The sequence below is a fragment of the Actinoplanes sichuanensis genome (genome assembly GCF_033097365.1).
Taxonomy (GTDB): Bacteria; Actinomycetota; Actinomycetes; order Mycobacteriales; family Micromonosporaceae; genus Actinoplanes; species Actinoplanes sichuanensis.
This window is the reverse complement of the sequence record NZ_AP028461.1, coordinates 3,035,399-3,089,582: the sequence shown is the minus strand read 5'-3', so window position 1 is coordinate 3,089,582 and position 54,184 is coordinate 3,035,399. Positions and strand designations below refer to the sequence as shown.

59 protein-coding genes, 1 pseudogene and 1 riboswitch (2 of these 61 cut by a window edge) are annotated in these 54,184 nt (G+C 67.9%); of the genes and pseudogenes, 26 read left to right on the top strand and 34 right to left on the bottom strand.

Annotation, left to right across the window (positions count from 1 at the left end; translation table 11 throughout):
• A protein-coding gene (locus Q0Z83_RS13835) for an SDR family NAD(P)-dependent oxidoreductase (RefSeq protein ID WP_317794300.1) crosses the window boundary here: on the bottom strand, positions 1-645 show its 5' portion. Its footprint begins 318 nt before the window's first position; only the first 645 of its 963 coding nucleotides appear in the window; its start codon is at positions 643-645; its stop codon lies beyond the left edge, outside the window.
• Positions 646-754: 109 nt separating this feature from the next.
• On the opposite strand from Q0Z83_RS13835, the gene Q0Z83_RS13830 reads away from it, so the two are divergent.
• Together Q0Z83_RS13830 and Q0Z83_RS13825 are read left to right on the top strand one after the other, a co-directional pair.
• Positions 755-1,420 carry a TetR/AcrR family transcriptional regulator gene (locus Q0Z83_RS13830; protein ID WP_317794299.1) on the top strand — a complete coding sequence of 222 codons (666 nt, stop codon included), beginning with the start codon at positions 755-757 and terminating at the stop codon, positions 1,418-1,420.
• 7 nt (positions 1,421-1,427) lie between these two features.
• The gene (locus Q0Z83_RS13825; protein ID WP_317794298.1) at positions 1,428-1,949 is read left to right on the top strand and encodes a DUF4303 domain-containing protein; all 522 of its coding nucleotides are present in this window, start codon (positions 1,428-1,430) and stop codon (positions 1,947-1,949) included.
• Here the strand turns inward: Q0Z83_RS13825 and Q0Z83_RS13820 are convergent.
• Both Q0Z83_RS13820 and Q0Z83_RS13815 read right to left on the bottom strand, forming a co-directional pair.
• Positions 1,946-2,305, bottom strand: a complete 360-nt coding sequence (locus Q0Z83_RS13820) for a hypothetical protein (protein ID WP_317794297.1) — start codon at positions 2,303-2,305, stop codon at positions 1,946-1,948. The genes Q0Z83_RS13825 and Q0Z83_RS13820 overlap by 4 nt on opposite strands.
• 22 nt (positions 2,306-2,327) lie before the next feature.
• Entirely contained in the window at positions 2,328-2,738 is a 411-nt protein-coding gene (locus Q0Z83_RS13815; RefSeq protein ID WP_317794296.1) for an ankyrin repeat domain-containing protein, read from the bottom strand.
• 64 nt (positions 2,739-2,802) lie between these two features.
• On the opposite strand from Q0Z83_RS13815, the gene Q0Z83_RS13810 reads away from it, so the two are divergent.
• From Q0Z83_RS13810 to Q0Z83_RS13800, 3 genes are all read left to right on the top strand, one after another.
• Positions 2,803-3,549 carry a DUF6928 family protein gene (locus Q0Z83_RS13810; RefSeq protein ID WP_317794295.1) on the top strand — a complete coding sequence of 249 codons (747 nt, stop codon included), beginning with the start codon at positions 2,803-2,805 and terminating at the stop codon, positions 3,547-3,549.
• Between the two features lie 248 nt (positions 3,550-3,797).
• A complete protein-coding gene (locus tag Q0Z83_RS13805) occupies positions 3,798-4,337 on the top strand; it encodes a hypothetical protein (RefSeq protein ID WP_317794294.1) in 540 nt (179 codons plus the stop codon).
• A gap of 286 nt (positions 4,338-4,623) precedes the next feature.
• Positions 4,624-5,649, top strand: coding sequence for a pyridoxal-phosphate dependent enzyme (locus Q0Z83_RS13800; protein ID WP_317794293.1), 1,026 nt, complete (start codon positions 4,624-4,626; stop codon positions 5,647-5,649).
• Here the strand turns inward: Q0Z83_RS13800 and Q0Z83_RS13795 are convergent.
• Positions 5,632-6,066 (bottom strand): annotated as a pseudogene (locus tag Q0Z83_RS13795) (class I SAM-dependent methyltransferase); the annotation flags it as partial. The gene Q0Z83_RS13800 and the pseudogene Q0Z83_RS13795 overlap by 18 nt on opposite strands.
• 39 nt (positions 6,067-6,105) lie before the next feature.
• Positions 6,106-7,068, bottom strand: coding sequence for a helix-turn-helix transcriptional regulator (locus tag Q0Z83_RS13790; RefSeq protein ID WP_317794292.1), 963 nt, complete (start codon positions 7,066-7,068; stop codon positions 6,106-6,108).
• Positions 7,069-7,159: 91 nt separating this feature from the next.
• Here Q0Z83_RS13790 and Q0Z83_RS13785 point away from each other — a divergent pair, with 91 nt between their 5' ends.
• Both Q0Z83_RS13785 and Q0Z83_RS13780 read left to right on the top strand, forming a co-directional pair.
• Entirely contained in the window at positions 7,160-7,561 is a 402-nt protein-coding gene (locus tag Q0Z83_RS13785) for a RidA family protein (RefSeq protein ID WP_317794291.1), read from the top strand.
• Positions 7,562-7,590: 29 nt separating this feature from the next.
• Entirely contained in the window at positions 7,591-8,067 is a 477-nt protein-coding gene (locus Q0Z83_RS13780) for an HIT family protein (RefSeq protein WP_317794290.1), read from the top strand.
• An 8-nt stretch (positions 8,068-8,075) separates the two neighbouring features.
• On the opposite strand, the gene Q0Z83_RS13775 is transcribed toward Q0Z83_RS13780, so the two are convergent.
• Positions 8,076-8,714, bottom strand: a complete 639-nt coding sequence (locus tag Q0Z83_RS13775) for a DUF4241 domain-containing protein (protein ID WP_317794289.1) — start codon at positions 8,712-8,714, stop codon at positions 8,076-8,078.
• Between the two features lie 88 nt (positions 8,715-8,802).
• Here Q0Z83_RS13775 and Q0Z83_RS13770 point away from each other — a divergent pair, with 88 nt between their 5' ends.
• Positions 8,803-9,216 (top strand): hypothetical protein, encoded by a 414-nt coding sequence (locus tag Q0Z83_RS13770; protein WP_317794288.1) that lies wholly within the window; start codon positions 8,803-8,805, stop codon positions 9,214-9,216.
• Between the two features lie 151 nt (positions 9,217-9,367).
• Here Q0Z83_RS13770 and Q0Z83_RS13765 read toward each other — a convergent pair whose 3' ends face one another.
• Entirely contained in the window at positions 9,368-10,021 is a 654-nt protein-coding gene (locus Q0Z83_RS13765; RefSeq protein ID WP_317794287.1) for a DUF4760 domain-containing protein, read from the bottom strand.
• Entirely contained in the window at positions 10,002-10,484 is a 483-nt protein-coding gene (locus Q0Z83_RS13760) for an HIT family protein (protein WP_317794286.1), read from the bottom strand. Before Q0Z83_RS13760 ends, Q0Z83_RS13765 begins: the two co-directional genes overlap by 20 nt.
• Before the next feature lie 130 nt (positions 10,485-10,614).
• Between Q0Z83_RS13760 and Q0Z83_RS13755 the strand changes: the two genes are divergently transcribed.
• Positions 10,615-11,709: a hypothetical protein gene (locus Q0Z83_RS13755; protein ID WP_317794285.1), complete on the top strand. Its 1,095-nt coding sequence runs from the start codon at positions 10,615-10,617 to the stop codon at positions 11,707-11,709.
• A gap of 30 nt (positions 11,710-11,739) precedes the next feature.
• Here Q0Z83_RS13755 and Q0Z83_RS13750 read toward each other — a convergent pair whose 3' ends face one another.
• From Q0Z83_RS13750 to Q0Z83_RS13725, 6 genes are all read right to left on the bottom strand, one after another.
• Positions 11,740-12,171, bottom strand: coding sequence for a YybH family protein (locus Q0Z83_RS13750; protein ID WP_317794284.1), 432 nt, complete (start codon positions 12,169-12,171; stop codon positions 11,740-11,742).
• A gap of 104 nt (positions 12,172-12,275) precedes the next feature.
• Positions 12,276-13,658, bottom strand: a complete 1,383-nt coding sequence (locus Q0Z83_RS13745) for a non-reducing end alpha-L-arabinofuranosidase family hydrolase (RefSeq protein ID WP_317794283.1) — start codon at positions 13,656-13,658, stop codon at positions 12,276-12,278.
• 10 nt (positions 13,659-13,668) lie between these two features.
• Positions 13,669-15,681 carry a family 43 glycosylhydrolase gene (locus Q0Z83_RS13740; protein ID WP_378079291.1) on the bottom strand — a complete coding sequence of 671 codons (2,013 nt, stop codon included), beginning with the start codon at positions 15,679-15,681 and terminating at the stop codon, positions 13,669-13,671.
• Positions 15,678-17,057, bottom strand: a complete 1,380-nt coding sequence (locus Q0Z83_RS13735; RefSeq protein WP_317794282.1) for a glycoside hydrolase family 43 protein — start codon at positions 17,055-17,057, stop codon at positions 15,678-15,680. Before Q0Z83_RS13735 ends, Q0Z83_RS13740 begins: the two co-directional genes overlap by 4 nt.
• A complete protein-coding gene (locus tag Q0Z83_RS13730; protein WP_317794281.1) occupies positions 17,057-18,664 on the bottom strand; it encodes a glycoside hydrolase family 27 protein in 1,608 nt (535 codons plus the stop codon). The genes Q0Z83_RS13735 and Q0Z83_RS13730 overlap by 1 nt, the downstream gene beginning before the upstream one ends.
• Positions 18,661-19,734 carry a ricin-type beta-trefoil lectin domain protein gene (locus tag Q0Z83_RS13725; RefSeq protein WP_317794280.1) on the bottom strand — a complete coding sequence of 358 codons (1,074 nt, stop codon included), beginning with the start codon at positions 19,732-19,734 and terminating at the stop codon, positions 18,661-18,663. Before Q0Z83_RS13725 ends, Q0Z83_RS13730 begins: the two co-directional genes overlap by 4 nt.
• Before the next feature lie 391 nt (positions 19,735-20,125).
• On the opposite strand from Q0Z83_RS13725, the gene Q0Z83_RS13720 reads away from it, so the two are divergent.
• Both Q0Z83_RS13720 and Q0Z83_RS13715 read left to right on the top strand, forming a co-directional pair.
• Positions 20,126-21,478, top strand: coding sequence for an endo-1,4-beta-xylanase (locus Q0Z83_RS13720; RefSeq protein ID WP_317794279.1), 1,353 nt, complete (start codon positions 20,126-20,128; stop codon positions 21,476-21,478).
• Positions 21,479-21,597: 119 nt separating this feature from the next.
• On the top strand, positions 21,598-22,908 hold the full coding sequence (locus Q0Z83_RS13715) for an extracellular catalytic domain type 1 short-chain-length polyhydroxyalkanoate depolymerase (protein WP_317794278.1): 1,311 nt from the start codon (positions 21,598-21,600) through the stop codon (positions 22,906-22,908).
• Positions 22,909-22,963: 55 nt separating this feature from the next.
• On the opposite strand, the gene Q0Z83_RS13710 is transcribed toward Q0Z83_RS13715, so the two are convergent.
• Entirely contained in the window at positions 22,964-23,353 is a 390-nt protein-coding gene (locus tag Q0Z83_RS13710) for a hypothetical protein (protein WP_317794277.1), read from the bottom strand.
• Positions 23,354-23,481: 128 nt separating this feature from the next.
• Between Q0Z83_RS13710 and Q0Z83_RS13705 the strand changes: the two genes are divergently transcribed.
• Complete coding sequence (locus tag Q0Z83_RS13705; protein WP_317794276.1) at positions 23,482-23,982, top strand: hypothetical protein; 501 nt, start codon at positions 23,482-23,484, stop codon at positions 23,980-23,982.
• Positions 23,983-24,323: 341 nt separating this feature from the next.
• On the opposite strand, the gene Q0Z83_RS13700 is transcribed toward Q0Z83_RS13705, so the two are convergent.
• From Q0Z83_RS13700 to Q0Z83_RS13685, 4 genes are all read right to left on the bottom strand, one after another.
• Entirely contained in the window at positions 24,324-25,079 is a 756-nt protein-coding gene (locus Q0Z83_RS13700; RefSeq protein WP_317794275.1) for a hypothetical protein, read from the bottom strand.
• Complete coding sequence (locus Q0Z83_RS13695; RefSeq protein ID WP_317794274.1) at positions 25,076-25,273, bottom strand: hypothetical protein; 198 nt, start codon at positions 25,271-25,273, stop codon at positions 25,076-25,078. Before Q0Z83_RS13695 ends, Q0Z83_RS13700 begins: the two co-directional genes overlap by 4 nt.
• A gap of 57 nt (positions 25,274-25,330) precedes the next feature.
• A complete protein-coding gene (locus Q0Z83_RS13690) occupies positions 25,331-26,014 on the bottom strand; it encodes a hypothetical protein (RefSeq protein WP_317794273.1) in 684 nt (227 codons plus the stop codon).
• A 159-nt stretch (positions 26,015-26,173) separates the two neighbouring features.
• A complete protein-coding gene (locus Q0Z83_RS13685) occupies positions 26,174-26,332 on the bottom strand; it encodes a hypothetical protein (RefSeq protein ID WP_317794272.1) in 159 nt (52 codons plus the stop codon).
• Between the two features lie 135 nt (positions 26,333-26,467).
• Between Q0Z83_RS13685 and Q0Z83_RS13680 the strand changes: the two genes are divergently transcribed.
• Complete coding sequence (locus tag Q0Z83_RS13680; RefSeq protein ID WP_317794271.1) at positions 26,468-26,623, top strand: hypothetical protein; 156 nt, start codon at positions 26,468-26,470, stop codon at positions 26,621-26,623.
• 65 nt (positions 26,624-26,688) lie between these two features.
• Here Q0Z83_RS13680 and Q0Z83_RS13675 read toward each other — a convergent pair whose 3' ends face one another.
• The gene (locus Q0Z83_RS13675; protein ID WP_317794270.1) at positions 26,689-27,000 is read right to left on the bottom strand and encodes a hypothetical protein; all 312 of its coding nucleotides are present in this window, start codon (positions 26,998-27,000) and stop codon (positions 26,689-26,691) included.
• 91 nt (positions 27,001-27,091) lie between these two features.
• Positions 27,092-27,616 (bottom strand): hypothetical protein, encoded by a 525-nt coding sequence (locus Q0Z83_RS13670; protein WP_317794269.1) that lies wholly within the window; start codon positions 27,614-27,616, stop codon positions 27,092-27,094.
• A 144-nt stretch (positions 27,617-27,760) separates the two neighbouring features.
• A riboswitch (S-adenosyl-L-homocysteine riboswitch) is annotated at positions 27,761-27,837 on the top strand.
• A 10-nt stretch (positions 27,838-27,847) separates the two neighbouring features.
• On the opposite strand from Q0Z83_RS13670, the gene Q0Z83_RS13665 reads away from it, so the two are divergent.
• Positions 27,848-28,513: an HAD family hydrolase gene (locus tag Q0Z83_RS13665; protein ID WP_317794268.1), complete on the top strand. Its 666-nt coding sequence runs from the start codon at positions 27,848-27,850 to the stop codon at positions 28,511-28,513.
• Here Q0Z83_RS13665 and Q0Z83_RS13660 read toward each other — a convergent pair.
• Positions 28,501-30,300 carry a DUF6461 domain-containing protein gene (locus Q0Z83_RS13660; RefSeq protein ID WP_317794267.1) on the bottom strand — a complete coding sequence of 600 codons (1,800 nt, stop codon included), beginning with the start codon at positions 30,298-30,300 and terminating at the stop codon, positions 28,501-28,503. The genes Q0Z83_RS13665 and Q0Z83_RS13660 overlap by 13 nt on opposite strands.
• A 51-nt stretch (positions 30,301-30,351) precedes the next feature.
• Between Q0Z83_RS13660 and Q0Z83_RS13655 the strand changes: the two genes are divergently transcribed.
• Complete coding sequence (locus Q0Z83_RS13655) at positions 30,352-31,062, top strand: DUF6461 domain-containing protein (RefSeq protein WP_317794266.1); 711 nt, start codon at positions 30,352-30,354, stop codon at positions 31,060-31,062.
• Here the strand turns inward: Q0Z83_RS13655 and Q0Z83_RS13650 are convergent.
• The 9 genes from Q0Z83_RS13650 to Q0Z83_RS13610 are packed head-to-tail and all read right to left on the bottom strand — an operon-like array spanning position 31,059 to position 40,456.
• Positions 31,059-32,855: a DUF6461 domain-containing protein gene (locus Q0Z83_RS13650; RefSeq protein ID WP_317794265.1), complete on the bottom strand. Its 1,797-nt coding sequence runs from the start codon at positions 32,853-32,855 to the stop codon at positions 31,059-31,061. The genes Q0Z83_RS13655 and Q0Z83_RS13650 overlap by 4 nt on opposite strands.
• Positions 32,856-32,907: 52 nt before the next feature.
• Complete coding sequence (locus Q0Z83_RS13645; protein ID WP_317794264.1) at positions 32,908-34,131, bottom strand: family 1 glycosylhydrolase; 1,224 nt, start codon at positions 34,129-34,131, stop codon at positions 32,908-32,910.
• A complete protein-coding gene (locus Q0Z83_RS13640; RefSeq protein ID WP_317794263.1) occupies positions 34,128-35,285 on the bottom strand; it encodes an alpha/beta hydrolase family protein in 1,158 nt (385 codons plus the stop codon). The genes Q0Z83_RS13645 and Q0Z83_RS13640 overlap by 4 nt, the downstream gene beginning before the upstream one ends.
• Positions 35,285-36,016 carry an SDR family NAD(P)-dependent oxidoreductase gene (locus tag Q0Z83_RS13635; RefSeq protein ID WP_317794262.1) on the bottom strand — a complete coding sequence of 244 codons (732 nt, stop codon included), beginning with the start codon at positions 36,014-36,016 and terminating at the stop codon, positions 35,285-35,287. The genes Q0Z83_RS13640 and Q0Z83_RS13635 overlap by 1 nt, the downstream gene beginning before the upstream one ends.
• Positions 36,016-36,963: a VOC family protein gene (locus Q0Z83_RS13630; protein ID WP_317794261.1), complete on the bottom strand. Its 948-nt coding sequence runs from the start codon at positions 36,961-36,963 to the stop codon at positions 36,016-36,018. Before Q0Z83_RS13630 ends, Q0Z83_RS13635 begins: the two co-directional genes overlap by 1 nt.
• A gap of 10 nt (positions 36,964-36,973) precedes the next feature.
• Positions 36,974-37,729 (bottom strand): SDR family NAD(P)-dependent oxidoreductase, encoded by a 756-nt coding sequence (locus Q0Z83_RS13625; RefSeq protein WP_317794260.1) that lies wholly within the window; start codon positions 37,727-37,729, stop codon positions 36,974-36,976.
• Positions 37,726-38,133 (bottom strand): VOC family protein, encoded by a 408-nt coding sequence (locus Q0Z83_RS13620; protein ID WP_317794259.1) that lies wholly within the window; start codon positions 38,131-38,133, stop codon positions 37,726-37,728. Before Q0Z83_RS13620 ends, Q0Z83_RS13625 begins: the two co-directional genes overlap by 4 nt.
• Positions 38,130-39,464: an aldehyde dehydrogenase family protein gene (locus Q0Z83_RS13615; protein ID WP_317794258.1), complete on the bottom strand. Its 1,335-nt coding sequence runs from the start codon at positions 39,462-39,464 to the stop codon at positions 38,130-38,132. The genes Q0Z83_RS13620 and Q0Z83_RS13615 overlap by 4 nt, the downstream gene beginning before the upstream one ends.
• 2 nt (positions 39,465-39,466) lie before the next feature.
• Positions 39,467-40,456, bottom strand: a complete 990-nt coding sequence (locus Q0Z83_RS13610) for a fumarylacetoacetate hydrolase family protein (protein ID WP_317794257.1) — start codon at positions 40,454-40,456, stop codon at positions 39,467-39,469.
• Positions 40,457-40,657: 201 nt separating this feature from the next.
• Here Q0Z83_RS13610 and Q0Z83_RS13605 point away from each other — a divergent pair, with 201 nt between their 5' ends.
• Positions 40,658-41,266: a hypothetical protein gene (locus tag Q0Z83_RS13605; protein ID WP_317794256.1), complete on the top strand. Its 609-nt coding sequence runs from the start codon at positions 40,658-40,660 to the stop codon at positions 41,264-41,266.
• Positions 41,166-41,807, top strand: coding sequence for an RNA-guided endonuclease InsQ/TnpB family protein (locus Q0Z83_RS13600; protein WP_317797072.1), 642 nt, complete (start codon positions 41,166-41,168; stop codon positions 41,805-41,807). The genes Q0Z83_RS13605 and Q0Z83_RS13600 overlap by 101 nt, the downstream gene beginning before the upstream one ends.
• 4 nt (positions 41,808-41,811) lie before the next feature.
• Here Q0Z83_RS13600 and Q0Z83_RS13595 read toward each other — a convergent pair whose 3' ends face one another.
• Positions 41,812-42,102, bottom strand: a complete 291-nt coding sequence (locus Q0Z83_RS13595) for a putative quinol monooxygenase (protein WP_317794255.1) — start codon at positions 42,100-42,102, stop codon at positions 41,812-41,814.
• A gap of 185 nt (positions 42,103-42,287) precedes the next feature.
• Here Q0Z83_RS13595 and Q0Z83_RS13590 point away from each other — a divergent pair, with 185 nt between their 5' ends.
• The 7 genes from Q0Z83_RS13590 to Q0Z83_RS13560 all read left to right on the top strand — a co-directional run bounded on the left by Q0Z83_RS13590 (position 42,288) and on the right by Q0Z83_RS13560 (position 48,569).
• Positions 42,288-43,247, top strand: a complete 960-nt coding sequence (locus tag Q0Z83_RS13590) for a sugar ABC transporter substrate-binding protein (protein ID WP_317797071.1) — start codon at positions 42,288-42,290, stop codon at positions 43,245-43,247.
• A 2-nt stretch (positions 43,248-43,249) separates the two neighbouring features.
• Positions 43,250-44,287: an ABC transporter permease gene (locus Q0Z83_RS13585; protein ID WP_317794254.1), complete on the top strand. Its 1,038-nt coding sequence runs from the start codon at positions 43,250-43,252 to the stop codon at positions 44,285-44,287.
• Positions 44,288-44,289: 2 nt separating this feature from the next.
• Complete coding sequence (locus tag Q0Z83_RS13580) at positions 44,290-45,060, top strand: ATP-binding cassette domain-containing protein (protein WP_317794253.1); 771 nt, start codon at positions 44,290-44,292, stop codon at positions 45,058-45,060.
• Positions 45,061-45,072: 12 nt separating this feature from the next.
• Positions 45,073-46,206: an FAD-dependent monooxygenase gene (locus tag Q0Z83_RS13575; protein ID WP_317794252.1), complete on the top strand. Its 1,134-nt coding sequence runs from the start codon at positions 45,073-45,075 to the stop codon at positions 46,204-46,206.
• On the top strand, positions 46,203-47,537 hold the full coding sequence (locus Q0Z83_RS13570; protein ID WP_317794251.1) for an FAD-binding oxidoreductase: 1,335 nt from the start codon (positions 46,203-46,205) through the stop codon (positions 47,535-47,537). Before Q0Z83_RS13575 ends, Q0Z83_RS13570 begins: the two co-directional genes overlap by 4 nt.
• 34 nt (positions 47,538-47,571) lie before the next feature.
• Positions 47,572-48,030 carry a hypothetical protein gene (locus tag Q0Z83_RS13565; RefSeq protein WP_317794250.1) on the top strand — a complete coding sequence of 153 codons (459 nt, stop codon included), beginning with the start codon at positions 47,572-47,574 and terminating at the stop codon, positions 48,028-48,030.
• Between the two features lie 248 nt (positions 48,031-48,278).
• Positions 48,279-48,569 carry a hypothetical protein gene (locus Q0Z83_RS13560; RefSeq protein WP_317794249.1) on the top strand — a complete coding sequence of 97 codons (291 nt, stop codon included), beginning with the start codon at positions 48,279-48,281 and terminating at the stop codon, positions 48,567-48,569.
• A 202-nt stretch (positions 48,570-48,771) separates the two neighbouring features.
• Here Q0Z83_RS13560 and Q0Z83_RS13555 read toward each other — a convergent pair whose 3' ends face one another.
• Positions 48,772-49,773 carry a DUF6602 domain-containing protein gene (locus Q0Z83_RS13555; protein WP_317794248.1) on the bottom strand — a complete coding sequence of 334 codons (1,002 nt, stop codon included), beginning with the start codon at positions 49,771-49,773 and terminating at the stop codon, positions 48,772-48,774.
• A 314-nt stretch (positions 49,774-50,087) separates the two neighbouring features.
• Between Q0Z83_RS13555 and Q0Z83_RS13550 the strand changes: the two genes are divergently transcribed.
• Complete coding sequence (locus Q0Z83_RS13550; protein WP_317794247.1) at positions 50,088-52,103, top strand: AAA family ATPase; 2,016 nt, start codon at positions 50,088-50,090, stop codon at positions 52,101-52,103.
• A gap of 616 nt (positions 52,104-52,719) precedes the next feature.
• On the opposite strand, the gene Q0Z83_RS13545 is transcribed toward Q0Z83_RS13550, so the two are convergent.
• The gene (locus Q0Z83_RS13545) at positions 52,720-53,685 is read right to left on the bottom strand and encodes an alpha/beta fold hydrolase (RefSeq protein ID WP_317794246.1); all 966 of its coding nucleotides are present in this window, start codon (positions 53,683-53,685) and stop codon (positions 52,720-52,722) included.
• 57 nt (positions 53,686-53,742) lie between these two features.
• On the opposite strand from Q0Z83_RS13545, the gene Q0Z83_RS13540 reads away from it, so the two are divergent.
• On the top strand, positions 53,743-54,184 hold the 5' portion of the coding sequence (locus tag Q0Z83_RS13540) for a winged helix-turn-helix domain-containing protein (RefSeq protein WP_317794245.1). The gene runs 200 nt beyond the window's last position; only the first 442 of its 642 coding nucleotides appear in the window; the start codon lies at positions 53,743-53,745; the stop codon falls past the right edge of the window.

The following is a 54,184-nucleotide window of genomic DNA, read 5'->3' as shown; positions in this document are numbered from 1 at the left end:
CGGGGTGTTGCGGGCGAGTTCGGTGCTGGAGATGCCGGGGTGGGCCGCGAGCGCGACGGTGGTGCCGTGTGTGGCGAGTCGTCGTTGCAGCTCGTAGGTGAACATCAGGTTGGCGAGTTTCGACTGGCCGTAGGCGGACACCCGACTGTAGGACCGTTGCCACTGCAGGTCGTCGAAGTGGATCGCGGCCCGGATGCGGTGGCCGGTGCTGCTGACCGTCACCACCCGCGAGCCGGGTACCGGGAGCATCATGTCCAGCAGCAGGCCGGTGAGTGCGAAGTGCCCGAGGTGGTTGGTGCCGAACTGCATCTCGAAGCCGTCGCGGGTGGTCTGTTTCGGGGTGTACATGACGCCGGCGTTGTTGATCAGCAGGTCGATGTGGTCGAGCCGGGACCGCAGGGTGGCCGCTGCGGTTCGGATGGAGTCGAGGGAGGTGAGGTCCAGCGGCTGCACGGTCACGTCGCCGTTCATGCGGGCCGCCGCCTGACGTCCTTTCGTGACGTCGCGTACGGCCAGCACCACTGACGCCCCGCGGTCGGCGAGTGCCTTGGCCGTCTCGTACCCCAATCCGGTGTTGGCTCCGGTGACGACGGCGACGCGGCCGCGCTGGTCGGGAATGTCGGCTGTGGTCCACTTCTCGGTCATGTCAGGATCTCCGCCCACTAAAGTACCGAAGGTATCTTGCATGGACGACTCTAAAGTACCCGCGGTACGTTGTCAACGTACCGCGGGTACTTAAGTTAGGCTGGTGATCGTGACTTTCCAGCGGGCACGAACCGAGGAGCAGCGGGAGATCCGCCGGCAGGCGATCCTCGACACCGCATCGACGATGCTCGACGAGATGCCGGTGGCCGCGGTCACCCTGAACGAACTCAGCCGCCGGGTGGGCCTGGCCAAGCCGAACGTGCTGCGCTACTTCGAGTCCCGCGAGGCGGTGCTGCTCGAACTGCTGGATCAGTTCCTGCAGGACTGGCTGGCGGCACTGGACGCCGAACTGGCCGCCGGAGTCGACGAGACGCTGCCGATGGCCGGGCGCGCGACAGCGGTCGCGGAGATCCTGGGCCGCTCGCTCTCCGGCCGTGTGGTGCTGTGCGACCTCTTCGGCGCCCAGGGCGGCGTCCTGGAACACAACGTCTCGGTCGAGGTCGTCACCCGCTACAAGCGCACCTCGCTGCAACGCCTGGCGACGATGACCGCCCTGCTCCAGAAGCATCTGCCGGAGCTCGGCGCGAACGCGACGCTGTTCTGTCTGCAGGCCATGGTCATGGCCGGGGCACTGTCGGCGTACAGCACTCCCCCGCCCAGCCTGCGGGCGGCCTACGAGGCCGAGCCCGACCTGGCGCGCTTCCACCTGGAGTTGAAGGACTCGCTGGAGCAGGCCCTGACCGCGACCCTGCTGGGCGTACTGCCCCGCTCATGATCCGCCGATGAATTGGGATGCGTTCGAGACTGCGTGGCACGACAGCGGATGCCGGGCTCTGGCGAGCCTGGCCGACTCCCATCCGGACGAAAACCTGTATGCCGCGGCTTTCCACCTCTTCTACAGCGACGGTACGACGATCCTGTCCCCGGCGTTCGCCGCCAACGCCGACTCCGCGGTACACGATCGGGACGGATATTCGACGCGGTTCGTCGCGCCGGAGTGGCGATGGGATGTCCTGGCCGCGGCGAGTGACGCGATGTGGCCCTGGTATCAGCGCATGTCCGAGGAGTCGCCGGACGACACCGCGCACGACGCCGCCATGGCCCGGGTCTGCAAGGCCATGACGGCGACCGCCCGGCAGGGCCGGATCCATGACTCGCTGCCGGCCGGGTTCGTCGTGGTCATCCTCGACGGTCAACGAGGAGACGAGGAGGCCGACCTCATTCGCGCGAGCGTCGACCATCGGGTGTTGGCGTCGGTGCCCGGGCTGGCCGAACATCTGCGGGAGATCGCACCCGCCCGCTAATCGACAGGTGGCGAGATCAGATAGACGACGCCTGAGATGACCATGACCAGGCCGATCAGCATGAATCCGCCGCCGACGACGAATCTCGCCAGGGCGAATCCCGACTTGAAGCGATCGGAGTTCCGGTAGTCCGCTGCGGTTCCGGTCTCGCCGGCCATCCACCGGTTCAGGCGGTTCTCGGAGATCTGCTTGGCGTGTTCGTCGGCGACGCCGAAGAGGTTGGCGATCCAGATGAGCCCGACAAAGCCGATGAGCAGGCCGACGCCGATGAGAGCGAGCCCCCTGGATACGAACAACGGCATAGCAGCTCCCCCAAGCACCGATCCGCAGAACGCCAGAGTAGCGACGTACGCCAATCGACTCCCGGACCGGCGCCGATCAGGTCCGGCCGGCGGAGAGCAGTTCGAGGGTGTCGTGATGGCCGCCGGCAGAGGCCCACTCGATCGCGGTGCGCCCGGACCCGTCGTCTTCGCGCAGATCAGGGTCGGCGCCACCGGCCAGCAACTCCCGGACGACCGCGACATGTCCCCAGCACGCCGCGGCACACAGCGGCAGCCCCTCGTCGCCGGTCCCGCTTTCGACGTTCGGATCCGCCCCGGCGGCGACCAGCGTTCGCACGTTGTCCGCCCGGTCCTGGACACTGGCCCGGTACAGCGGGGTGGTCCCGTCCGGTCCGGCCGCGTTCGGGTCGGCACCCTTGCGCAACAGCCGGGCCACTCGCCCGACCTCGCCCCAGGCCGCGGCCTCCACCAGCCGCTGCTGCATCTTCTTTCGGCGACGCCACTTCACGGCCCCACCGTACGGGAGGCCTGCCCTAAACTGCGGTGATCATCTATGTGGGGGGGCGGGATCGGTGGGCGCGAAGACGGCACTGCTCGCTTTCGCTGAGGGCGATCTGCGCCCGACTCTGCGGGAGGCGGTCCGATCCGACCCGACGGTGGTCCTCGAACGGGTGCGTGAGCTGCATCCCGAGTACGAGGTGACACCGGTGGGCGACGGTTCCCTCGGTGATTACAGCCATCCACCGGACGACACCGGCTACGCGACGATCCTGCCCGGCGCCGAACTGTACTGCGACCGCCGGCTCGTCTGGGATCCGCCGTCGCAGATCCCGGCCCCGCTGCTGCGGGCCGCAGCGGGCCGACGGATCATCATGCACGGGATGCATTCGGTCTCCGATCGGCTGAGCTTCGCGGTGTGGGAGAACGGCGAGCTCGTCCGTGCGCTGAGCATGGCACCGGACGGCGGCATCGGAGAGAACATCGGCGAGCCGTACGACTTCGAACTGCCCTTCTGGGCCGGCGAACATCCGGTCGAGCCGGTCTTCTCCGAAGATCCCTATCCGCTGCCCTTTCACCCGCTCGATCTGGGCGAGGAGGTGCTCCGCGCGTTCTTCGGTTTCATCCTCGAGGGCGTTCCCGGTGACGTCGATCCGTTCGACGTTCCGCTGCACGGCTTCCGGATCGCCGACCCGACCGGTCGGGAACAGGCCGAACGTGAGTCGAGAATGGAAGAGATCTGGAAGCTCATGAAGCCGCCGCGCCGCTACACCTCGGCGCCGGACGGCTCGTTCCGCGAGATCACCGACGGCACGCGCTGACGCCACAGACGTTGACAATATCGGCGGGCACGCCGAAGCCGTCAACGTCGCCCTGCCCAACGGCCGGCACTGGTGGTGTCGCGCGCCCACGGCCGTTGGGACGGCGCCGACATTCCACCCCCACCCCGCTGTCGAAGACGCTGGGCAGGCTCGGCAGCGGATCGCTCTATCGCAGCCTGAAGATCGAATTAGAAGGAGGCATAGCCCTCACCCTCTACTCTCGAATGGAGGCGCTGAGGGGAGTCGTCATGACTGCGATCATTGCATTGACCGGGGCGATCATCGGTGCTGTTGTCGGAACCATCGCCACCTACCTGACGTCGCGCTCCAACATGAGACTGACGCTCGAGCACTCGTATGATCAAACCATGCAGGGCAAGAGGCTGGAACGCTACCAGGAACTTTTTCATGTCTCTAGACGCTTGCCCCGCTATTGGCCGCCGACGGAAGAGCAGCCAAAGCGAACCGATTTGCAGCAATACATTGAAGAGTTTCACGACTGGTATTTCAGTGAGAATGCGGGAGGGATGTTCCTAACTCCAGCCTCGATGGATATCTATATGAAACTCTTGAACGCGCTCGCCGAAGCCGCTTTCAAGGATGAATCCGTGCCTGACGGTCAGGCTGGACCAACATTGTCGGACGCCGAGTCACAGACCCTGCGGCACCTGGCTGCCGAGCTCCGACGTCAGCTCGCTCAAGATGTCGGAGCAGCAAATCCACCCCGCCTGCGATGGACACGCCCGAACCCGCAACCCCCACTACCGAGCATCAGCAGTCGACGATAGAGCTGACCGCATCCCCTTCGCCTGAGATCCCGTTCGGCGATCACCATCCGACGCGTCAGGATCACAGTCCGGCCGCACCCACACGCGATCTACGTCCGCGTCAGCGAGACCGATCCACTAACCACGCCCGCATGGCTTTGTGCGTTTGCGCGGGGCCTAGCGCGAATATCGTGAGTGATGATCGGTCGCGGTGGCGCCACGATTCGGGCGACGCTCTCGCGACGGGTGTCGACTACTACGTGAACCTTGTTCGCGCCGAACTGCCTTTTCGATGGGATGAGAACGCGTGACCCGTACCGGATATGTGGCGAACGCCGGCCGGGATGAGACCTGGACGTGCGCGCCCGCGCCGGCCGATGTTCTTGAATTTCATCGGGCTCTGCCCGGTTATGCGCCGACCCGGCTGGTCGACCTTGCGGAAACGGCCCGGCAATACGGCGTGGCGCGATTGTTCGCCAAGGACGAGTCGGCGCGGCTCGGGTTGCCGGCGTTCAAGGCGCTCGGCGCGTCGTGGGCGATCCATCGGGCGCTACAGAAGGTCACCGATCGGCCGGTGACCATCGTGACCGCGACTGACGGTAATCATGGGCGGGCGGTGGCGCGGTTCGCGCGGGAGTTCGGGCAGCGGGCGGAGATCTTCGTGCCGGACGGGGTGCATCCGGCCGCGATCCAGGCGATCCGCGACGAAGGTGCGGCGGTCACCCGGGTCTCGGGCGACTACGACGCGGCGGTTGCGGCGGCGGCGAACGCGCGGCGTGGGCTGTTGATTCAGGACACCGCTTGGGAGGGGTACGAGGAGACGCCCGGCTGGATCGTCGACGGTTACTCCACGCTGTTCCGGGAGATCGACGATCAGTTGGGTGAATCGCCCGACCTCGTGATCGTCCCGGCCGGGGTCGGTTCGTTGTTGCAGGCGGCGCTGGTCCACTACCGCAGCCGCCCGTCGGCGACGCGGGTGGTCAGTGTGGAGCCGACGGTGGCGGCGTGCGTGTCGGCGAGTGTCGCCGCCGGTCGGCCGGTGACCGTCGAGACGGGTGCGACGAGCATGGCCGGCCTGAACTGCGGGACCGTGTCGGCGCTGGCCTGGCCGTACATCCGGGCTGGTCTTGATGGTTGTGTGACCGTCGAGGACGCCGCGGTGGCCGAGGCCGCACGGGCGCTGGCCGCGCGGGGTGTCGACGCCGGGCCGTGCGGTGCGGCGCCGCTGGCCGCGCTCGCCGCGGTGGCCCCGCTGGAGGCGACGGTGGTCCTGCTGGTGACCGAGGGCGCGGCCGCCAATCCGGCCGGTGGGGACTCAGGCTTTGCGGAGTAACAGGTAGCCCTGGGGGAAGGACTCGGACTCCCCGGGTGGCCGGCTGCCCTGGAAGACCACGCCGAAACCGGCGCTGACCGCTAACTCGGTCATCTCCCGTGCCGACAACCAGTAGGAGTCGAACTCCACTCCGAGACCGGCCGACCATCCGCTGCGCCGATGCCGGCCGTCGCCGTCCTTGAACGCGGTCACCAGGTACCCGCCCGGTTTCAAGACACGGGCGAGTTCGGCGAACGCGGGGGTACGGTCCACCGGCGCCAGGAAGATCAGCGAGTTCCAGCACACCGCACCGGCCAATGAGGCGTCCACGAAGGGCAGGTGACGCAGGTCGGCCACCTCGGACGGGAACGCCGGATGGTCACGCCGGGCGACCTCGATCATGCCCGGAGCCAGGTCGACGCCGCGCGGCGAAAGGCCGGCGCAGTTCTTCGGTCGAGGGGTCCACGGCCGCAGACCCTAGTCGATGTCGGTGTAGCGGACGGCCAGTGCGGTGGCGCGGTCGCGGAGGGCGGTGCGTAGCGCGGGTGGGGTGAGTGCCTCGGCGTCCGGGCCGAGTTGCCACAGGGCCCAGACGGCGTGGCGCAGGTCCTGGAAGGTGACCTCCAGCCGTAGTCGGCCGCCGGGTTCGGATTGTTCCGCTCGGACGGCGACCGCGTTGGTCAGCAGCTCTTCGCGGCGGGCCGGTTCGACGCTGACCTGGACGGCGACGTGGTCGTCGGACAGGAACCGGGCGCAGCGGTCGCGCCAGGCCCGGTCCAGGTCGACCCGGGTCGGGCGCCGAGCCGGTTCGGACAGTTCCTCGGCGGCCAGCATGCGGGAGAGACGGTACGTGCGGTCCGCACCGTCTCTGGTGGCCAGCAGGTAGATCCGGTCGCGGACGGTGACCAGCCCGATCGGGTCGACGGTGCGCCATCGGGGTGGGCCGCCGGTCGCGGCGTAGTGGATCCGGAGCCGGTGTCCGGCCAGGACCGCGCGCCGGACCTCGCTCATCGTGGTGTCCGGTACCTCGTCGACGACCGGGCGGCGCGACAGCAGGTCGGTTTCGGGTTCGACGAGGAACCGTCGGGCGGCGTCGTCCGCGGTGCTCCGGTGGGTCTCCGGGAGCGCGTCGACGACCTTGCGCATCGCTGAGGCCAGCGCCGGGCCGAGCCCGAACGCCTCCCCCGACCCGGCGGTCAGCAGGGCGAGGGTCTCGTCGTGGTTGAGCCCGGTCAGTTCGGTCCGGAAGCCGGGGAGCAGTGCGAACCCGCCGTGCCGGCCGCGCTCGGCGTAGACCGGGACACCGGCGGCGGAGAGGGCCTCGATGTCGCGCAGCACCGTCCGGGTCGACACTTCCAGCTCGGCGGCCAGCACGTCCGCGGTCAGCCGGCCGCGCCGGCGCAGCAGGAGCACCAGGGAGACCAGCCGGTCCGCGCGCATGCTCGCCACGTTATCGGAATACATGACAGGAGGTGTCGTGATTTCCCGGCAGGCTCGGTTCGTACGAGGTCGACAGAGGAACGGAGCCGAAGTGGCAGTGCAACGAGTGGCGGTCAACCCGTGGCCGTGGTCGGTGGAGCTGGGATTCAACCAGGGTGAGGTGGTCTCCGGGCCTCACCGGACCCTGTATTGCTCGGGTCAGACGGCGATGGACGCCGACGGCAAGCCGCAACACGACGGGGACATCGCCGGGCAGCTGACGTCGAGCCTGGCCAACCTGGAGGCGGTGCTCGCCGCGGCCGGGATGTCGCTGGCGAACGTGGTTCGGCTCAACGTCTACACCACCGACGTGGACGCGCTGTTCGCGCACTACGGGGTGCTGGCCGGGCGGTTGGGTGCGGCCGGGGTGGCACCGGCGACCACGATGCTGGGCGTGACCCGGCTGGCGGTCCCGGGCCAGATGATCGAGCTGGAGGCGACGGCCGTCGACTGAGGTGGACGCAGCTCGATACGGTGCCGCTCATGTTCAACCATCAGCCTGACGACTACGCCTGTCCGTTCTGCCGTCTCATCGCCGGTCTCGACGATCTGCGGAAGGTCAACGATCCGCGGGATGTGGTCCGGCGGACCGAGCTGGCCACGGCGTTCGTGTCGCCGCGCTGGTGGCCGAACAATCACGGTCACGTGCTGGTGGTGCCGAACGCCCATCAGGAGAACATCTACGACCTTCAGCCGGAGTACGGGCATGCGGTCCACGATCTGGTGCGTGAGGTGGCGATCGGGATCCGCAACACGTACGGCTGTGATGGCACGTCGGTGCGGCAGCACAACGAGCCGGCCGGGTATCAGGATGTCTGGCACTATCACGTGCACGTCTTTCCCCGGTATCACGGGGATGAGCTTTATCGGTCGGCGGCGCTGGGTGACTTCACGACGGTCGAGGAGCGCCTGACATATTCGGAACGGCTGCGCGCCTTCTTCTCGGAAGGGGGCGCGTAGCCGTACCGTCAAAGGGTCGGAATGACCAGGAAATCGGTGACGAAACCGCAGACCGTGCCGTCCGCGGCGTATCCGACGAAGGTCGGATAGACCCCGTCGCCCCAGCCGGAGGCGACGGTGATGACGTTCGCGCCGGTGGTCTCGTCGACGACGCCGTCGATCGGGGCCGGGCCGGACGGGATCCGCGCCGGGATGTAGACCTCCTCCAGCTGGTCGTAGTCCCAGTCGGCCAGGATGGTGACGGCGGACAGGTCGGCGAGGGTGCCGACGCCGGCGTCGACCGGATAGCCGAAATAGCCGTCGGCGTCGAGGACGCCGACGTCCTGGCCCTCGTTGAGGGCCATCTCCCATCGCACGGCAGGCTGATCAGTCACGGTCAGAGCCAATGCGGCGGTACGGTGGTCCGGCGCTGCTCCGTCCTGGCTGATCACGGCCACCCAGGCGGTCAGCGGATAGCGGCCCGGGGCGATGGTGGCGGTGAACGCCTCGGCACCGGCCGCGCAGGTGAGCGGGTCACAGGCGGTGATCTCGCCGGTCGGGGCGACGACGGTGCCGACCGGCAGGCGCTCGATCACGTAGGCGATGCCGTCGGCCTCGAACCGTGCCCCTTCGGTCAGGATCGCGGCGAGATCAGGCGAATACGGCACACATCCTCCAGCCCTCGGCTACCGAGATCATGTTCCCACGCCGGGGGCCCGCAATCGCCGTCCGGCACTGATCCGTGAGAATGGGCGCGTGGCCGAGCAGTACATCACGGCGTACGCCGTCGACCCGTCCCAGGTGGGCCCGACCGGCACCCCGGTCGGCGAGGCGATCCTGCCGGGCCGGCACTGGCATGAGCTGGCCGCGGCGTTCCGGAGTTGGGGGCTGCCCGCGCTGGCCGACCTGTGGTCGCGGCCCTGGCCCGACCCGGACACCGACCCGTGGCCGTTCCCGATGTACGCCGACCCGGACCAGGTGGTCCGCATCGACGCCGAGTTGGCCGATTTCGATCCGGACCGCATCCTGGCGGACCACGACCTGCTCCCGGGCGGCGACGACGACGCGGAGGAGGCGCACTGGCTGGTCAGCGAGAGACTGCCGGAGTGGATCACCGCCGCCCGCGCCGCCGGCGGTGGCCTCTATCTGGTGCGCGACGGCGCGAAATAGCTCAGCGAAGGCCGAGGAGTGTGGCGATCACGCCACCAGAACCACGGCAACGACATGCCGACCATCAGGAATCGGATCGATCCGTTCTGCAGAGACAGCGCCGCCGCCATGACGAGCCGACAGGCCCGGCCGGCGCCACCATCGCGCGCCACTACCTCATCGGTCGGGAAAGCCACACCTCGATGGCATTGGAGTAGCTTTCGGCCGGCAGAATTTCGGCTCGGGCAGCGAAGGCCTCCAGAAGACGCAAGGTATTCGGCCCTGCCGCAGGGTTGACCCGCCGCTCCTGCACGACGAAGGGCTCAACGGCCGCCCAGACCTGGATCACCCGGAAACGCAGCGTGGAGAGTATCGCCCTCTCGTCTACGACACCCAGCCGGACGAGGTCACCCAAATGCTGAAACAGGTAACAGACGCTGTACACATGGCTTCGGGCCTCCGCGGGCAGACCTGCGATTCCACGCCCGGAATCCTGGTCCGCCAACTCCGTGCACACATAGTTGTAGCTCCTCCAGAATTCTTCTGATCGGAATTCACCGAGCAGCAGATCCATTGATGGAATGGTGTTCGCGTGTTTCTGCATCGAGTTCTGCGTGATCGCGAGGCGCGCGGATACCACGACTGCGACGAGAGACACCAGAAGAGCCACCAAGCCGACTAGATCCATGCAATACACAGTAAAAGGGACAAGCAAGCCACCGAGACCTGCCCCACTTGCCGACAACCAATCAGCCTGATCCGCCGCCGCCAGCGGTACTGCACTCCCGCCTGGCGCGCGCCAGGCGTCAATCAGGTCGATCTTCATTGAGATCCGAGTCGGATCGGTGGCCGATACCATCGTCATCCGCACGAATCGCAGCTACAGCGACGGCCAATTCCATCCCCGGATCGCCGACCCCCTCGCGCCTCGAACGGCCTGACGGCCAGGTCGTGAAGCCGTCGTCGAGCCATCTCGGAACGACGTGAAAGTGCAGATGGGCGACGGATTGCTCGGATCCGGGACCGCTGGCGTTCAACACGTTCACCCCTGCCGCACCGAGCCCCTGCGCCATGCCGCGGGCGACTCGCTGCACCAGCGCCATCGTCGCTGTCAGCCCCGCGGCACTCACGTCCTGTACACCCACCGCGTGTTCGGTCGGGACCACCAGGGTGTGGCCGGGCGCCAACGCAGACCGCGGAAGCGTGAGGAAGGCTGCGGCGCCCTCCTCACGTGCTATCCACGTCGCCGGGCCGTCAGCGGCAAGCAGCTCACAGAAGATGCATGGCATACACGACATCATGAGCCCCGACAAGATCCACCCGCCGGCCATAATTGTCCTCGATCTTCATCGATCCGGTTCGCGGCTGTGATCCGTATTCTGTAGAGCCGAGGTACGTATCCCGGCGGGCGGAGGCACGATGGCTGACCAGCGGGGCGAACCATCCTCGGATCGAGGGCGCCCTGACGTGGTGCTGCGTTTCCTGCCGACGACCGGGCCGCAGACCCGACCGGTTCCGATCGAGTCGGGTGGTGAGCAGCCGGTGGCCGGGCGGCGGGCCGGCGCCCCCGTGGGCGGGTCGCGGCTGGCCGGTCGGGCGACGCTGGCCCGGTTGCGGGGTGCGCTGAACGAACCGACCGCGCCGCAGCCGATCGTCAAACCGTCGACACCGGCCGACGTGGGCCGGGTCACGCTCGTCTATGAGCAGGTCCGCAAGCCGTGGCGGCTGTGGGTGTTCACGGCGATGCTGGTGTCGCTGACCGTCGGGGTGCTGCTGGGCCAGGCCGAGGCCTACCGGTCGACGCCGCCGCGGGTGGTGCCGACCGTCGCGGACGCGGTGCAGCCGTCCGGGGCGGCGCCGTTGACCGCTCCGCTGGGTGCGACCCGGCAGCGGCGGCTGGAGATCACCGGCCCGGCGACCATAATGCGTATCCGCACCGCACAGCTGGGCGAAGGGCTGTACCACATCACCGGGTTCGATCCGAACGTCTCGCCCGCGGTCACCGAGAACAGCGACGGTACGGTGCTCGCGCTCACGCCGGGGACCGGAGCCGAGGTGGTGCTCAACTCGGCGGTGGCGTGGACGGTGAAGCTGACCGGCGGCGCCGGCGAGCTCGACGTCGACTCACGGGCCGGCGGCCTCGCGGGTGTCGAGTCGACCGCGGCGGTGTCACGCGGTCTGCTGCAGCTGGCCAAGCCGAAGGGCTCGGTTCCGCTGAACATCACCGGGCCGATCGGTGACCTGACGGTACGCACCGAGGCGGGCGCGCTGGTGCGGGTCCGGGCGGGTCAGGGTGCCGGCCAGGCCGTCATCGGCGGCAAGACCCGGCGGGACGTCAAGAACGGGGCGACCCTGCAGGAGACCGGCTGGCGGGCCGCCACCGGCAGGTACGACATCCGGCTCACCGCGAGGGTGAACACCATCGTGGTCGACCATCCGCCGACGGCGGCGCCGTCGACGGGTGTAGTGCCGTCGACGGGTGCGGTGCCATCGGCGACACCGTCCGGCCGCTGACGCCGTTCCGGACGTCAGCGGCCGATGCGGTCAAGAACCGGTGCCGAACGGGTTGTTGATCAGGTACCGCCACTGTCCGTCGGGTCCGCGGCGCAGGACGTCGGCGGCGACACCGTTCAGGTCGACGGGATGTCCCTGCCGTGCGGTGCCACGCATCGACCAGTCGACGATGGACAGGGCGATGTCACCGGCGATGTAGAGCTGCCTGCTCTCGGCGGTCATCGGGACACCGAAACCGAGAAGATGCGCGTACGCGGCCCGACGATCGGCCGTAGTCGTCAACGGGACTCCGGGGCGTGGGACCAGGACCGCCCCCGGTTCGTAGAGCCGGTCCATCACGTCGGCTGATCCGGTGGCGAAGGCAGCCACGTAGGCGGCCACATGTCCGTCGACGTCGGTGGGCTGGGCGGACTCCGGAGGGGTCGGGCCGGGCCCGTGAGCATGCTGGCTGAAGTCGGTCATGCCTTACCAGAATAACCCGGTGACGTCGCCCGACCGGCCCGGTGTGCTCGATCGTTCATGAGCGCACCGGGCCGGCCGTCCCCTCGGTCAGGTCCTTCGGCGTGTCAGCGCTGCCGGGTCAGCAGGCCGGGCCGCCACGGCAGCTGGTCGTAGGCGCCGCCGGCGCTGGGGTTCTTGCCCTGGTAGAGAAGTTGCAGGTTGCACGGGTCGATGGTCTTGGTCTGGTCCGGGTTGGTGCGGACCAGGTCGCCGTGGCTGATGTCGTTGGTCCAGGTGGCGCCGCTGTTGGCCTTGCCCGCGAACGGGTTGCTCTCGGTGGCGGCCTGCGGCGTCCAGGTGCCGTTGAGACTGGTGGCGGTGAAGGAGCGGAAGTAGCGGCCGTTGGCGCCGATGGCTTCGACGATCATCAGGTACTGGTTCTGGCCCTGCACCTTGTAGACCTCGGGTGCTTCGAACAGGTTGTTCCTGGTGTCGCTCATGATCGTGGTGTACGAGGAGCCGAAGTTGCCGGGGAAGTTCCCGAGCGGCATGCTCGCGCGGTAGATCTTGCCGTTGTCACCGGCGAAGAACAGGTACATGTTCTGCCCGTCGGCGATCAGGGTCTGGTCGATCGGTCCGGTGCCGGAGTCGGAGATGCTGCCGGTGAACAGCGGCTGCGGCGCGGACCAGCCGTTCGGGTTGGTCGGGTCGCTGGAGGTGCGGTAGATGAACGGCCAGGCGCCCCACTGGTAGGCCAGCACCCAGATGTTCTTCGGGGCGAAGTAGAGCAGGGTGGGGGCGACGGCGCCCTGGCTCATCCCGTTCTGGGCGGTGCCGGCCATCTCGGACCAGTCGGTGAACGGGGTGAAGTTCATCGAGCCGTATGAGGAGCCGTTCACGTTCGAGGCGTAGACCAGGTGTTTACCGTTGTGGACGACGTTGGTGAAGTCCTTGAGCGAGACCCACCCGTTCTTCGGGTTCGCCAGTACGCCGCTGGACGACCACCGGTAGCTCGACGGCAGTGTGCAGGTGCCGCCGGGGGTGGACGGTGACGGGCTCGACGGTGCCGGGCTCGACGGTGAGCTGGGCACCGGTGCTCCGGTGCACGCCACGCCGTTGAGGCTGAACGCCGACGGGACCGGGTTGCTGCCGGTCCACGAGCCGGTGAAACCGAACGACACCGAGCCGTTGGTCGGCACCGAGCCGTTGTAGGCCACGTTGGCCGCGGTCACCGTCGTGCCGCTCTGGCTCACCGTGGCGTTCCACGCCTGGCCGACCTTCTGGCCGGCGCCATACGACCAGGTCAGTGTCCACGCCGACAGCGGGTCGCCGAGGTTGGTCAGTGCCACGTCGGCGTTGAAGCCGCCCTGCCACTGCGATGACACGGTGTACTTCACCGAGCAGCCGGCCGCGGCGGCGCCCGCGGGCAGGGCCACGGCGATCGCCGCCGAGGCGGCCACCAGGGCGGCCGACGCCAAGCCGGCCCGCAGCATTCGAGATCTGGTCATGGTGTCCCCCTTAAACGAGGTCGAAGCGGTTGACGGTGACCGCGCCGCCCAGTGCCTGGGTGGCGTAGTTGAAGATGCCGAACCGGTAGCCCATGAAGAACTGCCACGCGTTGTTGAGGGTGAACGCCGGGCCCAGCGTGGTGAAGGTGCTGCCGTTGGTGCTGTAGGAGAAGGTGGCCGTACGCCCGGAGCCCGGCCGGATGTCGGCGGAGACCCGCAGCCAGATCTTGCCGCCGGAGACGTTCGCGCCGGCCGCCTCGCTGCCGGTACCGGTGGTGGCCCAGCTGGAGTTCATGGTGAGGCCGTTGGTCATCGAGACCCGGGTGGTGCCGTTGTCCTTACGGATGCCGATCCAGGCCGACGAGTCGCGCAGCATGGCCAGCCCGGCGCGGTCGCCGTTGGCCATCTGTGAGTAGTCGAGTTCGATGGTGGCGGTCGACGACGGTCCCTGGATGCGGTGGGTGAGGGTGTTGCGGGCGTTGTACAGGTCGTTGGTGACGGTCGCGGTGGACAGTCGCAGCCCGTTGCCGACGCTGTATCTGCCGGTGTCGGGGTTGTGGTTCCATTCCCAGCGGTGACCGAGAGTGGTGAAGGTGTCGGGGCCGGTCATCGGCTGCACGGTCTTGGAGGTGGTGATGTTCGGTTTCGGGTAGGTGGCGCCCCAGCGGCCGTTGACGGTGGTGAGCACCGGCCAGTCGCCGCTCCAGGTGATCGGGGCCAGCGTCGGCACCCGGCCGCCGGGGTAGGCGTCGGTGAACGCCATGTACCACCAGTCACCGTTCTGGGTCTGGACGAGGCCGCCCTGGTGCGGCACTCCCCCACCGGAGATCGGGCCGGGCAGGTCAAGAAGGACCTGGCGTTGCTCGTACGGACCCCACGGGCTCGTCGAACGCAGCACGTACTGGCCGTTCGCGGGCCGGGTCAGCCAGATGTAGTAGTAGTTGCCGCGCTTGTACATCCGTGCGCCCTCGAGGGTGCCGATGCTCGACGGTGTGGTGTAGACGGTCTGGGCCCGTACCTGCGAGGTCAGATCCTGGGACAGCTGGGCGACGCTGATCGTGCCGTTACCGTAGGCGACGTACGGGGTGTCGTTGTCGAACATCAGTCCCGCGTCGTAGTAGCAGTTGTTGATCCGGGCCTTCTTCGACCAGGTGCCGTCGACCGCGGTGCTGGTGTAGACGTAGGTGCGGTTGAACTCGGTGCACCCCAGCCAGTAGTAGGTGCTGTTGGACGGCCGGTAGTTGAACGCCGACGCCCAGATGCCCTTGACGTAGGCGCGGCCGCCGGACAGGTCGTAGGCGGCGGAGTCGAAGTCCAGCCGGGGCACCGAGTGGCCGGCGTACTCCCAGTTGACCAGGTCGTAGGAGCGCAGGATCGGCGCGCCGGGCGAGTAGTGCATGGTCGACGCGGAGTAGTAGTAGGCGTCGCCGACGCGGATGATGTCGCCGTCGGCGAAGTCCTGCCAGACCACCGGGTTGGTGAAGGTGCCGGTCCCGGGCGTGGTGGTGCCGAGTTTGACGAGCTGCCACTGCTGGTTGGCGCCGTTCCAGTCGGCGTATTGGACGATGCCGGCGCCGTCGGCGGTCGACGCGCCCTGGACCTCGACGGCCTTGCCGCTGTTGCGGTTGATCAGCTGGATGTAGCCGTCGATGTCCTGCACGCTGAACTGTTGGTTGCCGGCGTTGTTGTCGGACCACTGCACGATCGCGGCGCCGTCGGCGGTGGACGCGCCGGACACGTCGAGGACCTTGCCGGAGTGCTTGGACCGCAGCCGGTAGTAGCCGCCGCCGGAGTCGACGAACTGCCATTGCTGCTGGGCCTGGTCGTTGCGGGTCCACTGGGTGATCCGGGCGCCGTCGTTGGTGGCCAGGTTGTACAGGTCGAGAGCCTTGCCGCTGGTGCGGTTGACCAGCACGTAGGAGGCGCTGGTGTCGATCGTCGCGGCGTCGGCGGGGGTCATGGCGGTGAGGCCGAGGGCCACACCGAGGACGGCGGTCAGGGCCGCCGCGGCCAGTCTTCTCATCGGATGCTCCCGGAGTTGCCGGTGAACTGCCACCAGTTCACGTTGAAGAGGTAGCCGCTGCCGCCGGTGAATCGCAGGTACAGGTCCTGGGTGCCGGCGGCGCCGCTGACCGGGCAACCGACCGTGGTCCAGGTCTGCCAGCCGCCGGTGCCCGGCACGGTGCAGGTGCCGACGAGCGTGCCGGTGGGGCTGCCCAGCCGCAGCTCGATGCGGCCGCCCGCAGCGGCGGAGGCGACCCGGGCCGAGAACGAGGTCGCGCTCGCTGCGAAGGCGACGCCCTTGACCTTGACGTAGTCGCCGTTCTCGAGGAAGCCGATGTTCATGCCGCCCTCGCTCGCGCGTTCGGTCTCGACGCCGGAGCTCCAGGCGATCGTCTCGGCCTCCTGCCGGAGGTACGGGTTGAGGGTGCCGTTCTGCGGTGCCCCGCCGGTGGTCATGGTGATCTGCGGGATGCCGCCGTCGGCGTTGTAGGTGAACTTCTCGACGGCGACCGAGCGGGTGAATCCGCCGCCGCCGGGCAGCGCGCCGTTGTGGTAGAAGAAGTACGAGCCGCCGTTGAAGTCGACGATGCCGGCGTGGTTGGTGAAGCTGCTGCCCTGGGTGGGCATGACGGTGCCGCGGTAGGTCCACGGTCCGGTCGGGCCGGGCGCGGTGGAGTAGCCGATGAACTCCGAGCAGCATTTGGCGGCGAAGACGTTGTAGTAGAGGCCGTTGCGTTTGTAGACCCAGGGGCCCTCTTCGTACAGGGTGGGCCGGTTGGCGTCGCCGGTGCGGGTGCCGAACCCGGCGGTGGTCAGCGGGATCCTGGTGGCGCTGCCGCTGTAGCTGATCATGTCGCTGTTCAGCCGCACGTACCAGAGATTGGGGTTGCCCCAGTACAGGTAGGCCTGGCCGTCGTCGTCGATCATGACGGTCGGGTCGATCTCGCCGTTCTCGACCAGGGGGCGGCCGAGCGCGTCGGTGAACGGGCCGGTCGGGCTGGTGGACACGCCGACACCGATGGCCATCCGTCCGGTGGCCCGGTTGGTGACCGGCACGTACCAGTAGAACTTGCCGTTGCGCTGGACGACCTGGCCGGCCCAGGCGTCCTTGCTGGCCCAGCTGAAGGTGGCCAGGCTCATCGGCGAGCCGTGGTCGGTCCAGTTGACCATGTCGGCTGACGAGTAGACCCGCCACTCCTTCATGGTGAACCAGGTCGAGCCGTCCTCGTCGTGGCCGGTGTACAGGTAGACGCGGCCGTTGTGGACCAGCGGCGCGGGGTCGGCGGTGTAGATGGTCTGCACGATCGGGTTGTCGGCTCGGGCGGGGGCCGGTGCCACCGCCGTGAGCATGGCCACGACCAGGCAGAGCAGGCCGGTGAACGCTTTCCGGGGCATCAGGCTCGGCTCCATCGCTGGTTGGCGGCGGCGCTGCAGGTCCACAGCAGGACCGGCGTGCCGTTGGCGGTCAGGTTGCGGTCGACGTCCAGGCACAGGCCGGAGGCGGTCCCGCGTACGGTGCCGTCGGTGTTGATCGTCCATTGCTGGTTGGTCTGCCCGTTGCAGTCCCAGAGCTGGACCTTGCTTCCGGCGGTGGCGCCGGTCGGGGCGTCGAGGCATTTGCCGAGGGCCTGCAGGCTCTGGCCGCTGACGGTCCAGCGCTGGTTGGCCTGGCCGTTGCAGTCCCAGACGACCGGCTGGGTGCCGTTGGCGGTGTTGCTGTTCGGCACGTCGAGGCAGCGGCCGGAGGCGGCGCTGACCAGGGTGGAGCCGGTCGGTGTCGGGGTGGTGCCGCCGCCGCTGACCCGGTAGACGGCGGTGCCGTGCGCGGGCACGCTCGCGCTGATGGTGCCGGTGCTCGTCGAGGTGCCACCGCTCCAGGCGTCCTGGAGGGTGAACGAGCTGCCGCTCTTGCCGATGGCGGCCGCGGTGGTCGAGATCGTCGTGGTGGAGCCGCCCTGGTTGAACAGGGCCACCGCGACGTCACCGTTGGACAGCCGCTTGGCCAGCACCCGGCGTGTGCCGTCGAAGGAGACCTGGGTCCCCTGCAGTCCGAGGGTGTCCTGGTTGATCGCGATCAGCCGGGGGTTGGTGAGGATGTCGCGAGTGGTGGTGCTCTGCGAGCGCACGTCGTTGCCGGCGATCAGCGGCGACGCCATGATCGCCCAGAGCGCGAAGTGGCTGCGCTGTTCGGTGTCGGTCAGGCCGCTGCGGCCGACCTCCATCATGTCCGGGTCGTTGAACGCTCCGGGTCGGGCGTATCCGGCCAGCGGCACGGTCACGTCGACGATGTTCTTCACGCCCATCGGGTAGCCGTTGGTCTGGCCGGTGTCCCAGGCGGCGCTGATGTCCTCGGTGGTGCGCCAGATGTTGGCGACGTCGCCCCAGTTGCGTTGCGGGCCGGTCTTGGCGTGGATGCTGTTGGGGTTGATGCTGTACAGGATCGGTCGGCCGGTGGCGGCGAGGGCGTCACGCATCTTGGCGAACGTGGCGACCTGGTCGTTGATGGTGCCGTTGGGTGAGCACCAGTCGTATTTGAGGTAGTCGACTCCCCAGGCGGCGAACTGGCGGGCGTCCTGCACCTCGTGTCCCTGGCTGCCGGTGGCGCCGGGATAGCTGTTGAAGTACTGGGCGCAGGTCTTGTCGACCGGCACCTGGTAGATGCCGAACTTCAGCCCTTTGCCGTGCAGGTAGTCGCCGAGGGCCTTCATCCCGCTGGGGAACCGGGTGGGGTCGCCCTGCAGGTTGCCGGCGGAGTCGCGGTTGGGGTTGAACCAGCAGTCGTCGACGACGACGTACTGGTAGCCGCGGTCGCGCATGCCACTGCTGACGATCGCGTCGGCCATGCCGCGGATCAGCGATTCGTTGATGTTGCAGCCGAACGTGTTCCAGCTGTTCCAACCCATCGGCGGGGTACGGGCGACGCCGTTGTCGAGGGCGTGGGCGGCCGGTGCGCCGGTCAGGGTCAGGCCGATGGCCAGCAGGATCGCCAGTGTTCTCCTCATCGCCTGGTCCAATTCTGTGCGGCGGTCCCGGTGCAGGTCCGGAGGGTGGCGGTGGAACCGTTCGCGGTGCCGCCGGTCTCCAGGCACAGCCCGGACTGGGCGTTACGGATGGTGCTGCCGGAGGTGAACGTCCAGCGTTGGTTGGCCGCGCCGCTGCAGTCCCACAGCTGGGCTTTGGCGCCGGACGTCGCGCCCGTCGGTGAGTCGAGGCATTTGCCGAGCGCCTTGACGGTCTGGCCGTCGTAGGTCCAGCGCTGGTTGGCGGCGCCGCTGCAGTCCCAGATGATCGGCTGGGTGCCGTTGGCGGTGCTGCTGCCGGGGACGTCCAGGCAGCGGCCGGAGGCGGTGGAGACCAGCGCGTTGCCGGTACCGGTGCCGGGGTCGCCGATGCTGCCGGGCACCGACCGTAGGGCCGCATACCAGGCGGCGGCCATCTTGTCGTAGCCGGTGGCGGTCGGGTGGACGCCGTCGATCAGGTCGGCGGTGGTGAGTGCGGCATGCATGTCGACCAGGTGCACCCGCCCGCCCTTGCTCTGCACGATGCCGGGGATGGCCGCGTTGAAGGTGCGGGCGGCGGCCTCCTGGCCGGAGTTGGCCAGCGGGATGATGGTGGCCACGAAGACGTCGGCCGACGGGACCGTGGCGGTGATCCGGTCGATCAGCGCCGACAGCCGGCTCGGGGCGCCGCTGACGTTGTAGTTCTGCAGGATGTCGTTGGTGCCGATGTGCAGCAGCACGGTGCGCGGGGTGGTGGCGCGCAGCCAGCCGGCGACGTTGGCGTCGATCTGGTCGATGCGCCATCCGGGGTGGCCCTGGTGGTCGTGGTCGCCGAGGGCGGCCGGGCCGTTGAACTGCGAGCCGACGAAATCGGTGCGGTATCCGGCCGCGACCAGTCGCTGCCACAGGCCGATCCGGTAGCCGCCGGGGATCTGGGTGCCCTCGGTGATGGAGTCACCGAGCGGCATGACGCGGGTGCCGCCGTTGGATTCCGCGGCCGCCGGGCTGGGCTGGGTGAATACGGCCGCGAGCAGGGCGGCGACGAGGACGAGCCACCGTTTTCGTTGGGGCATGGTGAAACCTCCTTGGGGGAACGGGCGCTGTTACCGCTCACACAGGCCGATCACCGTGATCACCACGGTCCGACTGCGGGGATGAGAGCGCTAACAACTTGGCTCCGAACGTTGCCAGGATGTTTCCGGACATTCAAGAGGGACTCTGGATAATCCCGCTTCAGATCGTGCGAAATCGTCGGCGGAAAATCTGTTACGCATTCACTCGAAAGAAGGTCGCTCCTGCGAACTGTTATGCCGGAAAGGATGGGATGGTCTCGGGTTGCCATTCCGGAAATGGGCTGGAACATTGTCACCAGCGGTGGGATCGCTCCCACCGCCGGTGACCGGTATCGCGATCCCCCATTTGCGCGACCGGTCCGGCCGCCCCGTCCGGAAAGGTTCCCCAGTCATGTCCCTGTTCCAGAGAAGCCGCTCCGTGCTGCTGGCCGTGGCCGCGGCCGGAGTCGTCGTCGCCTCCGGTGTCGCCGTGATCGGCACCGCCGAGGCGGCCACCACGCTCGGCGCGTCGGCGGCGGAGAAAGGCCGCTACTTCGGTGCGGCGATCGCCGCCGGCCGGCTCGGCGACAGCACCTACACCGGCATCCTGACCCGCGAGTTCAACTCGGTCACGCCGGAGAACGAGATGAAGTGGGACGCCACCGAGCCATCACAGGGCCGGTTCACCTTCACCAACGGTGACCGGATCCTCAACCAGGGTCTGTCCAACGGCTCCAAGGTCCGCGGTCACGCCCTGTTGTGGCACGCCCAGCAGCCCGGCTGGGCTCAGTCGCTGTCCGGCAGCGCGCTGCGCAGTGCGGCGATCAACCACGTCACCCAGGTCGCCACCCACTACAAGGGCAAGATCCATTCGTGGGACGTGGTCAACGAGGCCTTCGCCGACGGTGGCAGCGGCGGCCGTCGCGACTCCAACCTGCAGCGCACCGGCAACGACTGGATCGAGGCCGCCTTCCGCGCCGCCCGGGCCGCCGACCCGGCCGCGAAGCTCTGCTACAACGACTACAACACCGACGGCGTCAACGCGAAGTCCACCGGGATCTACAACATGGTCCGTGACTTCAAGTCCCGCGGCGTGCCGATCGACTGCGTCGGCTTCCAGTCCCACCTGGGCACCGGGATCGCCGGTGACTACCAGGCCAACCTGCAGCGTTTCGCCGACCTCGGCGTCGACGTGCAGATCACCGAACTCGACGTCGCCCAGGGCGGCAACCAGGCGAACATCTACGCCGCGGTGACCCGGGCCTGCCTGGCGGTGTCGCGGTGCACCGGCATCACCGTGTGGGGCATCCGCGACAGCGACTCCTGGCGCACCGGGGAGAACCCGCTGCTGTTCGACAACTCCGGCAACAAGAAGGCCGCGTACACCTCGGTTCTCAACGCCCTCAACGCCGGTGGTACGACCACCCCGCCCAGCCCGTCGTCGCCGTCGCCCAGCACCCCGCCGCAGCCCGGCGGGGCGTGCAGCGCCACGATCTCGCTCAACTCGTGGAACGGCGGATTCGTCGCCACCGTCCGGGTCACCGCCGGGTCGGCCGGGCTCAACGGCTGGACCGTGGGTGTCACCCTGCCCTCCGGCACCGCCGTGACCGGCACGTGGAGCGCCAGTGGCAGCGGCACCAGCGGGGCGGTCACCTTCCGCAACGTCTCCTACAACGGGCAACTCTCGGCCGGCGGCGCCACCGAGTTCGGTTTCCAGGGCACCGGCGCCGGACCCACCGCCACGCCCACCTGCTCGGCCGGCTGAGCCCGCCCGTTCTACCGCGCGCCGCCGCCGGCCGTCTCGGCCGTCTCGGCCTGCTGTGCCCGCCCTTTCACCGCGCCCGTCGCCGGCCGTCTCGGCCGGCGGCGGGGAAGGAGATCAGGATGTTCCGAGCAAAGCTGATCGCCGTCGTGTCCGCGCTGGCGCTGGTGGCCGGCTCGCTGTGGCTCGCGCTGCCCGCCGCGGCCGCTTCGCTGACCCAGGTCACCGGATTCGGCGCCAACCCCACCAACCTGAGGATGTTCACCTACGTCCCGGACCGGCTCGCGGCCCGGCCCGCGCTGCTGGTGCTCGTGCACTACTGCACCGGGACCGCCGCCGCGGTGGCCGGCGGCAACGGCCGTGACTACATCACCGCCGCCGACCGGTACGGGTACGTGGTGGTGCTGCCCGAGGCGACCCGTACCGAGAAGTGTTTCGACGTGTCCAGCCCGCAGGCGCTGCGGCGCGACGGCGGCGGCGACTCCACCGGCATCATGTCGATGGTCGCCTGGGCGCGGGCCCGCTACAACGTGGACCCGGCCCGGATCGTGGTCAGCGGATTCTCCTCCGGCGCGATGATGACCAACGTGCTGGCCGCGCAGTACCCGGACGTGTTCTCGGCGGCGTCGGCGTTCTCCGGGGTACCGGCCGGCTGTTTCGCCACCACCAACGGCTCGCTGTGGAACAGCACCTGCTCCGGCGGCAACCTGATCAAGACCGCGCAGCAGTGGGGTGACCAGGCCCGGGCGATGTACCCGGGATACACCGGCCGGTACCCGCGCATGCAGCTGTGGCACGGCGACACCGACACCACCCTCGCCTACCGCAACTTCGGCGAGGAGATCAAACAGTGGACCAATCTGCACGGTCTCGGCCAGACTCCGGCGACCACCGACCGACCGCAGACATCGTGGACCCGGACCCGGTACGGCACCACCGGCACCCGGGCGACCGTGGAGGGCGTCAGTATCGCCGGGGTCGGGCACAACCTGCCGATGTCCGGTCAGATCGCGTACGCCATCGCCTTCCTCGGACTGGACGGGACCACCACCACGCCGTCGACTCCCCCGTCCTCGCCCCCGCCCGTTCCGCCGAGCAGCCCGCCGACCGGCGCCGACTGCCGGGTGACGGCCTCGGTCAGCGCCTGGGCCACCGGACTGACCGAGACCATCACGATCGCCAACACCGGAACCACGGCCGTCGACGGCTGGTCGCTGGGCTTCACGCTGCCCGCCGGGCAGGCCATCACCAGCGGCTGGAGCGCCACCTACGCGCCGACCTCCGGAACCGTCACCGCACGCAACGTCTCCTACAACGCCGCCATCGCGGTGAACGGCTCGATCAGTATCGGTTTCCAGGCCGGTCACACCGGTGACACGACGGCGCCGACCGGGTTCACGCTCAACGGCCGCGCCTGCACCGTCGCGTCCTGACCCGCCCTTCACCGCGGGTGCCGCTTCCCGTCAGTGGCACGCGCGGTGTCGGCGATCAGAACTGCGCCAGGATGGTGACGGTCACGGCCAGCAGGATCGCGGCCACACAGAGGTGCGGCATCGGGGCGCTCAGGGCCGGTGGCACGGTGGCCACCAGCAGCGGCAGGGCGGCCGGGAGCAGAATCACCCCGACCAGCAGGCAGCCGCCGAGGGCCAGGACGGCGATCGCCGTGTAACAGGCCACGCTGAATCCCCGCGCGAAACGGGCGAACAGCGGCACGGCGGTGATCGCGGCGACGGGTACCGCGAGCAGCACGATCTCGGCGGCTCCGTGCATCAGGACCAGCGCCGCCGTGAGGACGACGATGTAGGCCGGCGCCAGGGCCGCCATGGCCCGTCGTGGCCCGCCGATCATCAGTCCGGTCAGGGGTGCCCGTGTTCTCATGATCAAGAGGGTAGGGAGCGGGTCCGACCTGCTCAACGTGGCCGCGGCCGATCCGGTGGACCTGCTCGCCCTCTACGCGGCCTCACCACGTTTTCTCCACATTTCGATGTTTGAGTGGCCTCGTGCAGATGATTCCCACGGTTGTCCCCCGTACGCCGAAACGGCGTCGTGCCGCACGCCTGGCCGCCGCGCTCGCGGTGTTGGTGATGCTCTCCGGCTGCGGGATGTGCGACCTTCTGGTCGACTACGGCGATCCGGTCGATCTGCGGGACTCGGCCGTGGTGGGCACGTGGCGCCTCGATCCGGACCGGGCGTTCCTCTTCGCCGACGACGGTACGTTCACCGCGACGGGCCTTCCCTTTGAGCTGTTCGACGATGTGGTGCCGACGACGTTCGACCCGGCCCGGGAGACGATCGACGGCTCCGGCACGTGGCGGCTGGAGTCGCCGACGGACGGGCCCCGGAACGTGCGGTCCACCGTGCGGCTGGACTTCGACGTCATCGTCGGCGCGCCGGTCGACGTGCGCGGACCGGACCTGGACGCGCGGCGCCACGACGACGGTGTGGATCGGCTGTTCTTCTTCTACAGCGGCGGCTGGTTCGCGTACACCAAGATCGCCCGGCCTTGACGGAGATCGACGGTCACCATAGCCACATCGACAAGGGCTTCGACAACGGCTTCTGGCGCGGCACCGGAACCGAGTCGCAGATGCTGGCCGACATGAAGACGCACGGCTACAACTCCTACAAGTCGATCACCACCGCCAAGGCGACCTTCGACACCGGCCCGGCCGACGTGGCCGCCGCGGCCTCCGGCGGCCGTGGATACGACGTCATCGGCAACAACTGCGCCGACAACGTCTGGGACGTCCTGCACGCGTACGGCGTCCCGGACCTGCCCTACCTGCAGCTCCTGCCGGCCCCAACATGTGGTACGGCGCCCTGGGCCGCACCTCCAACGTCGAATGGGCTAGGTCGACCGCCCTGTAGGCGGCCCGGCGTCCGGCCACAAGGGCCCGGCCACCGACTCGATCCGTCGGCGACCGTCCGCGTCCCGATACCAGGCCATCACCGATTCGGGACGATCCATGTCGTACGTCACCCGCCAACCGTGCACCGCCACCTGCTCGTCGACGTACCACCGATTCCATTCGCACGACGCCTCGACGACCTCACCCACCAGGCCGCGGAAGGCATCCGAACCGACCGCCGTCAGTCCCCAGCCCGGCCCCTTACCGCCGAGCTCCACCGCCTCCGACCAGGCCTCATCGGTGTAGACACACTGCCCCAGGGCACAGGACTCGAGCAGATTGACCGCGCTGTCGGCGATCCAGAAATCTGCTTCCACCACACCGATACGCCCGGTCGACCAGCTCAGGGTGAGGGCGAAGCCGTCCTTGTGTCCGACAGTGGCCACCCGGTCACCGTCGCCGAGCTCATCCCACCCGGACGAGACGAAACCGTGGAACACATAGGGGTTGCGGTGCGCGCCGTAGCAGCCCGGCCGTTCACCGCAGAAGGCCATCCCGCCGAACCGGGCGACGAAATCGGTCAGCCGCTCCAGCCCACCCGCCGGGCCGGGAACCGCGCGACCGTCCACTCCGGTGCACTCATACCACTGTCCCGGGTCGTCGAGGGAGATCGGCGAACGCCGGCAATGCTCGTCGAGAAAGGCCCGGGCCCGATCGCTCAACCTGTCCGGATCGTCGAGAACGTGCCGGTTCACCGCGCCATCCGCCGCTCAGGAAGCGGTACGAGGGTGGCGACGACCGTTTCCAGGCGGGCGTCGAGTGGGCCGTTCAGCTCCAGGACGGGAAGGTCCGCCCAGGCGTCGAGCGGGTCGTCGTAGACCAGCGCACAGATCGCCTCGGCCAAGGTGGTCTTGCCGGTCCCGTGCGTCCCGGAGATCGCGATCCGCATCCGCTCACCTTACGTGCGGCCCGCCGGGCTTTCGAACCGATTCGGGACCGCATCGGCCTACCGGTGACGGATGTCGAGGCTCTGGGCGATCCGCTCGAAAGCGGCCCGGTCCCGGTCCGAGACGATGGTGGCCTGAAGGTTCATCAGGTAGTGCCGGTCGGGCTGTTCGAGCGCGATGTCGATCCATTGGTGGCCACCGTTGCAGGTCCACTCGCGGAGCAGCCCGTCCAGGCCCAGCCGGGCGATGCGGTAAGGACGGGCCGGACCACTTCGGCAGCCGCTGGGCGAGAACACCGAGGCCAGGCGGTCCAGGGTGATGCCGTCGCGGATCATCCGCTCCGACGTCCCGATGAAGACCCCCGGCACGGGCATGATGCCGTCGATCCAGTCGTCGACGTTGACGGCCGCGTTGAGGCCCGGCCCGACATTGACGTCCCGGTGGTACGGGCTCATCGACGCATGCCAGCCGTTGGACCGTCGTGAGTTCCACTCGGCCGGCACGTCCACGGTTATCGTCCCGGTCAGATCCTTGATCCGGTCGTAGGCCCCGTACGCCGGGGGCGGCTGCGGCGGAGCCGGCGACGACGGGTCCCGGTCGACGGCGCATTGGATGCAGTTGTTGTTGCCGCCCTGGATGGACACGTTGTCGTTACCCGACTGGATCGCCCCGGCCGGCGGAGAGTCCTTGGGAAAGCCGATGATGGTCAGGACGACGGCGGCCACGCCGGCGAGCGCGCCCACTCCTTGAAGCCAGCGCTTCCCGAGTACACGCCGCAGTTCCGCCCGTGTGGATGGCGAATCGGTCACCGCATCATCTAACGCGGTCCGGAAATAGATCATGGCGATCGTCTGCCGGTTCCGGCCGGTGTCGCCGGGATTCCCTCGTGCGGTGTCGGCCGTTCAGCAGAGTCGTCGACCGATCATCCAGGACAGACCTGTCCGGGCGGCCAGGGCACGACGTGCGGTGCGCGTCCGTTCGGCCGCCTGTTCGACCTCGCCGCTGCTCGTGATGGTCTCGGGGATGCGGTCCCGTACCGGCTTGCCGTGAGCAGTTGTCACCCCGGCACCATCCTCGCCGCCGGCCGATGAGGACGAACGCCCCGGTCCACTCAGGCGGTGGTCAGGATTGCTCGCGCGAGACAGTGGGTACGGAGGCGGTCGGCGGGAACGACCCGCGGACGGACGGAGAAAGAAATGCTTGTCATCGGCCTCATCCTCTTGCTTCTGGGCTACCTGCTGCACGTGTCGATCCTCTACACGATCGGCGCCATCCTCCTGGTGATCGGCGCGGTGCTCTGGATTCTGGGCGCTCTCGGCAGGCCGGTCGGTGGTCGAAAAGTCTGGTTCTGACCTCCCGCGGGATCTCTCGACGGACATGCGCACCTCCGACTCGCCGGAGGTGCGCATGTGGTTTTTCAGCCGTGCCGCAGAAGATCCTGGAAGGTCGCGATGGTCGAGGCCGATTTGAGCTCGTTCTCGGGCATCGCGGGAAGCTCTCGTGCCAGGCTCGTCCAAGTTTTTCGCGCGCCCAGCACACCGGCCACGATGAACGGGATCGCTGCGGCGCTGACCAGGAAGAACCAGATGCTCAATCCGGTGAGGGCGACCACCAACGCGGATCCGACCATCCAGAACAGTCCGCCGAGGTAGAGCCGGGCCGCCCGAAGCGCCCGGGGGTACGAGTCGGCCTGACGGATGGCGACGAGGTAGTCGGGTTCCGATGCCATGGCCCTTGTCCCTAACCGGAGAAGTTCAAGATCAAGTGATCGTCCTCTGTGGCCGGTCCCTCGTCAACTCGTCGACCTGCCCAGGGTTGGATCACCCGTTCTTCGGGATCTCGTTGCCCGGGTGGAGAATCTCGCCGGCCCGGCGCAGTGCCGCCCAGAATGCGATGTCGTCCGGCCACCGCACGCCGCCGAGGCGTTCGAGTAGCCGATGCGCCTCGGCCAGACGACCCGTTCGCAGTCGGATCGACAAGGCGAGCGCGGACCCGCTGGGCAGTCCGGGAACCGACCCGAGTGCGGCGTGCAGGTGCACGAGAGCCGCCTGTTGCCGGTCGTCGAGTGTGGCGTCCGGTTCGAAATACCCGTACATCATGAGCAGGTCTGCGCCGATGTCCTCGTCGCCGGGTTCGAGGGCGTCCCACAGGCCCTCGAACTCTCGCAGTCGATCGATCGCCTCCGCGGCGGTGGAACCCGCCGCGACACACACCGCCGTCGCGGCCGCCTCGGGTCCGGCGCCGTCGCGCACCAGGGCGAGGTACGCCGCACGCACGCCGTCTCCCCAGGCGAGTTGCTGTCGGGCGGCCTCGAGCCATGACGCGTCGACAGATTCGGGGGGCATTCCCCGAATCTACCGAGGTCGGGCGAGTGCGGCGGTTCCGGCAAAGGCCGAGCTCGGCGGGTGCGATGTCAGCGCCGGGCGGCAGGCTTCGGGACATGCCGGGCGGGGTTGCCGGTGCCGGGTGGGATTGTTAGCGTGCCGGTGCGGGTCGAGAGGCGCTGCGACGGATGACCATCCGCCACGCTCGACCTGTTCTCCCTGGTCAAGGGCGCCTCCTTCGGGGAGGCGCAGATGACGGTACGGCACATCGTGTGGGACTGGAACGGCACGATCCTGGGCGACGGTGGCGCTCTGATCGCGGCGACGGTGGACGCGCTGGTCGCGTGCGGGTTCCCGGCGATCACCCGGGCGGACTATCAGCGGCATCACTGCCAGCCGATCCCGTTGTTCTACGAGCGGCTCGCCGGTCGGGCTCTGGATGCCGGGGAGCAGCAACGCCTCGACGAGTGTTTCCGGGTGGCGTACGCCCGGCACCGCCGGACGGCGGCCCTGACCGCGGACGCGTCGGCGGCGTTGCGGCGGTGGGCGGCCACCGGCGCAACCCAGTCACTGCTGTCCATGTATCCGCATACCGAGCTGGTGGCGCTGGTGACGGCCGCCGGGATCGGGCGGTACTTCGTGCGGGTCGACGGCAGTGTGGGCGCCGATCTGGCTTCCAAGGCGCCGCACCTGGCACGCCATCTGCAGCGTCTGGGGCTGGCCGCGGAGCAGGTGGTGCTGGTGGGCGACAGTGTCGATGACGCACTCGCGGCCCGCGAGTGTGGGCTGCGGTGCGTCATCTATCACGCCGGCGACGACGCGCTGCACGCCCGGGAGCATGTCACCGCGCTCGGCGTGCCGGTGGTGTCGTCGTTGCAGGCGGCGGTGGACGTCGCACTGGGTGATCACCGGATCTGACCGGTGCCGGCCGGGAGGTTGAAGGCCGCCCGGAAGGCGGTGATCACCGTTTCGGAGCCGTAGAGGACTATGGCGTTGCGGACCGTGTCCATGGCGGCGATCAGTGGATTGTCGTGGCGGGCCATCAGGATCGTGTGGATCGCGATGACGGCCGGGTCGATTCTGACCGGCTCCTCGCCGCCCATCGAGACGGACCCGTGGTAGGTGATGCTCTCGCGTGGGATGCCCTGCCAGTGGGCGAAAGCGGCGCCGAAGTCCGCGAACCAGTCGGGTGGCGGGTCGCCGCGTTCCAGGGCGAGCACGCCGGCTTCGATCCAGTCCTCGGCGATCATGCCGGAGCGTGTGCTGCAATACCGGGCGACCCAGACGGCCATCGTCCGCTGCCCCTCCGCCGGGGCCGCCGCGATCTGGTCGATCAGGTCCCGGTCGAATTCGACCAGGTGAATCGTGTGCATTTCGACTTCGGGATCGAGCAGTCGCTCGTCGGCGGGGATCCGGCCGCCCCACCGTCTTTCCAGGTCGCGTCGTCGGGTCTCGGCAGCCTCCCGCTGGCGTGCCTCGCGTCTGCGACGCATCCCCGGGTGTTCGGCGGGAGCCGGCGGTATGACGACGTCGTCGAGTTCGGGGAAGTCGCGCTTCAAGTCGGCGAGCGGGTCCGGCAGGGTACCGCCACCGGCGCCCTCGGCTCGGGACAGCGTCGTGCACAGGTCGGCCGCCGGCCAGCCCGGTTCCGGCGGGGCCAGCATCGTTCGTACGGCCATGCGGCGCATGTTCTCGTCGTCGCGGACCCAGATCGGCAACGCCGTACGCAGAAAGGGATCCATCCGCTCCTCGGCCGTTCGGAGGTCTGCGGGCGTGGGTTGCTCGCCGCGCCGGAGGAGGTCCCGGATCGGCGCGAACCAGGGTTCGACGGTGACACCGGCCAGCCGGAAGGGCCGTTCCCGCGCCCAGGTGATGATCCTTTCGATCAGCTCGGAGGGGGCGCAGGCGATCGCCGTCGTCAGGTCTCTGTCCCGTTTGAGCAGGGTGGCTCCGGCGTGCCCGAGCGATTCGACCCGCCGGTCGGGTCCGCCGCGCTTGAACCATCGCTCGCGTTGGATCTCGTCACCCCAGTCCCGGGGGACCGCCGCGCGGTCGGCCAGTTGCTCCCGTACCTCGCTGTACCACGGTTGCTCCGGGGCCCGGTCGCCGACACCGGCGCAGCGGAACGTCGCCTGCCGGAGGATCTCGGCATCCCAGTGCACGCCGGTGATCCGTTCCATCAACGCGACTGCCCGGCCCTGCACTCCCCAGTCGAAATCATCGTCGTCCTCGCGCTCCTCGGGCTCCAGGTCGAAGCCGAGTTCGGTCAGCACCGGGTCGAGTCGTCCAGGGTCGGTGCCGTAGCGTTCCTCCGGGTAGGTGGGATCGAAGCAGACCACTTCCCGGCCGTCGATGTGCCAGCTGAACCAAGAGTTGGTGTTGACGGTGAAGTAATACGAGACCGTCTCCCCCGCCGCCGACAGGGCCTGCTCGACGTCAGCATCGGTACAGCGGACGCTGTTCGACTCGATGATCATCGACCAGTCGTCGATCCGGGTGACCGCCACGTAGTCGAGCCGGGTCGGCTGCCGGACGCCCTGATCGTCGACCCGATCCTCGACAGCCACGGATGCCTCCAGAGCAGCACCTGAGGAGACGATCGAGACCGGATCCGCCCCGCCGAGCAGCGAGATCACCTCGTGCGGGGCGCGGCCCCGCACGAACGTCAGGCAGAAGCCCATTCCCAGCCCGTCGATGTCGACCACCAGTCCAGCCTGCCGCACCGCGGAGCCCGCCGAGCTGTTTTACTGGTCGGCATGCGCAGACGCGCCCTGCTCGCGATCGTCGCCGGGCTGCCGATCACCGGTTGTACGAGATCGACCGACGGTCCGGCACCGGATCCGCCGCCGGGGCCCACGGCTCCGAGTCCGCCGACGCGCTGGGCTCCCCGGTCCGCCCCGGCCGTGGCGGCGGACTACCGATGGCTGACCACCGATCCGAAGTTCTCGGGCATGGGGTTCTGCCTGACCTGGGTCCGCGACCTGTCTCCGGCCGAGATCGCCCGCCGGATCGGCGCTCGGGTCGGTGGTGTTCACCCCTGGAAGTCGATACCGGAACCGGGGGACGACGACGCGCAGCTGGTCATCACCGATACCGGCGGGTGGAGTCTGGTGGTCGAGTACAACGGGTTCGTCGCCCTCGACGACGATCTACCGAAATCGCTGTCGGCCGGGACCCGCCTGATCGCCAACTACCTGAACGTCGAGAACGACGGTCGCTTCGTGCTCGTCGACGACGGCCGGATCGTGGTCGACTTCGATCCTTCGAATCCGGAGCCGATCTACGGAACCGAGCCCGGCCTGATCCGCCCTGACATGGCCGGGCTCGGCTTCGACGACACCTCCCGCGAGGACTACACCGAAGCCGCGCTGGTTCTCACTGAGCGGCTCACCGGAGTCCCTCTCACCGAGGGTGATCTGCACGGCTCCGATTACCTTACGGCAACCGTTCCTGATCCATTCAGCTAGCGGAGGTAGTGGCCACCCTTGGCACTCGATGTGGGGAGGTCGAAGGCTGCGCGGAAAGCGGTGATCACCGTTTCCGGTTCGTAGTTGACGACGGTGTTGTGGAGGGTGTCCATGACGGCGATCAGCGGATCGTCGTGGCGGGCCGTCACGATCGTGTGCATCGCGATGATCGCCGGGTCGATTCGGACCGGCTCGCCGGGTCCCCAGGTGACTGTCGCGGTGTGCGTGATGCTCTCGCCGGGGACGTTCTGCCAGCGGGCGAAGGCGGCGTCGAAGTCCGTGAACCAGTCAGGTGGTGGCTCTCCTCGTTCCAGGGCGAGCACGCCGGCCTCGACCCAATCGTTCTCGATCATGTCGGAGCGGGTGCAGCAGTATCGTGCCGCCCAGACGGCCATCCTGCGCTGTGCCTCCGCTGGGCTCGCGGTGATCTGATCGATGAGATCGCGGTCGTAGGGGACGAGTCCCGTTGCGTGCATCTCCACTTCGGGATCCAGGAGTCGCTCGTCGATGGGGACCCGGCCGCCCCACCGCAGTTCCAGGTTCTCCCTCTTCCATTCGGCTTCCTCACGTTCTCGCGCCTCGCGCTTGCGGCGAACCGCGGCTCGCTCGGGCGGAGCCGGTGACGGCTGGGGCACCACGACGTCACCGAGCTCGGGGAAGCCGCGTTTCAGGTCGGCGAGCAGGTCGGGGAACTCGCCGGCGCCGGCACCCTCGACCCTGGCGAAGGTCCAGCACAGGTCGGACAGCGGCCCGTCGGTGTCCCATTGGGCCAGTAGCACCGCGACGGCGTTGCGGCGCCGGTCCTCGTCGTCGCGCATCCAGACCGGCAGCGCGGTTCGCAGGAATGGATCCATCCGTTCCTCGACCAGTCGAACGGCCGCGGGCGCGGGACGCCTGCCGCGTAGGACGAGGTTCCGGATCGGCGCGAACCACGGTTCATCGGCGATACCGGCCAGCCGGAACGGACGCTCCCAGGCCCACTCGGTCATCCGCCTGATCAGCTTCGCGGGCGCATGGGCGATCCTCGCCGCCAGGTCGGCGTCCTCCTCGTACACCCTGATGCCGACCGGGCCCAGCGCTCTGATCCGCCGATCGGTGACGCCGGCCTCGAGCCATTGCTCGCGTTCGATCTCGTCGGTCCAGTCGCGCGGGTCCTCCGCGAACGCGGTCAGTTCCTCCTGCACCTCGCCGTACCAGGGCTGCCCGGATGCTCCGGGTCCGACGCCGGCGCAGCGGAACGTCGCCTGCTCCAGGAAGGCCGAGTCCCAGTCCACGCCGGTGAGCCGAGCCATCAGCGCGGCTGTCCGTTCCTTGAACCCAGGGACGAATCCGGAGTCGTCGGGTTGCGGCTCGAAGCCGAGTGCGGTCAGCCGCCCGGGGTCGGCGCCCGAGCGGTCGGCCGGGTAGGCCGGATCGAACCCGACCACCTCTTGCCCGTCGACGGACCAGCTGAAGCGTGGTGTGGTGTGTTCGTTGTAGTAGAACGACACCATCTCGCCGCCTGCGGACAGGGTCTCCCGCACGGCGGTGTCGGTGCAGAGGAACCCGTTCGGTTCGATGATCATCGTCCAGTCGTCGATCCGCGTGGCGACGATGTAGGCCAGCTCGGTCGGATGCGTGACGCCATCGTCGTCGACCCACTCCGCGACCGCATCGGCCGCTTCGAACGCGACCTGTCCCGACCCGATCGAGACCGGGTCGGCCCCGCCGAGCAGCGAGATCACCTCGTCGGGGCCGCGTCCGCGCACGAACGTCAGACAGAAGTCGAGAGGCAACGCGTCGATGTCGGCCACCCGCCCAGCCTGCCCGACCGTGAGCCGCCGGACGGGTGAACCGACCGAAACCTCATTTCCGGAGACGATAGGTGTTGACCAGGGCGGCGTACGTCTTGGCGCTCGGTTTCGGGGTTCGGGTGAAGGTTTCCCGGTCCACCGTGTGCAGGCCGTAGTGGAAGGCGTAGCCGAAGATCCACTCGAAGTTGTCGAGCAGGGTCCAGTGCAGGTAGCCGAGCACCGGCACGCCGTCGGCCATCGCCTGGTGCAGGCCGTCGAGGGCCGGGGCCAGGAACGCGTCACGCAGGGTGTCGTCGGGGGTGGCCATGCCGTGTTCGGTCACGAGTACCGGGCGGCCGGTCATGGAGTGGGCGTAGCGGACGGCTCCGGCGAGTGACAGCGGTTCGATGGCGCTGCCCATCTGGTTGCGGGGCACGCCGGGCGGCGGCGGGACGGCGCCGTCGCCGTCGTAGAAGACACGTTCGTAGTTCTGGACGCCGATGAAGTCGTCCTCGCGGGCCAGTTCGAGCCAGCGTTCGTACACCTCTGATCGTTTGCGGTCACGCACCGCCGGGTCGTCGCCCTGGACGTGGTCGTCGACGATGGCCAGGGAGAAGCCGACCGGCAGGTCGGGGCGGTGCGCTTTGATCGCGGCGCGGGCCGCGCGGTGGCCGGCGGTCATGCCGTCGGCCATGGCGTCCATCTCCTCGGGGAGCATGACGTTGGCGACCCGGTAGCGGGGCACTCCGGCGGCGCGGCTCGCAGCCTCGAGGGTGGCCCGTTCCCGGTCGCGGATGACCGGTGGCAGGTCGAGCCAGGTCAGTAGGCGGGCCAGGTTGGGTTCGTTGAGGGTGACCGCGACGGCGATGCGGTCGGCGAGGCGGGCCGCCACCCGGTCGCAGTAGCGGGCGAACAGCGCCGGGGCGTCCGGGTGCAGCCAGCCGCCCTGGGCGGCGAACCAGTGCGGCGACGTGAAGTGGTTGAACGTGACGACCGGCGCCAGCCCGACGGACAGGCAGTGGTCGACGATGGCCTCGTAGTGGTCGAGCTCCGCGGAGTCGAAGACGCCGGGCGACGGTTCGACGCGGGCCCACTCGACGGAGAACCGGTAGGCGTTCAGGCCCAGGTCGACGGCGAGGCCGATGTCCTCGCGCCAGCGGACGTAGCTGTCGCAGGCCTTGCCGGAGGGTTCGGCGAAGACGGTCGGGCTGACGTGTTCGAGATACCAGGTGTCGCTGCCGGTGTTGTCGCCCTCGGTCTGGTGGCCGGCGCCGGACACGCCCCACAGAAACGTCACTTGTCCAGCTCCTTCAGGGTGTCTTCGATCCAGTCGGCGGTGAAGGCGGCCACGTGCGGCAGGTGGTCGAGGCCGCAGTGTTCGGTGGCGCCCTCGTCGGGGGTGAACAGGCGCAGGTCCTTCTTCGGGGCGTTGACGGCTTGGTCGTACGACTGATGGGCGTATTGGACGTTGATCTGCCGGTCGTTGGTGCCGTGGGTGATCAGAAGCGGGCAGGTGATCTGGTCGACGACGCCGTTGAGGTTGATCCGATCGGACTTCGCGATGAATGTCGGGATGTCCGTCTCGCCCCAGACCCAGAGGACGTGTTCCCAGTAGTGCGGTACCGGGTTCTCGCCTTCGCGTTCGAGGCGTTTGCGCTGGACCTCGCCCCAGTTGTGGTTGGCGCCCCAGGCGACGGCGAGGGCGAGGCGTTTCTCGAAGGCGGCGGCCCGGGGCACGTAGTAGCCGCCGAGTGACCAGCCGGCCAGGCCGATGCGGTCGTGGCGGACGTCGGTGCGGGTTTCCAGCCAGTCGACGATGGCCTCGGCCCAGTCTTCGCTCTCGACGCGGGAGGTGAGCAGGCGCAGGCGCAGGGCCTCGCCGGAGCCGGGGCAGTCGACCTGGAGCACGGAGATGCCGCGGGCGGCCATTTCGGTGGGCCAGCCGGAGGTGTACATGTGTTCTTTGGTGGAGTCGAGCCCGTTCCACATGATGATGGTGGGTGCGGGTTCGCCGTTGCGGGAGGCGTTGGTGAAGTAGGCCGGCAGGCTCGATCCTTCGAACGGGATCTCCACCCGGGTGGTGGCCGGGTCGATCAGCTCGAACGACTTGGTCATGAGTTCGAGCAGGTGGCGGTAGGTGGGTACCCGGTCGGGCGAGGAGTTGCTGAGCATCCGTTCGGCCTGGCAGAGATAGGCGGCGGCGCGTAGATACTTCTGCCCGGCGGTGCGGAAGTGGCCGGCTTTCTCGGCGTCGGCGGCCTGTTCCTCGATCTGGTCGGCGACGCGCCGCCAGGAGGCCATGAACTCCTGTGTGCCGACGTCGGAGCCCTGTCGGGCCAGTTCGCGGATGGGTTTGCAGGCCCGGTCGACCTCGTCGATGGTGCCGCCGGAGTTGAGGGTGGCGACGACGCCCAGGTTCCAGATGTAGTTGCCGGGAAAGTACTCGAACATCAGTGGCCTTCCGTTGCCGGCGCGATGGCGTCGGCGATGCCTTTGTGGGAGACGTGGCCGGTGAGGCCACCGTCGATGACCAGTTCGGCGCCGGTCATGTAGGAGGAGTCGTCGGAGACGAGGTAGACGATCGCGGGGGCGATGTCGGCGACGGTGCCGGTGCGGCCGAGCGGGATCTCGGCGAGCGCGGCCGTCCGGAACGCGGGTGACGCGGATTCCATCAGCGGTGTCTCGATCAGGCCGGGCATCACGGCGTTGACCCGGATGCCGCGCGGCCCGAGTTCCAGCGACGCCGATCGGGTCAGGCCGCGCAGGGCCCATTTGCTGGCGGTGTACGCGGCGGCGACGTGCCCGGAGAGGGCGGCGACCGAGCACACGTTCACGATCGACGAGCCGGGCGGCATCAGGGGTACGAGCGCCTGGATGCCGAGCATCGGCCCGGTCACGTTGATCGCGAACGTGTTGTCCCAGGTCGCCAGGTCGACGTGGGGCAGGCGGCCGCGGCTGGCCACACCGGCATTGTTGACCAGCGCGTCGACCCGATCGAGGTCAGCGGCCAGGGCGGCCCAGGAAGTAGGGTCGCGGACGTCCAGATACCGGCAGTTCTCATCAGAAACCACATCCGTGGCGATCACCCGGGCGCCTGAGGCGGTCAGGGCGGCGACCTCGGCCGCGCCCTGCCCGCGGGCGGCTCCGGTGACCACGACGATCTTGCCGGACAGTCGGCCCATCAGACCGGCGGGGCGACGAACACGCCGCGGTCGGGGGTGTTGAAACTGTCCTTGGCGATGATCTCGCTCATCGGGTCGGCGGTCCCCCACTGGTCCTGGGTCTGCGGGTCGGCGATGTCGTACAGCGTCGGATGCCATTGATCGGTTTCGAGGCGTTCGAGCTCGGTGGTGTACTCCATGGTGTTGCCGCTGGGGTCGAGGAAGTAGGTGAAGGTGTTGTTGCCGGCGAGGTGGCGGCCGGGTCCCCAGATCTTCTTGATGCCGGCGCGCATGACCCGGCCGGTGCCGCGCATGTATTCGTCGAGGCCGCGCATCTCGAACGAGACGTGGTGCACGGAGGTGTGCGGGCCGCGGGCGATGGCGAGGCTGTGGTGCCAGTCGTTGCACCGCATGAAGTGCATCATCTCGCCCATGTGCCGGCTCCACAGCGTGTCGGACAGTTTGAAGCCGAGGTAGGTCTCGTACCAGTCCTTGGTGGCGGTGGGGTCGTTGGAGTTCATCACGGCGTGGGAGATGCGGACCGGGATGGCCTCGCCCTCCTCGATCGGCCGGTGCCGGCGGGTCTGCACGTCGGCGGAGATCTCGATGGTGCGGCCGTCGACGTCGAAGAATCGGAAGCCGTAACCGCCGCCCGCGGTCTGCAGCTTGCCCGGCTGGCCGACGAGTTGGACGCCCTGGGTGCCGAGTCTGGCGGCGAGGGCGTCGACGGCGGCTTCGTCGGTGGCGCCGAAGGAGATCAGGTCGAGGCGCTTCTCGTCGGCTTTGCGCAGGCGGATGACGTACTGCTCGGGGGAGCCCTCGGCGGCCAGGTACGACAGGTCGCCGTCGGTGCCGACCTCGGTCAGTCCCCACGTGTCGCGGTAGAAGGTGCGCTGGGTGGCGTAGTCGGGCACGGCCAGGTCGACGTGCCGCAGGTGGGTGATGCCGAATTCGTTGAGGTGGGACATGACGTACCTTTCAGCCGAGTACTGAGCCGCCGCCGTCGACGACGAGGTGGGCGCCGCTGACCCAGGCCGACTCGTCGGAGGCCAGGTAGACGGCGGCGTTGACCACGTCGTCGGGGCGGCCGTGGCGGCCCAGCGGGATGCGGTCGAGGACGACCTTCTGCAGGTGTGCCGGTGGGTCGGCGAGCATGGGTGCGGTGTTGGGGGTCTCGATCAGGCCGGGGCTGATCACGTTGGCGCGGATGCCGTACGGGCCGCCTTCGACCACGAGTTGCAGGGTGAGGGCGATGACTCCGCCCTTGGCGGCGCTGTGCGCGTTCTGGGCCATGAACTCGACACCGCGGATGGCGGCGATCGAGCCGACGTTGACGATCGATCCGCCGCCGTGCTGTTTCAGGTGCGGCCAGGCCGCCCGGACGGTGTAGTAGACGAGGTCGAGCTCGTTGCGCATGGTGAAGTCCCAGTCGGCGGTGCTGAGTTCGTCGAGCGGGCCGAATCGCTGGGTGGAGGCGTTGTTGTAGAGGATGTCGATGCCGCCGTGCACGGCCACCGCCTCGTCGACCCATGCCTTGGCCTGGTCCGGGTCGCCGAGGTCGACGCCGCCCATCACGGTGATGTCGCCGATCGTCTTCGCCGTGCGTTTGGCGCCGACGGTGTCGAGATCGCAGCCGACGACGCGGGCGCCTTCGGCCACGAAGCGGGCCGCGGCGGCGGCGCCGATGCCGCCGCCGACGCCGGTGATCAGGGCGATCTTGCCGGCGAGCCTCATCGGGTGGCCGTCCGGTCCAGCAGTTCGATCAGGTTTCCCTCCGGGTCGGCGACATAGGCCATCCGGACGCCGGGTTCCGGCGACGGGCGCGGCGACATCCGGTCGGTCGCCCCCACTTCGATCAGTCTCCGGTACGCGGAATCGACATCCGCGACGTCCAGGGCGATGTGCCCGAACCCGCGGACCAGGGCGGCTTCGATGGGGTTCGCCGGGGACGGGCGACCGGTGGAGCCGGCGCGTTCGAGCAGCTCGATCCGGTATCCGTCACCGCGCAGCATGACGCCTTTGAAGTCGTGTTCGGCGATCTCGAAGGAGAACTCGACGGTCAGTTCCAGGGCATCGCGGTACCAGTCCCGCAGCGAGCAGAGATCGCCGACGGTGAGACCGACGTGATCGAGTCTCATGCGATCACCACCGTGCGGATGTTGGTGAATTCGCGGACCCCTTCGGCCGACAGTTCGCGGCCGTAGCCGGAGCGGCCCACTCCCCCGAACGGCAGTCGCGGGTCGGAGGCGACGGGCGCGTTGACGAACAGTGCCCCGGACCGGATCCGCCGGCCGACCGCCAGCGCGTGGTCGGGTGTGCCCCAGACCGAGCAGCCGAGACCGAAGTCGGTGTCGTTGGCCAGCTCGACGGCGTGGTCGTCGTCGCGGGCCCGGATCACGGCCGCGGCCGGTCCGAAGGTCTCCTCGGTGAAGACCGCCATGCCCGGCACGACGTGGTCGAGGACGGCCGGCGACAGGTAGTAGCCGGGCCCGTCGACGGGCGTGCCGCCGGTGAGCAGCCGGGCCCCGGCCGCCACACTCTGCTCGATCTGCCGGACCACGGTGTCGCGCAGATCCGCCCGGGCCAGCGGTCCGATCTGCGGCACCTCGGCGAGCAGCGCGGCCACGAACTCGTCGGCGACCGTGTCGACCACGATGAACCGTTTGGCCGACACGCAGCTCTGCCCGGCGTTGCCGAACCGGGAGCGGGCGGCCGCCGCAGCCGCCGCGGCGACATCGGCGTCGGCGAGCACGACGAACGGGTCGGAGCCGCCGAGTTCCAGGACGGTCTTCTTCAGCGCGGCCCCGGCGGCCTGGGCGATCGCGGCTCCGGCGCGTTCGCTGCCGGTCAGGGTGACCGCGGCGATGCGCGGGTCGGCGACGATCCGCGCCGACACCGCCGGCACCCGGTCGGCTTCGACGACCAGCGACCGGAACAGTCCGGCCGGTGCGCCGGCGTCGGTGAACAGGGCCTCGATCGCGAGCGCGCAGCCGGTGACGTCGGGACTGTGTTTGAGCAGGGCGGCGTTACCGGCCGACAGGGCCGCGCAGGCGAACCGCAGCACCTGCCAGAACGGGAAGTTCCACGGCATCACCGCGAAGATCACGCCCAGCGGCTGATAGGAGATCCAGGACCGGCTCGCGTCGGATTCGATCTCCCGGTCGGCGAGCCAGTCGGGTGCCAGGTCGGCGACGACCCGGCAGTTCCAGGCGCACTTGTCGATCTCGGCGAGGGCTTCGGCGACCGGTTTGCCCATCTCGGCGGTGATCAGGGTGGCGTACTCGTCGCGGCGTTCGGTGAGCAGCTTGCCCACCGCCCGCAGCAGGGCCAGCCGCTCGTCGAGGCCGACCGCGGCCCAGTCGCGGGCGGCGGCGGCCGTCTCGGCGACGATGTGCGAGATCGCATCGTCGTCGTGGGTGGGATATCGGTGCAGCTCAGCGCCGGTCGCCGGGTTGCGGGTGACGATCATTCTCAGACCCCCTGCGGTACGCGACGACGGGCCGGCACGATCGGCGGCACCTGCTCGGTGTTCTCGACGATGCGGTTACGGACCGTGCCGAGGCGTTCGATGGTCATCTCGACCACGTCACCGATCTGCAGTGGCGGCGGGGTGAGGGTGCCGGTGCGGCCCCACGCCTCGGCGAGTGCCCCCGACGCGCAGGTGCCGGAGGCGAGCACCTCACCGGCTTTCACCCAGGAGGCACGGGAGGCGTAGGAGACCAGGTGCTCGAACGACCAGCCCATGTGGCTGCTGCGGTCGGCGCCGGTCTCGACGCCGTTGACCCGTACCGTCATGGCCAGGTCGAGGAATCCGTCGGGGTCGCGGCAGTCGTCGAGTTCGTCGGCGGTCACCACCCACGGGCCGATCGTGGTCGCGAAGTCCTTGCCTTTGGACGGGCCGAGGCCGAGTTTCATCTCCCGGCCCTGCACGTCGCGGGCCGACCAGTCGTTCATCACGCAGTAGCCGCCGATCGCGGCGCGGGCCTGTTCGGGGGTCACGTTGCGGACGTCGCGGCAGATGATCGCGGCGATCTCCAGCTCGTAGTCGAGCCGCTCGGTGTCCGGTGGCATGGCCACGTCGTCGTGCGCGCCGGTCACCGCGTGCGGGGCCATGAACAGGAAGGACGGGGCGGCGTACCACTCGAGGGGAACCGAGGCGTGGCCCTGCATGCCCTTGCCGACGCCTTCGACGTGGGCTTCGAAGGTCAGGAAGTCACGCATCGCCACCGGGTAGACCGGCGGGAGCAGGACGACCTGGTCGGGGCGTAGCCCGTCGCCCTGTGCGGCGGCGTCGGCGGCGGCCTCCCGGTCGGCCGGGTCGGCGGCGAGCAGACCGACCAGGTCGGTGCCGTCCGGGAACGGGTGCAGCCACCAGTCGTTGCGTTCGCCGACGACCAGTCCGGTCCGGCGGGTGCCCGCGTCTGCCGGCTGGTCCGCCGGCAGGAAGCTGGCCAGTCTCATCGAATAGCCTCCGTGGGTAGCCCCGGCTTTAGCCGTGGGGAGGTAGCGGATCCGCCGTCACGGCGGATGCGTGTCTGGTCAGGTGTTGCGTTGGTTCAGCGCCGCTGGCGGTGGTGACGGTGTACGAGTTGGTCCAGAGGGGTTGGCATCCGGGATTTCGGATGCGGGAAGTCGCCGCGTTTCAACGTGGTAGGTGCCGCGGTGCCCGACGTTGTCGTCCGATCCGGTGCCGTCTACAGGGGACAGTGTCGGGTTTCAGGCGGCATACTGTTCGGCGTGGTCGAGACGGTGCGTTACACCTACCGCCTGCGGCCCGGCCGCCGGGCGCGGGCTGCACTGCTCGATGAGTGGTCGCGGTGCCGGTGGTTGTGGAACGAGGCGGTGCACCAACAGAGGTCCGGCCGTAAGCCGACGTTCGGCAAACTCAAGAAGGACTCCCTGCCCAGCCTGGAGTACACCAGGAACGGCTTCAAACTCAAGAACCACCGCCTGGTGCTGTCGAAAGGCATCATCGTGCCGGTGGTCTGGTCCCGTGAGCTGCTGTCGGCGCCGTCGTCGGTCCGGGTCTACCAGGACAGTCTCGGCCACTGGTATGCCTCCTTCGTGGTCCGCTGTGAGGCCGCTGCGATCCCGGAGCCGGACCTGCCCGGTATCGGGATCGACTGGGGGGGTGAAGACCACCGCGACGACTACCGCGCCCGGCTTCGACCTGCCGCACCTGGGCCACCGTCGCCGGTGTGCCGCCGAACTGGCCAAGGCCCAGCGCAAGATGGCACGGCGCCGCCGGCCCAAAGACCAGCCGCCATCTAAGGGCTACCGGCAGGCCAAGGCTCAGGCGGCCCGGATCGGCAAGAAAGCGGCCCGGCAGAACACTCACGACGCCCGCGTCTGGGCCCGGTCCGTGGTCGACCACCACGGCCTGATCGCCGTGGAGGATTTCAAACCGAAGTTCCTCGCCAGGACGCGGATGGCCCGTCAGGCCGCCGACGCCGCGATCGGCGCCTGCAAGCGTGAACTGATCGAGCGTGGTGAGCGGGCGGGCCGCACGGTGGTGCCGGTACCGCCCGCCTACACCACGATGACCTGCTCCGCGTGTGGGGAGAGAGCCGATCTCCGCCTCGGACTGGGTATCCGCATCTTCGAGTGCGCGGCCTGTGGTTACACCGCCGACCGTGATTTGAACGCCGCGAGGACGATCCTCGCCACGGCTGAACGCGACCGTGCCAGTGCCGACGACTTCAGACATCAGATCGCCTCCTTCCGGGAGGATTGGTCCGGTGCGGTCCGAGCTGGGAATCCAGGGCTACGCCCCGGAGGGAAATCCCCCGGATTAATCCGTGGGGATCGTTAACTGCTCAGCCGATCGTCTCGTAGAAGGCGCGCTCACGCTTGGCGAGCACCGGGATGGCCTGACCGAAGCCGTACTTCTCGAAGTGCTCCGACGCACGGTGCGCCTTGTAGGCGTCCTCGTCGTCGTAGATCTCGAACAGGTGGAACGTGCTGGGCTCGGCCGGGTCCTGGTAGGCCTGGTAGAAGCGGTTGCCCGGTTCGGCTCGCGAGATCGGGGTCAGCTTCTCGATGGCGTCGAGCACCACGCTCTCCTGGCCGGGTTCGGCGACCCAGGTAGCGCTGACGACGTAGGCCATGGGTTTTCCTCCTCGTTGGGTTCTGTCGCCACGCTAGGCGCGGGCCGGCGCCGGGCGGAAAGCTCTGACAGCGATGCCTGCCATCACCGCGATGAGGGTTCCGATCCACATGTGGCGCGTGTTGTCTGTGAGCCAGACCACGGTTAACAAGAACGTCACATAGCCCAGGAGGCGCCGTGAATCGTATGACTTTCGCCGCTCTGACCGCCGGATCCCTTTTCCTCGCCGCCTGCAGCTCCGGCGGGACTCAGCCCGCGACAGGCGCCGCCGCGGGTGCCGACAACACCAAGACCATCGTCTTCTCCCCGCTCGCTCTCAAGATCCCGGCGATGAAGGGCCTGTCCGAGGGCGTCAAGGGATACGGCTCCAGCAAGGGGTACACCGTGCTGGTGCAGGATCCGAACCTGGACCCGCAGAAGCAGCTGACCGACCTCAAGACCGTCATCGAGTCCGGCAAGGCCGGCGGCGCCTGGGTCATCGCGGTCCAGCCGTCCGCACTGTCCGAGCTGGTCAAGACCGCGCAGGCGAAGAAGGTGCCGCTGGTTCTCAACGGCGTCCCGGAGGATTACGGACTGACCGGTCTGCAAGCCGGCCTCACCTTCGCCAAGATCGACTACACGGCGCAGGGCACGGCGATCGGCGAATCTCTCGGCAAGTGCATCAACGAGAAGCTCGGCGGTACGGCCAAAGTCATCCTGACCGTGTCGGCCGCGGGCACCGCCGGCAAGGCGGAAGTGGAGAAGGCCCAGCTGGACGCCCTGAAGGCGACCGCCCCGGGCGCGGAGATCGTCACCGAGGTGATCGTCGGCGAGCGGGCCAAGGCGCAGACCGACATCGGTAACGCCCTGCAGGGCAACCCGGACGCCAAAGCCGTGATCGGCAACAACGACGAGGGTGCCCTCGGTGCGGTCGGTGCGTTCGCCGCGGCCGGCAAGGAGCTGCCCTGCCTCGCCGAGACCGGCGGCAACGACGAGGTGCTGCAGGCGGTCAAGGACGGCAAGATCTACGCGTCGGTGGCGCTGCAGTTCGAGGCCGACATGGTGCAGTCGTTCGACAGCCTGACCGCGATGATGGCCGACCCGACCGCCCAGGGGCAGCAGCTCGCGACGCCGCAGAAGGTGATCACGGCGGGAAGCGGGCAGTGACGGTGACCGCACCCGCGGCGGAGACGACCGTCCCGACCGGCCACGACGTTCCGCGTGCCGTCTCCGCCCTGCTGTTCGTCCGCGACCGTGGCATCTTCGTGCTCTGGGGCCTGATCCTCCTGGCCTTCTCCTTCTGGTGCGCCCCCTACTTCGCGACCCTGGACAACGCGCTGCTGATCGCCAACGCCGCCGCGCTCACCGCGATCTTCGCCGCCGGAGTCGGCTTCGGCGTGATGACCGGCGTGCTCGACCTGTCCCTGCCGGGCACCGCCGCGTTCGCCGCCTGCCTCACCGGCTGGTTGGTCACCAACGGGCAGCCGATCTGGTTGAGCCTGGTCGCCGGGCTGGCCAGTGGCGTCGCGATCGGCCTGCTCAACGGGCTGATCGTGCTGCGCGGCTTCAACCCGATCATCGTCACCATCGGCACCCTGTCGGCGCTGTCCGGGCTGGCCGCGGTGATCGCCGGCGGCTACACCTTCCCGGGACTGACCGGGCTGACGTTCATGGGCACCGACAGGTACCTCGGAGTGCCCGCACCGGTGTACATCGTCGCCCTGTTGTTCCTGGTCGGCACGGTGTTCCTGACCCGTACCAGAGACGGGATCCGATTGATGGCGGTCGGCGGCAACGCCGAAGCCGTCCGCCGATCCGGCATCCACGCCGACCGGTACAAGGTCCTCGGGTTCGTCATCTCCGGCCTGTGCGCCGCCCTCGGTGGGCTGGTCACCGCCGCGATCACCACCGAGGCCACCCCGGAGGCCAGCCCCAGCATCATCTTCAACGCCCTGACCGCCGTCGCCCTGGCCGGGGTGGCCCTGACCGGCGGGCGCGGCAGTCTGCCCCGGGTGCTGGTCGGCGCGCTGATCCTGGCCACCATCGCCAACGGCCTGACCATCCGCGGGGTGCAGCCCTACTGGGCGACCGTCACCACCGGCGTCCTGTTGCTCGCCTCGCTGCTGCTGGAACGCATCGTGCAGACCGGCGTCTCGAACCGGCTGATGAGCAGCGCCAACCTGTCGGTCCACAGGAAACAGGTGTGATCATGACCGCCGCACTGCAACTGACCGGCATCGACATGCACTACGGCTACGTCCGGGCGCTGTCCGGCATCGACTTCGCCGTCCAGCCGGGCGAGGTGGTCGGCCTGCTCGGCGACAACGGCGCCGGTAAGTCCACCCTGCTCAAGGTGATGTCCGGCGCGCACCGGCCGAGCGGCGGCACGATCGCGGTCAACGGCCGCGAGGTGTCCTTCCACTCCCCCAGCGACTCGGCGGCCGCCGGCATCCAGATGGTCTACCAGGACCTCGCCCTGGTCGACCCGCAGGACATCGCCACCAACCTCAACATCGGCCGGGAGATCCTGCGCCGCGGGCCCCTCGGCTGGCTCGGTTTCGTCGACCGCAAAGCCATGCGTAAACGCTCCGAGACCGAACTCGAACGCCTCGGCGTGCGCACCGCACCGATGACCCGACCGGTCGAGATGCTCTCCGGCGGCCAGCGCCAGGTGGTCGCCCTGGCCCGCGGTGCGATCCGGGTCTCCGGTGAGGCCGGCGGTGTCCTGCTGCTCGACGAGCCCACCGCCGCCCTCGGCTACGAGCAGACCAAACAGGTCGAGGCGCTGATCCGGCGGATGGCCGGGCAGGGCATCGCGATCGTTCTGGTCACCCACAACCTTCCGCTCTGCAACGAGGTCGCCGATCGGATCGTCGTGCTGAACCGGGGCAGCAAGGTCGCCGACATCGCCGTCGCCGACACCGACCCGGACGCCGTCGTCGGCTGGATCACCGGCGCCCGACCCTCCCAATTCGCGTGAAAGGCAGCGTTCATGGCTGACTCCCCGAACCGTCGGGTCCTCGTCGTCGGCGGCGGCATCACCGGCAGCACCCTGGCCCTCGCGCTCGCCCAGCGCGGCGCGCACGTCATCCTGGTCGAGCTGCGCCGCGAGCTCGGCGGCGTCGGCCACGGCATCACCCTGCAGGGCAACGCGCTCAAGGCGTTCCACTCGGTCGGCGTCCTCGACGAACTCGCCGAGAACGGCTGCGCCTTCGACAAGCTGCGGATGTTCCGGGCCGACGGCGTCCAGATCATGGAGATGCCGGCGCCGCCGATGGGCGGGCCCGGCCTGCCGCCGACGATGGGTGCGCTGCGGGCCCGGTTGGCCGACATTCTGGCCCGCCGGGTGGCCGAGGCCGGGGTGGACGTGCGCACCGGCACGACGGTGACTGCCATCGACGACCGCGGGCACGAGGTCGTCGCCACCCTGTCCGACGGCACCACCGCAACCGTGGATCTGCTGGTCGGCGCGGACGGCATCCGCTCCAGCGTCCGGTCGATGATCGGCATCGAGACACAGCCGCGGTCGGTCGGCATGGGCATCTGGCGGGTCGTCGCGCAGCGTCCGGCCGAGATGGACTGCTCCGGCGTCTACTACGGCGGGCCGAAGTACAAGGCCGGCTACACGCCGATCTCCGACGACCTCTGCTACGCGTTCCTGCTCGAAGGCAACCTCGACCGCTCGTTCGTCGGCGAACACCCCAACGGCAAGATCATGAAAGAGCACGGGCAGGGGTACGGCGGGGTCTGGGGCCGGGTCCGCGACAGCCTCGCCGACGACGCCGTCGTCAACTACCAGTACATCGAGGCGATCCTGGTCGACGAACCGTGGTTCCGCGGGCGGACGATCGTGATCGGCGACGCCGCGCACGCCTGCCCACCGCTGATCGCCCAGGGTGCGGCCATGTGCGCCGAGGACGCGGTGGTCCTGGCCGAGATGCTCACCGGCGGTGACGACATCGAGCAGGTGCTGCCCGCGTTCATGGCCCGGCGGCTGCCACGGGTGAAGATGGTGCTGGACAACAGCCTGCTGCTGGCCGAATGGGAGATCCACCCGGACACCCCCGGCGCCGACCCCGGCCGGTTGATGGGCCAGACCCTCGGCGCGCTCTGCGAGCCGGCGTGAACCTGATCGAACGCGGCGAGCCCGGCTTCGAACAGGCCTGCTCCGACCGGATCTTCAACCGGCGGCTTCCCGATCGGTCACCCGCCGCGGTCCTGCGGGCGACCAGCGAAAAGGACGTCATCAAGGGGGTACGCCTGGCGCGCGACCGTGGCTGGCAGGTCGCGGTCCGCTCCGGCGGGCACAGCTGGGCGCAGTGGTCGGTGCGTGACGACGCGCTCGTCATCGACCTCGGCGGCCTTCGGGAGCTGGGCTACGACGAGACGACCGGGATCGCGACCGCGTCACCGGCGATCCAGGGCGGTTCCGAGCTGGCGCCGTTCCTGGCGTCGCATGGGCGGTTCTTCGTGGGTGGGCACTGCCCGACCGTGGGGCTCGGCGGGTTCCTGCTGCAGGGCGGGCAGGGCTGGAACGCCCGCGGCTGGGGCTGGGCCGCCGAATACGTCGAGGCGATCGACGTGGTCACCGCGGAAGGAGACCTGGTCCGGGCGGACGCCTCGGTCAACAGTGATCTGTACTGGGCGGCCCGCGGTTCGGGGCCCGGCTTTCCCGGCGTGGTGACCCGATTCCACCTGCGGACACTCCCGGCGCCCGGCTATGTGGCGCAGACCGTGCAGGCGTACCGGCTCGACGATTTCGACGAAGTGATGACGTGGCTGCAGGGCATGCACGCCACCGTCGACGGCAACGTCGAGATCGTGGCGTTGACCAAGACCGACCGGGAGCTCTCGCCGTACCCCATCCTGCTGGTGACCGCGGTCGCGCTCGTCGCGGACGCACCGCAAGCCGACGCCGCGCTCGCGCCGTTTCGGGCCAATCCCGCGCTCGGGCGGGCCCTGATGGTGCGGGACGCGGTCCCGACGACGCTCGACGAACAGCGGGCCCGGCAGCTGGCCGACAACCCGGAGGGCCATCGGTGGGCCGTCGACAACGCCTGGCTCAGCGGCGACGCCGCGGAGGTGGTGCCGGCGATGCGGCGGGCGTTCACCACGCTGCCGAACGAGAAGGCGTTCACCATCTGGTTCAGCATGGCGCCGCTACGGGAGCTGCCGGACATGGCGTTCTCCGTGCAGTCGGAGATCTACCTGGCCGGTTACGTGCTGTGGCAGGACCCGGCCGACGACGACGCCCATCAACGGTGGCTGGCCGCCGCGATGGCCGACCTGGAGCCGGTGACCGCCGGCCAGTACCTGGGCGACAGCGACCTGACCCGCCGCCAGGTCCGTTTCCTGTCCGACGACGCCTGGCAGCGCTACCAGAAGATCGTCGCCACCCGCGACCCGGACGGCGTGTTCTGCGGCTATCTGGGTGGCACCCCCGACCGGCCGGTATGAGTGCGTGTCGTCGCGAGTGGGCACAGTGCCTGGCATGCAGCGCCAGGTATCGATGCGGGGGCGGCGGGCCGCGATGGTCGAGAGACTGGGCGGTGCGCCCGGCTGGTTCGTCGTCGCGTCCGCGGTCCTCGCCGTCCTCTGGTTTCCGGCCCGCCTGTTCCTCGATGGTGACGATCCGGTGGTCACGGTCATCGCCCGGTCGGGCCTGTACGGCGCCGTCTGGGCGATGATGCTGCCGGTCATCGAGTGGTGCGACCGCAACGTGACCCGGCGCCGAATCCGCCGGGCGAACGACCACGAGACGAGCGCGACACCCGGCCATGTGCGGCGGGGAGCGCTGGTCGGGCTGGCGGTGGGTGTGCCGTTCTACGGTGGCCTGCTCGTGTTCTGCCTGATCACGGGGCGGTCATGGTCGTACACCGCCATCTACGGCGTCATCCTCGTCGCCGTCGTCGCGGTCGCGGTCGCACGGCTACAGCGAAGCCGGCCTTGACGCACGGTCGTTTGCGGCCTCTCACCATCCACGACGGTTGCGGCTCTGGTGGCCGGCGCCGGGCTGTGGAGCTCCTGGATGACGGGCCGGTCGGTTGGCGTCCGGCTCCCCGGCGCGCTCTCGACCGTAACGAACGCAAAGGCCAGACACCCGAATGATCGCCCACCCTGAAACGCCGCTCTTCACTGTCTGTTGCCGATGAGCGGGTGCCGTTGGCCGTGGAGCCGGCCGCTGCGAGAATCGCGACGATGGATGAGATCGCGATTCGAATGCCCGTTTGCAACGGTAGTGAAGAGATGCTCGAAGTGGTGTTGGAACCCTACGGCCGGGACTACTGGCTCCAGCCCGGCGAGTCGTTGCTGGTTCACACCGCTCCTTATGATGACCACAGAGCAATTTGGCAAGGCACGACGAGGGGCAACGATCCCTTCGAGGTCGATTACCATCCTGGTCTCATCCGAGTGCACTTCAACGGCACCCACGGATGGGTCACCGACCTTGCCGACAACGAACTCGACTGCGGCCATCAGCGGCCATAGACCGAACACAGCAGCGCGGCGTGACCCTCCACCGTCCACCAACATCGACGCCTTGATCTGCCGATGAGAGTGTCATGCGCGCTAACACACTTGAGCCTTAAAGCGGCAAGGTTCGGCAAGACTCAAGAACGGATTTACAATGCTTAGCACCTGCACCTGCACCTGTTGGTCATATTAATGACACGATGAGAACATCGATTCCCTATGGAAGGCGATGTCGATTTTTCGGCTCTCGATCGATCTCCTCCCACCAGGAATTTGTCATCATTTTTTCAATCATGCCACTGCTGCATACTTCCTTGACGCCCCAAACTCGATGTGCAGCACGTTGAGAGAGCGGGCTTCCCGTCGCGCGCCAGAAGTAAGCACCCAGCGATTTCTTGCGCGGATCACCGAGCGTCAAATGCCGCATGAGATGAGTAATTAGTGCGCCAACCGGATTCGGAATAGTCTTCCCACCAATAGTCGCCCTAACGACGTTCTCGATCCTCGCATCGACGAACTCAATACCGCGATCGAAAGTTGATGCGAAGCGCAGCAGGTCTTGTTCTAGGGCAGATGGACCGAGGCGGTGTTCGCCGTCTTCATCCGGACCTATCATCCCGAAGTTTAGCCCACCCTCCCATGTTAATAGGTCGCTCACGGCAATGACAGCCGGCAACTCGCGAGGGTGGACCGCTTCTCCAACCAGGTCCTCGATCTCGCCGTCAATGACGGCGGTAGCGGTTACTGCATCCTTCCACTCATGGCTGTGGGCCAGTAGGCCGTAAAGGATTGGGCTAAACGCCTCGGTGTACAGCGTTGGAGAAAAGTAGGTATCCTCAAGTTTGCTGATTGCTGCGGCGTTCTTGAAAAACTTACCGAGGTGCCGCTTTCGTAAGGTATTCTTGCATTCGAACGCCGCGACAACCCCACCTGCCAGATAGATCTTCTTGTCGCGTAATTTGCGGGGGTAGTCACCTGAGAGAATAACAACATCGACTTGAGGCCCAGCTTCGCCATTCGATGATATTATCCGCCCTTTGGTTGCGACATGAAGATCAGCGGGAAGCCAATCCTCTAATAGTTTTGCCCAATTCGATTCACCCTCATCGCCAGCAGTTCCCGGGTCCTCTTTAGTCCGCTTGTAAATGCGAGCATATTCGTCCGCAATTTCGGCGGTAACTTGATCGAGGAAGATGCGAAGCTCGTGTCTTTCCAGCACCTGTACACCCTACACTTAGCCGCGTTCATTTTGCACCGTGCTGATGGCAAGGGAACCTAGATCATGGTCGCGATACTGGACCGTTCGGTACAACGGACCACCGCACTGGTCTGCCGCGAGTGGCGTGCGATTTGACCATGAGCCAGCCACGCGGGGTAGCCGTGCGCTTGGAGCGTGGCGGCGCCGGAACCCCAGACGTTCGGGATGGCCACGCCCGGCCCTCGGCAACCCGCTCCGGAGGGCTCGGTCAAGAGTGCCGTCGTAGTGTCGGACGGCATCTGCCAGGATGACGTCCCGAAGGTGAGGTTCCTCGCGTGAAGCTGACAAAAATCTCCGCTCGCGACTTCCTGTCGTTTGACACTCTCGAACTAGAGCTCGGATCCGGTCTGACCGTTCTGACCGGTCCGAACGGGGTCGGGAAGACAAACCTCGGGCGCTGCCTAGACCTGGCTCTGGCGGTGACCGCTAGGTACGCCGGTGATCAATTCACAGAACTGCTGGCTTCGTACGAGTCTGCGGGGCATCGGGGCGCTAGCGCGTACCGCGTAGCCCTGAGCCTGACACTCGACCAGCCATGGGAGCGCGCGCTCGTCCTGACCTTCATGCGAGCCGCCTATGCCTGCGGCGGCCTCGCTGACGCTGCAGAGAAACGCCGCACCGCCTCAGCACTCGACGCGATCGGCCGTGCCCGAATCACCGAGGAGTCACTGAGGCCTCTCTGGGCAGGCACGTTGCACATCCATTATGACGCGGGCATGCGTAGCCCATGGTTCGTTGCTTGGGAATTTGACTACAGCGGCCGCACCTGTCACATATCACTCGTCGGCGCGAACTCCGGCCAACTCCGCAACGGAAAGGCGGATCCATTCTGGCAGCCGGTCGACACTAGCGTCAATCTGACGATGGCGTTAACTTCGACGATTCCTAATCTAGACGTCGACGCGAATAACCAAGACCCTGAGGACCACCGGTTGATGGATCTTGCCAACACATTGCCCGGCACAGGCATGACAATAACTATGAACATGAATGTTCACGCGGACGGCTCAACTCCAACGCCACTGAGCCTCCGAGAATTGGCTGCGTCGCTTCGCGTATCGGACTACCACAACTTCAACTTTGAATTCGGTCACCTTTTTCAAGCCATCTTGCGAAGGCAAGTTGTTTTAACTGCCAATCGCCGCGTGCCTTTCAGGCGCCGATTCGTCCATGCCGATTTTGACGGAGCAATCGATATTCGCGACGGGAGTAATGTTCCAGCCGCGCTATTCCGCCTTAAGAATGGCGATGCCGCCGCTCAACGCCAGTATGCCGAGATCGAGCTCGCTTTCAACGAACTTACTGGCCGTGAACTCGGACTACGGTGTCGCCCTGAGCTGAGCCAGATCTCAGTCGATGGCCTAATCATCGAGCCAACAGTCGTTGTGGACAACGCCGAATACCTTATTGAGTTCGCCGGCGCCGGCGTTCAAGAAGCTCTCGTTCTGAGCACCCTAGTTCCAGGCGAGCCCGGTCGGATTATCGTTCTTGACGAACCAGCGGTCAATGCCGAACCCGCAATGCAGCGGCGACTCATCCGCATGCTTCGGACTGTAGGACAGTGTTTGATTATTACTCACAGTCCCGACGCGGTACCTGCCGATCGATTTGGGGACCTTGCGAACATCGTCCGGCTGGCACCTACTGAGGCGGGGCCGCGACCACGCCGCGCGGAATCGCTCAGCCAGCGCGAGTGGTCACGATGGCTAAAATTGCTTGAACCGACGCACGTAAGGGCATTGCTTTTTGCCAGCAAAGTAGTGCTCTGCGAGGGTGCAACCGAGGTAGGCGCACTTCGCCAATGGTGGAGTGAATCGAATGCTTGGCAACTTTCCACCCCGGAAGCAACCAACATGCCAATCATTGACGTCGGTGGTGATCACGGTTTCGGAGGCTACATTGAGTACCTCGACGCTTTCGGGATCCCTTGGGCTGCTATCGCGGACGGACCGGCATTCCGCTCCGGCAGCAAACTCTTACAACAACTTTCTCGAATGGGTCACGAGCCGGAGCCGCCACTCGATGAAGGCGTCGATTTCACTACGTGTCGCAACTACTGGGCACAGGTTGGCTTATTCACAGTGGCTGAAGAGTTTGGTGACGACGGCACGAAATCTGGAGAATTCGAGGCATTTCTTGAAAACCTCGATCGTGATCTTCTATCCCAAGTTCAGCTCGATATTGGGACAAGGAGCAAACCGCAGGTTGGTGCACTGTTCGCCACGCGCTACCCGACGCCTCCGGCAATCAAAGCCCTGCACAAGTCAGTCATGAACCATTTCGACGGCTGACAACCACCGCGCCGCCGGAATCATTGCGATGCCAGCACCGCACTCATTTTCCGCGATGTGCGTGGCGGCTGGCGAACTGGCCACCAATAAGCGTCGCAGGAAATTCCAACGGATGCCGTCTGGTAGCCTCGGCTGTTCCGTGCTCTAAAATTCCTTGCAATACTCATTGCATGCAGCCACCGGAGCCACCCCATGTCGCAACCTTAACCATCAGGGTCAACAAGCACACTCTCGATAGAATGGATCTCACCGGCCGTGTGATCGGCCTCAAAGGCGACGCGATCTTCCACCAAGCCATCGAGCTATACAGCGAAATAATCTGGCATATTACCCAAAAGAGGAGATTCTTCGAACTCCGGTGGGGATTCGGTAACGCTGGCCTCTGGGATGTGCGGATCGGGAACCCTCCGGGCAGTCGGCGAAGCCGTTCGACAAGATACTTGTGGCTCGGGCTATCCCTTGCTGTCGCAGCAGGCGCCTTCTTGCTGGGACGCCTCACTACGTAGCCCAGGGCGGCGCCCGCTCGTAGCCGCCGATAGCGCTTTCTCGCTCTGGCGCCGCCGCGGGTCTGCGGTGAGGTGCTACGGCGGCGTCGCTGGCCTGTCGCGCTGGGTGCTCATATGTCGGTGCCGTGGTCTTGGGCTGCAGCGTCGGCGAGCGCCTGGATCGAGGCGAGCACTGTGCCGGGTTGGTCATGGTGAATGTAGTGGCCGCTGTCCGGAATGTGGACGTGCTCGCCCCGCAGGTGGGCGTTGGCGGTTCGCTGGCCGAGTTCACCGGTCAACTGCTGAAGGGCCGAGGGCTTGCCGGCCGCGGCGGTGAGGATGCGCATGGGAATGTCCGGGGCGCTGGACTCCCTGCGGGCGGTACGAATCGCATGGCTACTCCGGTCGGCCAGCCTGTTCTCATCGCGGATGGTGGCAACCTGCGCGATGGTGGAGTAGGACGCGACGTAGGCATCCACGAGGTGCGCCCGGACGTTCGGGTCGTCGGTACAGCGCTCGGCGAGTCGTCGGCCCATTCTCTTGGCGGTGCGCGAGAACAGTCCGACGGCCTTCATCAGCACGATGCCAGAAAGCACGAGACTCGATGCGACACGCAGAGCGAGCGGCACGGCGGCGGTCATCTCCTCGTGGAAGGGATCGACCAGCAGCAGGCCGCGGGCACGGTCGGGCCGGGCCCGCGTGGCGAGTTCGGCAAGCAGGCCGCCCCAACTGTGACCGACCAGCACGGCCGGTCCGACCACATCCAGCAGGGCCGTCAGATCCTGCACTTGCGATTCAAGGGTCAGCCGTGGACGGCGGTCGCTGGCGCCGAGCCCGGCGCGGTCGTAGGCGATGACGCGATGGCGTTCGGACAGTTGCGGCAGGATGACCGCCCAGTCGAGCGCGACCTCCCCCGCACCGGCTACCAGAACGACCGTCGGGCCAGCCGAGCCGATCTCGATCCACGACAACTGTCGCCGCTGCTCACGGGCCAAGCGGCGGCGCACGACACGGCCGTTGGCCAACTCGGATAGTGCCGAGACCACTGGATCATCCTCTGACCTACTCATCGCTTCCCCGTCCGTCGTGATGCCCATCGATACGGTTATGCTCTCGAAAGAGTTGTTTCGAAACAAGTCCTCTGAGAGGGTGCCGTGTCGTCACGTCAGCTCGGTTCGGCGGCCATGCGCGCGCTGGCTCATCCCACGCGTATCGCGTTGCTGGAAGCGCTGCACATCCACGACACACTCACCGCTACCGAAGCCAGCGAGATCGTTCGGGTGACCCCTACCAACTGCGCCTTTCATCTGCGAACCCTGGCACGGTTCGGTTTCGTCGAGCAGGCCGGTACCGGGCCGGGCCGTCGCCGCCCCTGGCGTGCACTGTCAATGCCTCTGGTCATCTCCGACGTTCAGGAGAACGAGCAGGACACCATGGCCGCCCGCGCTTTGTCGGACGTGCTGATCCAACAGTGGATCGGCCGCATCCAGAGGATGCAAGCAGCGCGGCATGGCCAGGCTCCCGACTGGCTGGAGGTTCTGGGCGGATCGCAGGCCCTCGTCTATGCCACCGCAGACGAGATTCGTGCCATGGTGC

Excerpts from the sequence above, each read along its gene's own strand:
- Q0Z83_RS13630 (WP_317794261.1), bottom strand. The coding sequence starts at position 36,963 with ATGTCCCACCTCAACGAATTCGGCATCACCCACCTGCGGCACGTCGAC.
- Q0Z83_RS13675 (WP_317794270.1), bottom strand. The coding sequence starts at position 27,000 with ATGGCATCGGAACCCGACTACCTCGTCGCCATCCGTCAGGCCGACTCG.
- Q0Z83_RS13590 (WP_317797071.1), top strand. The coding sequence starts at position 42,288 with ATGACTTTCGCCGCTCTGACCGCCGGATCCCTTTTCCTCGCCGCCTGC.
- Q0Z83_RS13740 (WP_378079291.1), bottom strand. The coding sequence starts at position 15,681 with ATGAGAAGACTGGCCGCGGCGGCCCTGACCGCCGTCCTCGGTGTGGCC.
- Q0Z83_RS13750 (WP_317794284.1), bottom strand. The coding sequence starts at position 12,171 with ATGACCGACTTCAGCCAGCATGCTCACGGGCCCGGCCCGACCCCTCCG.
- Q0Z83_RS13615 (WP_317794258.1), bottom strand. The coding sequence starts at position 39,464 with ATGATCGTCACCCGCAACCCGGCGACCGGCGCTGAGCTGCACCGATAT.
- Q0Z83_RS13545 (WP_317794246.1), bottom strand. The coding sequence starts at position 53,685 with ATGGGCATCACGACGGACGGGGAAGCGATGAGTAGGTCAGAGGATGAT.
- Q0Z83_RS13790 (WP_317794292.1), bottom strand. The coding sequence starts at position 7,068 with ATGCGCGCGGACCGGCTGGTCTCCCTGGTGCTCCTGCTGCGCCGGCGC.
- Q0Z83_RS13780 (WP_317794290.1), top strand. The coding sequence starts at position 7,591 with ATGTTCAACCATCAGCCTGACGACTACGCCTGTCCGTTCTGCCGTCTC.
- Q0Z83_RS13720 (WP_317794279.1), top strand. The coding sequence starts at position 20,126 with ATGTCCCTGTTCCAGAGAAGCCGCTCCGTGCTGCTGGCCGTGGCCGCG.
- Q0Z83_RS13760 (WP_317794286.1), bottom strand. The coding sequence starts at position 10,484 with ATGCCATGCATCTTCTGTGAGCTGCTTGCCGCTGACGGCCCGGCGACG.
- Q0Z83_RS13575 (WP_317794252.1), top strand. The coding sequence starts at position 45,073 with ATGGCTGACTCCCCGAACCGTCGGGTCCTCGTCGTCGGCGGCGGCATC.
- Q0Z83_RS13635 (WP_317794262.1), bottom strand. The coding sequence starts at position 36,016 with ATGGGCCGACTGTCCGGCAAGATCGTCGTGGTCACCGGAGCCGCCCGC.
- Q0Z83_RS13560 (WP_317794249.1), top strand. The coding sequence starts at position 48,279 with ATGGATGAGATCGCGATTCGAATGCCCGTTTGCAACGGTAGTGAAGAG.
- Q0Z83_RS13695 (WP_317794274.1), bottom strand. The coding sequence starts at position 25,273 with ATGCGGATCGCGATCTCCGGGACGCACGGGACCGGCAAGACCACCTTG.
- Q0Z83_RS13610 (WP_317794257.1), bottom strand. The coding sequence starts at position 40,456 with ATGAGACTGGCCAGCTTCCTGCCGGCGGACCAGCCGGCAGACGCGGGC.
- Q0Z83_RS13735 (WP_317794282.1), bottom strand. The coding sequence starts at position 17,057 with ATGCCCCGGAAAGCGTTCACCGGCCTGCTCTGCCTGGTCGTGGCCATG.
- Q0Z83_RS13730 (WP_317794281.1), bottom strand. The coding sequence starts at position 18,664 with ATGAGGAGAACACTGGCGATCCTGCTGGCCATCGGCCTGACCCTGACC.
- Q0Z83_RS13655 (WP_317794266.1), top strand. The coding sequence starts at position 30,352 with ATGCGCAGACGCGCCCTGCTCGCGATCGTCGCCGGGCTGCCGATCACC.
- Q0Z83_RS13620 (WP_317794259.1), bottom strand. The coding sequence starts at position 38,133 with ATGAGACTCGATCACGTCGGTCTCACCGTCGGCGATCTCTGCTCGCTG.
- Q0Z83_RS13805 (WP_317794294.1), top strand. The coding sequence starts at position 3,798 with ATGACTGCGATCATTGCATTGACCGGGGCGATCATCGGTGCTGTTGTC.
- Q0Z83_RS13825 (WP_317794298.1), top strand. The coding sequence starts at position 1,428 with ATGAATTGGGATGCGTTCGAGACTGCGTGGCACGACAGCGGATGCCGG.
- Q0Z83_RS13565 (WP_317794250.1), top strand. The coding sequence starts at position 47,572 with ATGCAGCGCCAGGTATCGATGCGGGGGCGGCGGGCCGCGATGGTCGAG.
- Q0Z83_RS13595 (WP_317794255.1), bottom strand. The coding sequence starts at position 42,102 with ATGGCCTACGTCGTCAGCGCTACCTGGGTCGCCGAACCCGGCCAGGAG.
- Q0Z83_RS13705 (WP_317794276.1), top strand. The coding sequence starts at position 23,482 with ATGATTCCCACGGTTGTCCCCCGTACGCCGAAACGGCGTCGTGCCGCA.
- Q0Z83_RS13725 (WP_317794280.1), bottom strand. The coding sequence starts at position 19,734 with ATGCCCCAACGAAAACGGTGGCTCGTCCTCGTCGCCGCCCTGCTCGCG.
- Q0Z83_RS13745 (WP_317794283.1), bottom strand. The coding sequence starts at position 13,658 with ATGACCAGATCTCGAATGCTGCGGGCCGGCTTGGCGTCGGCCGCCCTG.
- Q0Z83_RS13640 (WP_317794263.1), bottom strand. The coding sequence starts at position 35,285 with ATGTTCGAGTACTTTCCCGGCAACTACATCTGGAACCTGGGCGTCGTC.
- Q0Z83_RS13670 (WP_317794269.1), bottom strand. The coding sequence starts at position 27,616 with ATGCCCCCCGAATCTGTCGACGCGTCATGGCTCGAGGCCGCCCGACAG.
- Q0Z83_RS13625 (WP_317794260.1), bottom strand. The coding sequence starts at position 37,729 with ATGAGGCTCGCCGGCAAGATCGCCCTGATCACCGGCGTCGGCGGCGGC.
- Q0Z83_RS13755 (WP_317794285.1), top strand. The coding sequence starts at position 10,615 with ATGGCTGACCAGCGGGGCGAACCATCCTCGGATCGAGGGCGCCCTGAC.
- Q0Z83_RS13710 (WP_317794277.1), bottom strand. The coding sequence starts at position 23,353 with ATGAGAACACGGGCACCCCTGACCGGACTGATGATCGGCGGGCCACGA.
- Q0Z83_RS13715 (WP_317794278.1), top strand. The coding sequence starts at position 21,598 with ATGTTCCGAGCAAAGCTGATCGCCGTCGTGTCCGCGCTGGCGCTGGTG.
- Q0Z83_RS13765 (WP_317794287.1), bottom strand. The coding sequence starts at position 10,021 with ATGAAGATCGACCTGATTGACGCCTGGCGCGCGCCAGGCGGGAGTGCA.
- Q0Z83_RS13665 (WP_317794268.1), top strand. The coding sequence starts at position 27,848 with ATGACGGTACGGCACATCGTGTGGGACTGGAACGGCACGATCCTGGGC.
- Q0Z83_RS13680 (WP_317794271.1), top strand. The coding sequence starts at position 26,468 with ATGCTTGTCATCGGCCTCATCCTCTTGCTTCTGGGCTACCTGCTGCAC.
- Q0Z83_RS13580 (WP_317794253.1), top strand. The coding sequence starts at position 44,290 with ATGACCGCCGCACTGCAACTGACCGGCATCGACATGCACTACGGCTAC.